Source organism: Streptomyces barringtoniae (assembly GCF_020819595.1).
In the GTDB taxonomy this organism is placed as follows: Bacteria; Actinomycetota; Actinomycetes; order Streptomycetales; family Streptomycetaceae; genus Streptomyces; species Streptomyces barringtoniae.
Genome location: NZ_JAJHNP010000011.1, coordinates 1 through 54,847, shown reverse-complemented (window position 1 = coordinate 54,847; position 54,847 = coordinate 1). Strand labels below are relative to the sequence as shown.

The 54,847-nt window shown below is 72.3% G+C and carries 55 protein-coding genes and 3 pseudogenes (1 of these 58 cut by a window edge); 32 read left to right on the top strand and 26 right to left on the bottom strand.

Going from position 1 to position 54,847, the window contains the following annotated elements; genetic code table 11:
- Window positions 1–274, bottom strand: partial view of an aminoglycoside phosphotransferase family protein gene (locus LMU33_RS21120; protein WP_228622061.1) — the beginning only. 626 nt of this gene lie to the left of the window's left edge; the window shows 274 of its 900 coding nt (coding positions 1–274); the start codon lies at window positions 272–274; its stop codon lies beyond the left edge, outside the window.
- A 148-nt stretch (window positions 275–422) separates the two neighbouring features.
- On the opposite strand from LMU33_RS21120, the gene LMU33_RS21115 reads away from it, so the two are divergent.
- A complete protein-coding gene (locus LMU33_RS21115; RefSeq protein ID WP_228622060.1) occupies window positions 423–1,301 on the top strand; it encodes an SCO6745 family protein in 879 nt (292 codons plus the stop codon).
- Between the two features lie 389 nt (window positions 1,302–1,690).
- Here LMU33_RS21115 and LMU33_RS21110 read toward each other — a convergent pair whose 3' ends face one another.
- Together LMU33_RS21110 and LMU33_RS21105 are read right to left on the bottom strand one after the other, a co-directional pair.
- Window positions 1,691–2,902 carry a cytochrome P450 gene (locus LMU33_RS21110; RefSeq protein WP_228622059.1) on the bottom strand — a complete coding sequence of 404 codons (1,212 nt, stop codon included), beginning with the start codon at window positions 2,900–2,902 and terminating at the stop codon, window positions 1,691–1,693.
- Window positions 2,899–3,612 (bottom strand): cyclodityrosine synthase, encoded by a 714-nt coding sequence (locus LMU33_RS21105; protein ID WP_228622058.1) that lies wholly within the window; start codon window positions 3,610–3,612, stop codon window positions 2,899–2,901. The genes LMU33_RS21110 and LMU33_RS21105 overlap by 4 nt, the downstream gene beginning before the upstream one ends.
- A 188-nt stretch (window positions 3,613–3,800) precedes the next feature.
- On the opposite strand from LMU33_RS21105, the gene LMU33_RS21100 reads away from it, so the two are divergent.
- The 4 genes from LMU33_RS21100 to LMU33_RS21085 all read left to right on the top strand — a co-directional run bounded on the left by LMU33_RS21100 (window position 3,801) and on the right by LMU33_RS21085 (window position 6,996).
- Window positions 3,801–4,682, top strand: a complete 882-nt coding sequence (locus tag LMU33_RS21100) for a fructosamine kinase family protein (RefSeq protein ID WP_228622057.1) — start codon at window positions 3,801–3,803, stop codon at window positions 4,680–4,682.
- A 184-nt stretch (window positions 4,683–4,866) separates the two neighbouring features.
- Complete coding sequence (gene tgmA / locus LMU33_RS21095; RefSeq protein WP_020938095.1) at window positions 4,867–5,058, top strand: putative ATP-grasp-modified RiPP; 192 nt, start codon at window positions 4,867–4,869, stop codon at window positions 5,056–5,058.
- Window positions 5,059–5,074: 16 nt separating this feature from the next.
- A complete protein-coding gene (gene tgmB, locus LMU33_RS21090) occupies window positions 5,075–6,058 on the top strand; it encodes an ATP-grasp ribosomal peptide maturase (protein WP_228622056.1) in 984 nt (327 codons plus the stop codon).
- Window positions 6,059–6,093: 35 nt separating this feature from the next.
- Window positions 6,094–6,996 (top strand): Gfo/Idh/MocA family protein, encoded by a 903-nt coding sequence (locus LMU33_RS21085; protein WP_228622055.1) that lies wholly within the window; start codon window positions 6,094–6,096, stop codon window positions 6,994–6,996.
- A gap of 139 nt (window positions 6,997–7,135) precedes the next feature.
- Here LMU33_RS21085 and LMU33_RS21080 read toward each other — a convergent pair whose 3' ends face one another.
- From LMU33_RS21080 to LMU33_RS21070, 3 genes are read right to left on the bottom strand one after another with little or no spacing between them, the layout of a single operon-like run.
- Entirely contained in the window at window positions 7,136–7,981 is an 846-nt protein-coding gene (locus LMU33_RS21080; RefSeq protein WP_228622054.1) for a lipocalin-like domain-containing protein, read from the bottom strand.
- A gap of 11 nt (window positions 7,982–7,992) precedes the next feature.
- A complete protein-coding gene (locus tag LMU33_RS21075; RefSeq protein WP_228622053.1) occupies window positions 7,993–8,370 on the bottom strand; it encodes a hypothetical protein in 378 nt (125 codons plus the stop codon).
- A 46-nt stretch (window positions 8,371–8,416) separates the two neighbouring features.
- Window positions 8,417–9,325, bottom strand: coding sequence for a GNAT family N-acetyltransferase (locus tag LMU33_RS21070; protein ID WP_228622052.1), 909 nt, complete (start codon window positions 9,323–9,325; stop codon window positions 8,417–8,419).
- A 260-nt stretch (window positions 9,326–9,585) separates the two neighbouring features.
- On the opposite strand from LMU33_RS21070, the gene LMU33_RS21065 reads away from it, so the two are divergent.
- Window positions 9,586–10,692, top strand: a complete 1,107-nt coding sequence (locus LMU33_RS21065; RefSeq protein ID WP_228622051.1) for a PP2C family protein-serine/threonine phosphatase — start codon at window positions 9,586–9,588, stop codon at window positions 10,690–10,692.
- A gap of 12 nt (window positions 10,693–10,704) precedes the next feature.
- On the opposite strand, the gene LMU33_RS21060 is transcribed toward LMU33_RS21065, so the two are convergent.
- Both LMU33_RS21060 and LMU33_RS21055 read right to left on the bottom strand, forming a co-directional pair.
- On the bottom strand, window positions 10,705–11,145 hold the full coding sequence (locus LMU33_RS21060; RefSeq protein ID WP_228622050.1) for an Lrp/AsnC family transcriptional regulator: 441 nt from the start codon (window positions 11,143–11,145) through the stop codon (window positions 10,705–10,707).
- Window positions 11,146–11,178: 33 nt separating this feature from the next.
- Window positions 11,179–12,528, bottom strand: coding sequence for a transaminase (locus LMU33_RS21055; RefSeq protein WP_228622049.1), 1,350 nt, complete (start codon window positions 12,526–12,528; stop codon window positions 11,179–11,181).
- 318 nt (window positions 12,529–12,846) lie between these two features.
- Here LMU33_RS21055 and LMU33_RS21050 point away from each other — a divergent pair, with 318 nt between their 5' ends.
- Window positions 12,847–13,314, top strand: coding sequence for a hypothetical protein (locus LMU33_RS21050; protein ID WP_228622048.1), 468 nt, complete (start codon window positions 12,847–12,849; stop codon window positions 13,312–13,314).
- Window positions 13,315–13,324: 10 nt separating this feature from the next.
- Here the strand turns inward: LMU33_RS21050 and LMU33_RS21045 are convergent, their stop codons facing one another.
- Window positions 13,325–13,561, bottom strand: coding sequence for a hypothetical protein (locus LMU33_RS21045; protein ID WP_228622047.1), 237 nt, complete (start codon window positions 13,559–13,561; stop codon window positions 13,325–13,327).
- Window positions 13,562–13,806: 245 nt separating this feature from the next.
- On the opposite strand from LMU33_RS21045, the gene LMU33_RS21040 reads away from it, so the two are divergent.
- Entirely contained in the window at window positions 13,807–15,057 is a 1,251-nt protein-coding gene (locus LMU33_RS21040) for a serine hydrolase domain-containing protein (RefSeq protein ID WP_228622046.1), read from the top strand.
- A gap of 177 nt (window positions 15,058–15,234) precedes the next feature.
- On the opposite strand, the gene LMU33_RS21035 is transcribed toward LMU33_RS21040, so the two are convergent.
- On the bottom strand, window positions 15,235–16,791 hold the full coding sequence (locus LMU33_RS21035; RefSeq protein WP_228622045.1) for a helix-turn-helix domain-containing protein: 1,557 nt from the start codon (window positions 16,789–16,791) through the stop codon (window positions 15,235–15,237).
- Window positions 16,792–17,092: 301 nt separating this feature from the next.
- On the opposite strand from LMU33_RS21035, the gene LMU33_RS21030 reads away from it, so the two are divergent.
- Window positions 17,093–17,713, top strand: a complete 621-nt coding sequence (locus LMU33_RS21030) for an L-threonylcarbamoyladenylate synthase (RefSeq protein ID WP_228622044.1) — start codon at window positions 17,093–17,095, stop codon at window positions 17,711–17,713.
- Between the two features lie 201 nt (window positions 17,714–17,914).
- Window positions 17,915–19,114, top strand: a complete 1,200-nt coding sequence (locus LMU33_RS21025) for a glycoside hydrolase family 64 protein (RefSeq protein ID WP_228622043.1) — start codon at window positions 17,915–17,917, stop codon at window positions 19,112–19,114.
- A gap of 69 nt (window positions 19,115–19,183) precedes the next feature.
- Here the strand turns inward: LMU33_RS21025 and LMU33_RS21020 are convergent, their stop codons facing one another.
- Both LMU33_RS21020 and LMU33_RS21015 read right to left on the bottom strand, forming a co-directional pair.
- Window positions 19,184–21,589 carry a M4 family metallopeptidase gene (locus tag LMU33_RS21020; RefSeq protein ID WP_228622042.1) on the bottom strand — a complete coding sequence of 802 codons (2,406 nt, stop codon included), beginning with the start codon at window positions 21,587–21,589 and terminating at the stop codon, window positions 19,184–19,186.
- An 818-nt stretch (window positions 21,590–22,407) separates the two neighbouring features.
- Window positions 22,408–22,695: a DUF1905 domain-containing protein gene (locus LMU33_RS21015; protein ID WP_228622287.1), complete on the bottom strand. Its 288-nt coding sequence runs from the start codon at window positions 22,693–22,695 to the stop codon at window positions 22,408–22,410.
- Window positions 22,696–22,788: 93 nt separating this feature from the next.
- Here LMU33_RS21015 and LMU33_RS21010 point away from each other — a divergent pair, with 93 nt between their 5' ends.
- Window positions 22,789–24,291 (top strand): metallophosphoesterase family protein, encoded by a 1,503-nt coding sequence (locus tag LMU33_RS21010; RefSeq protein ID WP_228622041.1) that lies wholly within the window; start codon window positions 22,789–22,791, stop codon window positions 24,289–24,291.
- Window positions 24,292–24,359: 68 nt separating this feature from the next.
- On the top strand, window positions 24,360–25,388 hold the full coding sequence (locus tag LMU33_RS21005) for an LLM class flavin-dependent oxidoreductase (RefSeq protein WP_228622040.1): 1,029 nt from the start codon (window positions 24,360–24,362) through the stop codon (window positions 25,386–25,388).
- A 39-nt stretch (window positions 25,389–25,427) separates the two neighbouring features.
- Here LMU33_RS21005 and LMU33_RS21000 read toward each other — a convergent pair whose 3' ends face one another.
- Window positions 25,428–26,423 (bottom strand): TauD/TfdA dioxygenase family protein, encoded by a 996-nt coding sequence (locus tag LMU33_RS21000; RefSeq protein ID WP_228622039.1) that lies wholly within the window; start codon window positions 26,421–26,423, stop codon window positions 25,428–25,430.
- A 297-nt stretch (window positions 26,424–26,720) separates the two neighbouring features.
- Here LMU33_RS21000 and LMU33_RS20995 point away from each other — a divergent pair, with 297 nt between their 5' ends.
- Window positions 26,721–27,551: an aldo/keto reductase gene (locus LMU33_RS20995; RefSeq protein ID WP_228622038.1), complete on the top strand. Its 831-nt coding sequence runs from the start codon at window positions 26,721–26,723 to the stop codon at window positions 27,549–27,551.
- A gap of 14 nt (window positions 27,552–27,565) precedes the next feature.
- On the opposite strand, the gene LMU33_RS20990 is transcribed toward LMU33_RS20995, so the two are convergent.
- A complete protein-coding gene (locus tag LMU33_RS20990) occupies window positions 27,566–28,441 on the bottom strand; it encodes a helix-turn-helix domain-containing protein (RefSeq protein ID WP_228622037.1) in 876 nt (291 codons plus the stop codon).
- A gap of 160 nt (window positions 28,442–28,601) precedes the next feature.
- Between LMU33_RS20990 and LMU33_RS20985 the strand changes: the two genes are divergently transcribed.
- The 4 genes from LMU33_RS20985 to LMU33_RS20970 all read left to right on the top strand — a co-directional run bounded on the left by LMU33_RS20985 (window position 28,602) and on the right by LMU33_RS20970 (window position 31,688).
- A complete protein-coding gene (locus LMU33_RS20985) occupies window positions 28,602–29,465 on the top strand; it encodes an oxidoreductase (RefSeq protein WP_228622036.1) in 864 nt (287 codons plus the stop codon).
- 57 nt (window positions 29,466–29,522) lie between these two features.
- Window positions 29,523–30,131 (top strand): DNA polymerase ligase N-terminal domain-containing protein, encoded by a 609-nt coding sequence (locus LMU33_RS20980; RefSeq protein WP_228622035.1) that lies wholly within the window; start codon window positions 29,523–29,525, stop codon window positions 30,129–30,131.
- Between the two features lie 6 nt (window positions 30,132–30,137).
- Window positions 30,138–31,148, top strand: a complete 1,011-nt coding sequence (gene ligD / locus LMU33_RS20975; RefSeq protein WP_228622034.1) for a non-homologous end-joining DNA ligase — start codon at window positions 30,138–30,140, stop codon at window positions 31,146–31,148.
- Between the two features lie 105 nt (window positions 31,149–31,253).
- On the top strand, window positions 31,254–31,688 hold the full coding sequence (locus LMU33_RS20970) for a cupin domain-containing protein (protein WP_228622033.1): 435 nt from the start codon (window positions 31,254–31,256) through the stop codon (window positions 31,686–31,688).
- 49 nt (window positions 31,689–31,737) lie between these two features.
- On the opposite strand, the gene LMU33_RS20965 is transcribed toward LMU33_RS20970, so the two are convergent.
- Together LMU33_RS20965 and LMU33_RS20960 are read right to left on the bottom strand one after the other, a co-directional pair.
- Window positions 31,738–32,205, bottom strand: a complete 468-nt coding sequence (locus LMU33_RS20965; protein WP_249814055.1) for a peroxiredoxin — start codon at window positions 32,203–32,205, stop codon at window positions 31,738–31,740.
- Window positions 32,202–32,582: a DoxX family protein gene (locus LMU33_RS20960; protein WP_228622032.1), complete on the bottom strand. Its 381-nt coding sequence runs from the start codon at window positions 32,580–32,582 to the stop codon at window positions 32,202–32,204. The genes LMU33_RS20965 and LMU33_RS20960 overlap by 4 nt, the downstream gene beginning before the upstream one ends.
- Before the next feature lie 274 nt (window positions 32,583–32,856).
- On the opposite strand from LMU33_RS20960, the gene LMU33_RS20955 reads away from it, so the two are divergent.
- From LMU33_RS20955 to LMU33_RS20945, 3 genes are all read left to right on the top strand, one after another.
- On the top strand, window positions 32,857–33,144 hold the full coding sequence (locus LMU33_RS20955; RefSeq protein ID WP_228622031.1) for a putative quinol monooxygenase: 288 nt from the start codon (window positions 32,857–32,859) through the stop codon (window positions 33,142–33,144).
- Window positions 33,145–33,384: 240 nt separating this feature from the next.
- Window positions 33,385–34,017: an SH3 domain-containing protein gene (locus LMU33_RS20950; protein ID WP_228622030.1), complete on the top strand. Its 633-nt coding sequence runs from the start codon at window positions 33,385–33,387 to the stop codon at window positions 34,015–34,017.
- Between the two features lie 184 nt (window positions 34,018–34,201).
- Window positions 34,202–34,984 (top strand): XRE family transcriptional regulator, encoded by a 783-nt coding sequence (locus LMU33_RS20945; protein ID WP_228622029.1) that lies wholly within the window; start codon window positions 34,202–34,204, stop codon window positions 34,982–34,984.
- A 64-nt stretch (window positions 34,985–35,048) separates the two neighbouring features.
- Here LMU33_RS20945 and LMU33_RS20940 read toward each other — a convergent pair.
- Window positions 35,049–35,159, bottom strand: a pseudogene (locus tag LMU33_RS20940) (FCD domain-containing protein); the annotation flags it as partial.
- On the bottom strand, window positions 35,156–36,013 hold the full coding sequence (locus LMU33_RS20935; RefSeq protein WP_228622028.1) for a LysR family transcriptional regulator: 858 nt from the start codon (window positions 36,011–36,013) through the stop codon (window positions 35,156–35,158). The pseudogene LMU33_RS20940 and the gene LMU33_RS20935, both read right to left, overlap by 4 nt.
- Window positions 36,014–36,159: 146 nt before the next feature.
- Here LMU33_RS20935 and LMU33_RS20930 point away from each other — a divergent pair, with 146 nt between their 5' ends.
- From LMU33_RS20930 to LMU33_RS20920, 3 genes are all read left to right on the top strand, one after another.
- Window positions 36,160–36,972 (top strand): EamA family transporter, encoded by an 813-nt coding sequence (locus LMU33_RS20930; RefSeq protein ID WP_372478042.1) that lies wholly within the window; start codon window positions 36,160–36,162, stop codon window positions 36,970–36,972.
- A gap of 126 nt (window positions 36,973–37,098) precedes the next feature.
- Window positions 37,099–37,857, top strand: a complete 759-nt coding sequence (locus LMU33_RS20925) for an IclR family transcriptional regulator (protein WP_228622026.1) — start codon at window positions 37,099–37,101, stop codon at window positions 37,855–37,857.
- Window positions 37,858–37,953: 96 nt separating this feature from the next.
- Window positions 37,954–39,126 (top strand): PP2C family protein-serine/threonine phosphatase, encoded by a 1,173-nt coding sequence (locus LMU33_RS20920; RefSeq protein ID WP_249814064.1) that lies wholly within the window; start codon window positions 37,954–37,956, stop codon window positions 39,124–39,126.
- On the opposite strand, the gene LMU33_RS20915 is transcribed toward LMU33_RS20920, so the two are convergent.
- Window positions 39,123–39,587: an ATP-binding protein gene (locus tag LMU33_RS20915; RefSeq protein WP_308280798.1), complete on the bottom strand. Its 465-nt coding sequence runs from the start codon at window positions 39,585–39,587 to the stop codon at window positions 39,123–39,125. The genes LMU33_RS20920 and LMU33_RS20915 overlap by 4 nt on opposite strands.
- A gap of 124 nt (window positions 39,588–39,711) precedes the next feature.
- Between LMU33_RS20915 and LMU33_RS20910 the strand changes: the two genes are divergently transcribed.
- The 5 genes and pseudogenes from LMU33_RS20910 to hemC all read left to right on the top strand — a co-directional run bounded on the left by LMU33_RS20910 (window position 39,712) and on the right by hemC (window position 44,941).
- Window positions 39,712–40,476: an IclR family transcriptional regulator gene (locus tag LMU33_RS20910; protein ID WP_228622024.1), complete on the top strand. Its 765-nt coding sequence runs from the start codon at window positions 39,712–39,714 to the stop codon at window positions 40,474–40,476.
- A 44-nt stretch (window positions 40,477–40,520) separates the two neighbouring features.
- Window positions 40,521–42,026, top strand: a complete 1,506-nt coding sequence (gene glpK / locus LMU33_RS20905; RefSeq protein ID WP_228622023.1) for a glycerol kinase GlpK — start codon at window positions 40,521–40,523, stop codon at window positions 42,024–42,026.
- Between the two features lie 84 nt (window positions 42,027–42,110).
- Window positions 42,111–42,401 (top strand): annotated as a pseudogene (locus LMU33_RS20900) (MFS transporter); the annotation flags it as partial.
- A gap of 396 nt (window positions 42,402–42,797) precedes the next feature.
- Window positions 42,798–43,754, top strand: coding sequence for an ATP-dependent DNA ligase (locus LMU33_RS20895; RefSeq protein WP_228622284.1), 957 nt, complete (start codon window positions 42,798–42,800; stop codon window positions 43,752–43,754).
- Between the two features lie 251 nt (window positions 43,755–44,005).
- Window positions 44,006–44,941 carry a hydroxymethylbilane synthase gene (gene hemC / locus LMU33_RS20890; RefSeq protein WP_228622022.1) on the top strand — a complete coding sequence of 312 codons (936 nt, stop codon included), beginning with the start codon at window positions 44,006–44,008 and terminating at the stop codon, window positions 44,939–44,941.
- 104 nt (window positions 44,942–45,045) lie between these two features.
- On the opposite strand, the gene LMU33_RS20885 is transcribed toward hemC, so the two are convergent.
- From LMU33_RS20885 to LMU33_RS20870, 4 genes are all read right to left on the bottom strand, one after another.
- Entirely contained in the window at window positions 45,046–45,570 is a 525-nt protein-coding gene (locus tag LMU33_RS20885; RefSeq protein WP_228622021.1) for a hypothetical protein, read from the bottom strand.
- Window positions 45,571–45,761: 191 nt separating this feature from the next.
- Window positions 45,762–46,622 carry an ABC transporter permease gene (locus tag LMU33_RS20880; RefSeq protein WP_228622020.1) on the bottom strand — a complete coding sequence of 287 codons (861 nt, stop codon included), beginning with the start codon at window positions 46,620–46,622 and terminating at the stop codon, window positions 45,762–45,764.
- Window positions 46,582–47,499, bottom strand: coding sequence for an ATP-binding cassette domain-containing protein (locus tag LMU33_RS20875; protein ID WP_228622019.1), 918 nt, complete (start codon window positions 47,497–47,499; stop codon window positions 46,582–46,584). The genes LMU33_RS20880 and LMU33_RS20875 overlap by 41 nt, the downstream gene beginning before the upstream one ends.
- Window positions 47,500–47,969: 470 nt before the next feature.
- Window positions 47,970–48,455, bottom strand: a complete 486-nt coding sequence (locus LMU33_RS20870) for a MarR family winged helix-turn-helix transcriptional regulator (RefSeq protein ID WP_228622018.1) — start codon at window positions 48,453–48,455, stop codon at window positions 47,970–47,972.
- A gap of 252 nt (window positions 48,456–48,707) precedes the next feature.
- Here LMU33_RS20870 and LMU33_RS20865 point away from each other — a divergent pair, with 252 nt between their 5' ends.
- Window positions 48,708–49,499 (top strand): RNA polymerase sigma factor SigF, encoded by a 792-nt coding sequence (locus LMU33_RS20865; protein WP_228622017.1) that lies wholly within the window; start codon window positions 48,708–48,710, stop codon window positions 49,497–49,499.
- Between the two features lie 39 nt (window positions 49,500–49,538).
- On the opposite strand, the gene LMU33_RS20860 is transcribed toward LMU33_RS20865, so the two are convergent.
- On the bottom strand, window positions 49,539–49,853 hold the full coding sequence (locus LMU33_RS20860) for an ANTAR domain-containing protein (RefSeq protein ID WP_228622016.1): 315 nt from the start codon (window positions 49,851–49,853) through the stop codon (window positions 49,539–49,541).
- A gap of 128 nt (window positions 49,854–49,981) precedes the next feature.
- On the opposite strand from LMU33_RS20860, the gene LMU33_RS20855 reads away from it, so the two are divergent.
- Window positions 49,982–50,791: a VOC family protein gene (locus LMU33_RS20855; RefSeq protein WP_228622015.1), complete on the top strand. Its 810-nt coding sequence runs from the start codon at window positions 49,982–49,984 to the stop codon at window positions 50,789–50,791.
- Between the two features lie 26 nt (window positions 50,792–50,817).
- Here LMU33_RS20855 and glgX read toward each other — a convergent pair whose 3' ends face one another.
- Window positions 50,818–52,971 (bottom strand): glycogen debranching protein GlgX, encoded by a 2,154-nt coding sequence (gene glgX / locus LMU33_RS20850; protein WP_228622014.1) that lies wholly within the window; start codon window positions 52,969–52,971, stop codon window positions 50,818–50,820.
- Window positions 52,972–53,099: 128 nt separating this feature from the next.
- Window positions 53,100–53,591 (bottom strand): annotated as a pseudogene (locus LMU33_RS20845) (pep a2); the annotation flags it as partial.
- A 327-nt stretch (window positions 53,592–53,918) separates the two neighbouring features.
- Here LMU33_RS20845 and LMU33_RS20840 point away from each other — a divergent pair.
- Window positions 53,919–54,218 (top strand): DUF5133 domain-containing protein, encoded by a 300-nt coding sequence (locus tag LMU33_RS20840; RefSeq protein WP_228622012.1) that lies wholly within the window; start codon window positions 53,919–53,921, stop codon window positions 54,216–54,218.
- A 106-nt stretch (window positions 54,219–54,324) separates the two neighbouring features.
- The coding region (locus tag LMU33_RS20835) for a maltotransferase domain-containing protein (protein ID WP_228622011.1) at window positions 54,325–54,847 on the top strand (523 nt) is incomplete at its 3' end.

The following is a 54,847-nucleotide window of genomic DNA, read 5'->3' as shown; positions in this document are numbered from 1 at the left end:
CCCACGGGCACGGGAAGGCGGCCGAGGGCGCCCCGGTGCGTACCGGTACCGGTACCGGCAGGGGCAGCCGTGGGGCGAGCGCGGGCAGCCACCGCTGCTCCTTGCGCAGGAGATCCGGGGCGCCCGGGGTACGCGGAAGCCGTACCGCCAACTCGCCGCCCACCCGCCACAGCTGGTTGTCCCAGCCGCCCGGCACCCGACGCACCTCCAGTCCGGCGAGGTCCGGGTGCTGGGCACGCAGCAGCGAGCTGACCAGGGAGGCGTCGATGTCCATGGCACACCCTTCCGACGAGAGTCGTTCGTGGTCGTAGTGTCGCCGGTGACGGGCGCGAAACCCGGCCGCCCGTCCCTTGTTATGACCGATGTCATAACGCAGTCTTGTGCCGACAGCACGTAGCAGGTCGCAGCGATGGGAGGAAGCGGTGGCGGACGCGATGGCGCGGGCCCTGTGGGAGCGGTACGAACCGGTGCACGACCTCGTGTACTTCGCGCCCGAGGTACACCGGACGGCGGACGCACTCGGGATGCGCGGATTCTGGATGGGGTACTTCGCGCTGCGCGCCGCGCCGCTCGGCGCGGTCCCTCCCTCCGTCGTGACGAGTTGTTTCTACGTCTTCCACCCCGCCCGGGTGGCCCGGGCCCTGCCGGACGCCTGGACGTACGCGACTCCCGCCGATGTGCTGGCCGCCCGCCTGGACGCCCTGGACACGGCGATGACCGGCCTGTTCGGACCGGACACCGTCGGCTCGGCCGAGTTCGCCGAGGCTGCCGACCTCGCCTGGGAGGCGGCTGCGGCGGCGGACACCTCGGGCCGCGTACTCGCCGCTGCCAATCAGGATCTGGAGCGCCCGGGCCGCCCCACCGCACGGCTGTGGCAGGGCCTGACGACCCTGCGCGAGCACCGGGGCGACGGGCATGTCGCGGTGCTGGTGAGTCAGGGGCTCGGGCCGGTCGAGGCCATGGTGCTCAAGGCGGCCGCCGGCGAATCCGACGGGGTGTTCCTGCGGGAGACGCGCAAGTGGGAGCAGGCGGACTGGGATGCGGCCGGGGTACGCCTGCGGGAGCGGGGCCTGCTCGAAGCCGACGGGTCGCTCTCTCCTGCCGGAGCGGCCGTGCGGGCGGAGGTGGAGGCGCTGACGGACGCGGCGGCCGAACGACCGTGGGCCGCCCTCGGCACCGACCGCACCACCCGCCTGGCCGGCCTGCTGGATCCCCTGGCCCACATGGTCGAGACCTCGGGCCTGCTGCCGCCGGGCAATCCGGTGGGCCTGACCAAGAAGACGTACTCGCCCGTCCGCTGACCGGTCCCCGGCCGGCCCGCCGGTGACCGCCCCGAGGCCCGCACCCGCGCGCGCCCGGCGACCACCCTCCTACCGAACCTGTCCGCGCCACCCGACCGGCAACCGGCAAAAATGCCGCCCGCGCCCTCGGGAACAGGCCCGAAGCCCCACCCCGACGACCGCGACACGCCCCGGCCGAACCCATCCGCCCTGGGCCGGCCCAGAACCCCAACCGGCCGACGACGGCACCCCCGGCAGCCCGTCGGCAACTGCGCCCGACGCCCCACCCCGATCCGCCGGCACCCACCCTCGGTCGAGACCATCGGAATCCAGCCCCGCGGCAGACCCGTCGGCGCCCCCGCCCGGGATTGCCGGGTCGGGGGCGCCGTACGGACGGCCGGGTGGTGCGGTCACCAGGTCACGGGGAGCCGCTCGGGGATTCGCTTCATGAAGCCCGTGCGCCACACCAGTTGGCCGGGGGGTACGGCGAGCGCCAGGTCGGGCATGCGGTCCAGGAGGACCTCCAGGGCGATGCGGGCGTGTGCGCGGCCGAGTGCGGTCGCGGGGCAGTAGTGGGCGCCGCCGCCGAAGGAGAGGTGGTCGGCGGTGTTGTCGCGGTGGACGTCGAAGCGGTGCGGGTCGGGGAACTTCTCCGGGTCGAGGTTCGCGCCCTCCACCAGCACCAGGACGAGTTCGCCCTGCTTCACCTCGACGTCGCCCAGCCGGACGTCCTCCAGGGCGAGGCGCGGCAGGGCGTCGCCGATGGAGAGGTTGACCCGCAGCAACTCCTCCACGCCGGGGCCGATCAGGTCCGGGCGGTCGCGCAGGAGGTCACGGGCGATGGGGTGGGTGAGCAGGTAGACCAGGGCCATCGCGAGGAAGCCGGAGGTGGAGATCACGCCGGCGCCGAACATGGTGACCCCGACGGTGGCCAGCATCTCGTCGGTGAGGTGGGCGTAGTCGGGGTCGTCGCGCAGCGCGGCGAGTTCGCCCATCAGGCCGTGCGTCGCCGGGTCGTCGAGCAGGGCCGTCATCCGGGCGATGTCCCGGTCCCAGTTGACCTTCGCGCCGGTGATCGGGCACGGCGAGTTCATGAAGGCGATGTCGAGGCTGCGCAGAAAGCCCGGGGCCTCGGTCTGCGGAATGCCGAGGATGCGGCAGTGCATGCCCGCCGAGTACGGCTCGCAGAACGCACCGCGCAGGTCGGCCGTCGGGCCGTCGGCCAGCAGCCGGTCCGCCAGCCGGTGCGCCTCCCCGCGCAGCCACTCCATCAGGCCCGGCGACTTCGGGTTCAGCGCCTTCAGCACCGCCCGGCGCAGCCCGGCCCCGGTGATGTTGCCCATGTTGTTCACGACCTCGGGAGGGATCGTGAGCGCGTACTGCCGGGGGACTCCGGGGGCGGAGGTGTCCTTGAGGGAGAACCGGTCGTCCTTGAGGACCTGGGCGCACAGGTCGTACGACGACACCAGCCAGGCCTCGTCGCCCGCGATGGTCCGCACGCGCCGTACGGGGGTGGTGGTGCGCAGGTCCTCGACCTCGGCGGGAACCCTGGTGCCGTCCCAGGAGAACGGGAAGTCGAGCAGGGGCGGGTGGTCGGCGCGGGCGCCGGGGGCGGTGGTCATGCGGCGGTTCCTTCGAGGGCGGCGGCGGGGGTGACGATGGCGTGGCCCTGGTTGCGGGACGCGCGCAGGCCGGCGCCGCGCGAGTACAACAGCTCGGCCATCGGCAGCAGTTGGTGGTAGCAGTTGAGCGAGGAGGGCACCTTGAGGATGGCGGGGGTGTCCAGGAACAGCGGCGCCTCGGCGCACACGTACTCCAGGCACACGGCCCGCTGCCGCTCGGTCGGTGTCTCGCCACGCGCACTGAGGAAACGATTCACCAGGGCGTCACAGACGGCCCGGAAGGCCCCGTCGGAGGCCAGGCGCGTCTTGAGCTGACGGTGGATGTCCTGGTAGGCGGGGTTGGTGCGGAACTCGGACATCGGGTGCCAGTCCATCCGCAGGCCCTCCGGGTCGGCCGCCGACACCGCGTCACGGACCTTGGCGCGCACCCCGCGCAGGTTCTTCACCGCCTTGCGCCGGGCCTCGTCCGGTGGATAGCCGGACGCCTCGTACATCTCGGCGACGTACAGGTCGGTGTAGACGAAGTCGACCCTGTCGAAGTGGTCCAGTCCCCAGCGGGCGAGGTCGTGCAGGCGGCGGGCGGAGAAATAGCTGTTGCCCGGGGACACACCGATCACGGCGTGCGCACCCTCACCCAGGATGACCTTGCAGTGGGAGGTGTACGGCTGGACTTCGAAGACGTCGGCCATCAGCACGGATGCTGTGGTCAAGGGGGATATCCTCCGCCGCGCGCTAGTCCCGGCGGGGCCCTGTGCCCCTGGTGTGGCGACGCGGCGCCCTCACGCTAGCGGTACGGAATCAGCACGGGTAGTGACCGACTGGGTTTGGCTGAAAACAGTCGTATCAATGGTCGAAGTCGCCTACCACCGGCCTCTGTTGCGGGACGTACGCTGGGGCCGTGGTCAACCGAGACGAGGATCGCGAGGATCCGGGGCAGGCGGCGTCCCGGCTCACCGGCCGCCCGGTCACCGGTGCACGGGCGGCCTCCGGATCGCCGGCGGAGGTGACCCTGGACGGCGGCACACCGGTGATGGTCAAGCGGGGTGACGCCCCCGGGGCGGTACGCGCGGAGGTGGCGGGGCTGCGCTGGCTGGCCGCGGCGGACGCGGTACGGGTGCCGGCGGTGCTCGGTCACGACGAACGCTGGATGGTGACGGAGCGGGTCGCGACCGGGCGGCCGGATCCCGAGGCAGCGCATCATTTCGGCCAGGCCCTCGCCGCCCTGCACGCCGCGGGTGCTTCGGATTTCGGAGCTGCGCCGCCCGGCGGTCCCGAGGACGCGTTCATCGGCCTCGCGCCCATGCGCAACACGCCGGGAGACGACTGGCCCGGCTGGTACGCCGAGCACCGGGTGCTGCCGTACGTGCGCGGCGCGGTCGACAGCGGCACGCTCCGCCCGGGCGAGGCGGCCGTGTTCGAGCGGGTCTGCGCGCGACTGCCCGACCTGGCAGGACCCGCCGAGCCGCCCGCGCGCCTGCACGGGGACCTGTGGAACGGCAACGTGCTGTGGGGCGCCGACGGCGAGGTCCGGCTCATCGACCCGGCCGCGCACGGCGGACACCGGGAGACGGACCTGGCGATGCTCCAGCTCTTCGGCTGCCCCCACCTGGACCGGGTGCTCGCCGGGTACGAGGAGACGGCACCGCTCGCGCCGGGCCGACACGACCGGGTGGGCGTGCACCAGTTGTTCCCGCTGCTGGTCCACGCCGTGCTGTTCGGACGCGGATATGCGGAACAGGCTTTGACGGTGGCGCGGAGCGCGCTGTCGCTCGCGGGGTGACCACCCCGTTCCGCCGGAGCAGCGCAACGTCTCGGGCTTCACCGGCGTCATCGGCCATGCAGGCACGCCGTCCCGTCCTGCGGCGCCCGTCGGCACCCCCTCCGACCTGTGATTACTCAGCGTGAGGAAACCAATCACCCGTTCGATTCGTATAAGGACGTGAAAGCCTAATCAGGGAGAGACCATGCAACCGTTCACGCTCAACTACGCGCGCCCCGCGGTGCAGTTGGACGTCACCACTCCGTACGCGTACGACTCCGGACTGCAGTTGAACGTCCTCCCGGACGGGCGGATCGCCGCCACCGACCACGCGACCCTGAGGGCGCTGGGGACCACGACCTCGACGGCGGGTTCCAAGACGCACTTCGACGACTGAACGCGGGCCCTGGAAGATGACCGTGCTCATCCTGACCAGTGAAGAGGACGTGACGGCGGACATGGTGGTCCTCCGGCTGGGCGAGGCCGGGGTGCCCGTCGTCCGGCTCGATCCCGCCGATCTGACCAACGGGGTGGCCCTGTCGGGCGAGTACGTGCGGGGCGCCTGCCGCGGACATCTGTCCGTCGGCGGGCGCCTGGTCAGCATGGGCGGCCTGCGCTCCGTCTGGGTGCGCAGGCCCGGCGACGCCGCCGCCCGCGCCGCCCAGCCGTCCGCCTGGCTGACGGAGGAGGCGTCGCAGGCGCTGTACGGCATGCTGCGCACGACCGACGCGCGCTGGATGAACCATCCGGACGCGGCCCGTCGCGCCCGCCACAAGCCCTGGCAGCTGCATCTCGCCCAGGGCAGCGGCCTCGCGGTGCCGGCCACGCTGATCACCACCTTCCCGCAGGCGGCCCGGGAGTTCGCGGAGCGCTTCCCGGATCTGGTGGTCAAGCCGGTGTCCGGCGCGCATCCGCAGGAGCCGCCGCGTGCGGTGCCGACCAGCCGGGTCGCACCGGACACCGACTTCTCGGCGGTGGCCTTCGGCCCGACGCTGCTGCAGCGGCGGATCACCAAACGGGCCGACATCCGGCTCACCGTCGTCGGCGACACGCTGCTGGCCGCGCGCAAGCCCGCCGACCCGGACGCCCACCCGGACGACGTGGACGTCCGCTTCGCCCCGTCGGTCTCCCCCTGGCTCCCCGCGGAGGTGCCCCCGCGCGTCGCCGAGGGCGTACGGCGGTACATGAGGGGCGCGGAACTGGCTTACGGCGCACTCGACTTCGCCGAGGACGCCGACGGGATCTGGTGGTTCCTGGAGTGCAACCAGTCGGGTCAGTTCGGGTTCGTCGAGATGGACACAGGTCAGCCCATCGCCGCCACGATCGCCAAGTGGCTTGCCGCCGACGGGGATCCGGACGGCAGGTGTGCACAGGGCGACCGGAGCGCAGGCTCTTGAGGGCGCGGGGATCGGCTCGGAGAAAGGAACGCCACATGCGTATCGGACTGCTGGGGACGGGCCCGTGGGCCCAGGCGGCGTACGCCCCCGCTCTCGCCGGGCACCCCGGCGTGGAGTTCGCCGGGGTGTGGGGCCGCCGGCCGGAGGCCGTCACCGCGCTGGCCGAGCAGTACGACGTCCCCGCATACGACGACGTGGACGCGCTGCTGGCCGGCGTGGACGCCGTCGCCGTGGCCCTGCCGCCCTCCGTGCAGGCCGAGTTGGCGGTGCGGGCGGCCCGGGCGGGCCGTCATCTGCTGCTGGACAAGCCGCTGGCGGTGTCGGTGGCCGAGGGGCGGGCCGTCGTGGCCGCGGTCGAGCGGGCCGGGGTGGCCTCGGTGGTCTTCTTCACCGCGCGCTTCCAGAAGGAGCCGGACGCCTGGATCGAGGAACAGGCGGCCGTGGCGGGCTGGTTCACTGCCCGCGCGCAGTGGCTGGGGGCCGTGTTCACCTCCGACAGCCCGTTCGCGGCCTCGCCGTGGCGGCGGGAGAAGGGCGCGCTGTGGGACGTCGGTCCGCACGCCCTGTCGGTGCTGCTGCCGGTCCTCGGCGACGTACGGCAGGTCGTGGCGGCGGCGCACGGTCCGGCGGACACCGTGCATCTGGTCCTCGACCATGCCACCGGCGCGTCGAGCACGCTCACGCTGAGCCTGACGGCACCGCCGGCGGCGGCCGGGGCCGATGTGGAACTGCGCGGCGAGGCGGGCGTGGCGCTGATGCCGGGCAGTTCCGAGGGGGCGGTCCCCGCGCTCTCCCGCGCCACCGACGCCCTGCTCACGGCCGCCCGCACGGGCCGCCCCCATGCCTGCGACGCCGCGTTCGGCCTCCGTGTCACCGAGATCCTGGCGACAGCGCAGGCCCGCCTGGCGGACGGCAGGGATCCGGGCCCGACCGACTGACCGGTGACGGGGACACATGCCCGGTGTCCCGTTGCCGGTCGCTCGGCCACGGCCGGCGTCACGCGCCGTCGGCCGTGGATACCGGCGCTCGGGGTGAAACGCATCGCTCCGGTTCACCCCGAGGCCGGAACCCGGGACCTCAAGCGCCGATGACGTCCGTGAAGCCGTGCCCGGCGATCTCCTCTCCCGCGAGCGTGCCGGTCACCTGGCATGCGCCGGTGTAGGCGCCCTGCGTGGCGAACAGCTCCCGACGGGTGATCTCCAGGGACGCGTCGAGGCTCGGAACGGTCAGCAGCCAGTGCCCGTCCCGGTCGGTTCGCCGAGCCCGGGTGATCAGGTGTGAGCCGTCCGGCCTGAGCTCGGTGAGCCAGGAGGTGCCGTCTCCCACCGCGTCCCAGACGCTCAGGTACCGGCCCGCGCCGAGGTCGAGTCCGAGCCAGGTGAACCGCGGTGTCTCGGTGGCTCCGGAAACCCACTGGCGGTCGAACCAGGTGCGTCCGGCGACCTGGTGCGTGACCCCCTCCACGGTGACGGTCCCCGACGTGGTCAGGCCGGGCAGCGCGTACTGCCCCGTCGTCCCGCCGAAGAAGGGGAACACTCCGGCGCCGCCGTTGTAGAGCACGGGGCCCTCGCGCCGAAGGGTGAGCCGGATCGAGGCGGTGTCCGTGGCACCGGATATCTCCAGCTCGTCCAGGTCCCCGCCCACGGTCAGGATCGATGTCTTCACGTCGAGCGAGTCCGCGGACGCCGTCACGCTGTCCTTGGCCTCGATCGTGTGCTTGTCGCCGGTGCGGCCGTCCGGTTCCTGCAGCAGCGCGACCGTGCTGAGACAGGCGCCGTTCATCTCCATCGCGTGGATCTTCACCCAGAAGACCCTCTCGTGGTCGTGCAGCCTGGCGCTGAACCACCAGGAGTCGGCGTCGACCGCGGAGTTCGCGGCGAGTCCGCCGGCGGCGTCGATGAGTGTGGGGCGGGTCGTGGGCATCCAATCTCCTGTCACCGGGCGGCCGTTGACGGCCGGGTTCCTTGATCAAGAGTAGAACTTCCCGGCTCCGCGAACGGCTCCTCGCTCCAGCGGAACCACGCCCGGTCGCCCTCGATGTGCAGCAGGAACTCGGCGACCGGGCCGTCCGGTGACGACAGCGAGACCCGGCGCCGCACCTCGTCGTACGCTCTCTCCCATTCTTCCCAGCCCAGTTCGTCGGCCTGTTCCAGCAGGGCCAGGTCACGGGCGAAGAGGTCCCGCACGGCGGCGAAACCGGGGCCCGCGGTGAACGTGCCCGACAGCCATGGGAAGTCGGCCTGGTCGATCACGATGTCGCCGACCGCCTCCTCCCCCGCGCGCACCCGCCACAACTCGCCGTCGAATCCCATGGTCCCTCCCCCGTCGCGCGGCCGATCACCACTGACGCCCAGCATGTCACCCGCCACTGACAACGCGGTCGGCCCAGTAGTTGATGCGCTCCCGTACGACGGGGTAGCCGGCCCGGGTGAAGTGTGCGGCCATGGGGAAGTTGGTCCGGTCGGTGGCGGCGGCGATGAAGTCGGCGCCCTGCGCCGCCAGGAAGTGGGTGCATTCGGTGAGCAGGTCGTAGGCGTAGCCGCGGCCCCGTTGTTCCGGCACGACGCCGATGAAGGCGACGCAGGGTCCGGACGGATTGCGGGCGGGGATGTGGATGCCGACCGGCTCGCCCTCGGGGGTGCGGGCGGTCTGCCACCAGGCGCGCGGGGACGGAAGCCAGTGGAAGAGGTCCAGTTCCTGCTGTGCGGCCAGGTCCGGGCCGCCCTGTTCGAGGGCCCGGCGGGCGTGGGCGTCGAGGGTGACCGAGTGGATGCGGCGCAGCAGGTCGTGGAAGACGGCGTCGTCCGGCTCGGCGGCGAAGACGAGACGGCCGGGTCGTTCGGGCAGGCCCCGGTCCGGGGTCCAGCGGTACAGGAAACGCTCCACCAGCGGTGTGTAGCCGGCCGCGAGCGCGGCGGCGGCCCGCGTGTCCACGGCGGCCCGCTGCCGGGGGTCGGTGCGCCAGCCGGAGGGCAGGTCGAGTTCGAGTTCGTCGGTGTGCCAGGGCGCGGTCCGCAGGAGTTCGGCTCCGGCCTCCTCCTCGCCCTCGGCCACGTCGAACCAGTTGATCACGAGCGGCTCGGGGTCCTCGGGCCGGCCCCACCAGGCGGCGCGGGCCACGGTGCGGCCGTCCCGTACGGCGATGCGCTGCCACTCGGGGCGGAAGCGGGTCTTCCGGTGCTTGTCGCGGAACTCCAGCGGGTCGGGCATGGTGTCGAAAAGGTGCGCGGTGCTCTCGTCGAGCGCGCGGACGACCAGGGTGGTCATGGATTCCTCCGGGATGCGTGCCGCGGTACGGCGGCGGGGACGCGCTCCCGGTCAGGCGTGGCACACCCGGGTGACGGGGAGGGGGGAGCGCAGAATGACAGTGGCCATGACGCTCGCCTCCTTCCGTCCGTCGGGCGTGCCGGGTCAGGCTACGCGGGCCGCGCACGGCGCGTCCATCGCTTTGCGCGGACCGCGGCCGGGACGAGGGCCGGTGTCCCGCACGGGGAGCCCCGGTGCGGAGGGCGGCGTAGCTTGGGGATGTGAGATCGGTGCGCGGCGGGTCGTCGCATCGGGACCTTGAAGATCGCGGCTGGTTGCGGGGCGCGCCGCCGCCGTGGTGGGTACGGGTGCTGCCCGTGCTGCTGCTCGCGGGCGTCACCGTGGCCACGGTGATCACTCCCCGGGCGCGGGACGCCGGTTTCGTGCTGGGGGCGATTCCACCGCTGGCCGTCCTGTCGTACGGCCCGCTGGCCACCGCGCTTCTCGGCGCCGGGGTGGTCGTGGTGCTGAACATCCCCGCCACCCATCTCAACCGCCCCGGCAACACCGATCTGCTCACCATCGTGTTCGTGGCCGTGCTGAGTGTGTTCGTGTCCTATGTGCGCAGCCGCCGGGACGCCCAGCTCGACACGGAGCGGGCGATCGGGGAGGCCGTCCAGCAGGCCGTGATGCCGCCGCTGCCGGAGCGGGTGGGCGGCGTGGGGTGCGCGGGTTTCTACCGGGCCGCGCAGGACGGGACGCTGGTGGGCGGGGACTTCTTCGACGTACGGGACGGTCCGTACGGCGTCCGCGTGGTCATGGGGGACGTGCAGGGCCACGGGCTGTCGGCCGTCGCGACGGTGGTGACGCTGCTGGGCGCGTTCCGGGAGGCGGTACTGGACCAGCCGGACCTGGAGTCGGTCGCCGCCCGGATGGACCGCAGGCTGGTGGTGGACTCCGCGGGCGTACGGAACGCGGAACTGTTCGCCACCGGGATGCTGCTGGAGTTCTCCCCCGACGGGCGTGCGGCGAGGGTGGTCGCCTGCGGTCATCCGGCGCCCGTGCTGCTGCACGAGGAGGACGCCCTGGAGGTGACCGTCGTGCCGGGGCCGCCGCTGGGGCTCGGGCTGGTCGACGTCGACGCGCCGAAGGGGGTCACGGTGACGCTCGGGCCGCGCGACCGGCTGTTTCTGGCCTCCGACGGGGTGTGGGAGGCACGGGACGCCGACGACGCCTTCTATCCGCTGCCCGCGCGGCTGGCCGCCCTGTCCGGCACGGCGTCCGCCGAGCTGCCCGGGGTGGTGTGGGCGGACCTCGTGCGGGGGCGCTATGAGACGCGGGACGACGTCACCATGCTGGTCCTGGCGCCTCGGCCACCGGATCCCTGACGGTCGCGCCGGTCAGCCCACGTCCCACAGGAAGCGGTGGGTGTGGATGCCGAAGTAGGGGAACGACTGGATCTCGCGGACGCCCTCGAGAGGCCGTACCACGTCGTTGACGAAGTCCAGCAGGGCCTTCGGACCGGGGGCGACCACCTCGGCGAACAGATCGAATCCGCCCGAGGTCAGCACCGAGTACACGACTTCCGGGCGTTCGGCGAGTGCGTCGGCGACGGCGCGGGGGTCGCCGTCGACGCCGATGCCGAGCAGGGCCATGGCCTGTCCGCCCATGGCCATCGGGTCGGTCACCCCGACCACCTGGACGGCCTTGGAGTCCAGCAGGCGCTGCAGCCGCTGCCGCGCCGCCGAGGCGGACAGGCCGACCTTCGGGCCGAGGTCGGCGTACGCGATACGGCCGTCGGTCTGCAGCTCGCGCAGGATGGCCCGGTCGATCTCGTCCACGCGTGTCCTTTCGTGCGGGTACTACCGTGGTTCTCAGTCCGCCAGTTCGGCGAGGGCGGCGGCGAAGACCTCGGTGTGGGTGTCGACGTCCTGCTCGGTGGTGTCCGGGCACATGAGCGCCATGTTGTGGAACGGGGTCAGCAGGATGCCCCGGTTGGCGAGGTAGAGGTGGAGGAAGTCCTCCAGCTCCGGGTCGGAGACGGCCGCGGACTCGCTGCCGGTGCGCGGCGCCGGGCTGGTGAAACGGTACTCGGTGCGGGCGCCGAGCCGGCTCACGGACCACGGCAGCCGGTGGGTCTCGATGCCCGCCCGGACGCCCGCCTCGAAGCGCTCGGAGAGCTTGTCCATCCGGTCGAACGCCTCGTCGGTGAGGACGTGTTCGAGGGTGGCCCGCATCGCGGCGACCGACAGCGCGTTGCCGGCGAGTGTGCCGCCGACGCCGCCCATGTCGACGAGGTCCAGGTCGGTGCGGGCCAGGAGCCGCTCGGCGAGTTCGGCGGACAGCCCGTACGCTCCGGCCGGGATGCCGCCGCCGATCGCCTTGCCGATGGTCAGCAGGTCGGGTTCGAGGTCCCAGGCGGCGGTGCAGCCACCGGGTCCGGCGGAGAAGGTGTGGGTCTCGTCGTTGATGAGCAGGCTGCCGTATCGCCTGGTCAGCTCGCGTACGCCGGCGAGGTAGCCGGGCTCGGGCAGGACGATGCCGATGTTGGTGAGGGCCGGCTCCATCAGCACGGCGGCGACGTCGCCGTGGGCCAGTTCGCGCTCCAGCCCGGCGAGGTCGTTGAACTCCGCGACCCGGCTCGTCTGCGTGACGTCGCACGGCGCGCCGACGTTGCCGGGTCGGGCGGTGCCCGTGCCGTCCGGGCCGACGACGATCAGGGACTCGTCGACGCTGCCGTGGTAGCAGTAGCTGTTCACGAGGATCTTGGGGCGCCCGGTGACGGCCCGGACGAGCCGGATCGCCCACCGGTTGGCGTCGGTCGCGGTGAGCGAGAAGCTCCAGCGCGCCAGCCCGAACCGCCGGGTCAGCTCGGCGCCGACCCACTCCGCGTCCTGCGTCGGCAGCATCGCCGTGGCCCCGCCCAGCTCGGCGAAGCGCCGCTGTACGGCCCCGGTGACCGGGGCGGGCGAGTGGCCGGCCATCGCGCCGGTGTCGCCGAGGCAGAAGTCGATGTACTCGTGCCCGTCCACATCGGTGACCCGGGCGCCGCGCGCCCCGGCCAGATAGCGGGGAAAGGCACCGGCCGTCTTGTTCATCCAGGTCATCGGTACGCGGCCGAAGAGGTGGCCGGCGCCCGCGTAGGCCGCACGGGAGCGCGGGTTGCGACGCTCGGCCTCGGCGCTCTCGCGGGCCAGGAGGGCGTGCAGACGCGTGCGGTCCATGAAGTACCTCGCTGGAGACGGTGCCGGATGACGGATGACGGATGACGGATGACGGATGACGTGACCATACGACCGAAGCAGCATCGGACTCAAGACTCGACGCGTGATTCGATTGTCAGTACGACGGAATCAAGCGTCCCGCCCGGTATGCGACCTTCGCGCGGGTGACGTGTCGCCCTCCCTCAACTGACGAACCCGTAACCGGAGTTCGAACATCCCCGCACAAACGCCAGGCCGCGCCACCCCTTCCGCCACGTAGAAATATCTACGAGCATGCATATGCCGAGGGCAGGCGGACGAGGACACCCGGAGCGGTGCATGACGAACACGATGTGGACGCGGGGCGTGGAATGGCTGGCCGCAGCGTCGGCGGACCCGCGCTCCTGCAAATGGGAGTGGGATCACGGCGAGGGCATCGCACTGCTGGAGGCGGGCCGTTTCTGGGACGTGCTGAGCGTTCCCGAGCGACTGGGGCTGCTCACCCTCGACCTGCTGTGGCGGCCCGGGATCCCCGCGCCGGGGCCGACGCTGGTCGACACGGCGGCGGGCCGGGTCGGGTTCTTCCTGCCGCCGGACCCCTCCGGGGGCTGGGTGGGAGCCGGTCTGAGGTACGCGACCAAGGGTGCCTGGGTCGCCGTACCGCCGCCGTACCGGCCCGCGCGTTTCCTGGAATGGCTCGTACCGCCGGACGGCTCCGGCACGCTCCACTCGCCCGGCGACCTGGAGGAGGCGCTGCGGCAGGCCAACGGCACCCTCGCCGTGCTCTCGCCGCTGCGCGGGCAGTGACGGTTCGGGCTCAGGCGTGCTCGGGCGCGGGCCGCGCACCCGAGCCGGCCCCGGGCAGGACGGCCGACAGCCCGTCGGGGTCAGCGGGCACAGTGCGTCCCTGCGCACGCCATTCCGCGACGAGGCCGGCGTAGATCGGCTCCCGGGCCCGGTCCGCCCGCGCCGGCCGGGCCGCGCGGCGCATCCGGTCCAGCCGTTCGATCCGGTCCAGCGAATCCAAGCGGTACCCCGGGTCCAAGCGGTTCATGCCGGGGCAACGCCCGTGGCCCGCCGCCGGTACGGCCCGCCCCGCAGGCTCACCGGGTCGGGTGAGGCCATCGCTCGAACGAGGTCTTCCGCCTGTCGGACAAGCATCCCGCCGGCAGGCGGCGAGCGGGGCGATCCCCCTTCGTCCGGCGGGCGCGGCGGGGAGCGCGCTCCTATGCTGGGAGGGCCAGGGCTTCGACGTCCCGCTCATCGCACGCTCACCTCTCACGTGCTTGGAGTCAGCCCATGTCGCGCACGTCCGCACGCCTGCTGAGGGGGGCCGCGGTCGCCGTCACGGTGGGGACGCTGTTGGCACCGGTCGCCGCCGGCCCCGTGTGCGCGTCCCCGGCCTCGGTACCGGCCGCCCTCGCCGCCGACTCGCCCGGTCCGAGCCCCTCGACAGCGCCGGTCCGTGACCTCACCCCCGAAGCGGCACGCCAACTGGACGCCGCCGTACGCAAGGTGATGCGCGAGGCGAGCATTCCCGGCGCGACGGTCGGCATCTGGACGCCGGGACAGCCGAGTTACGTCCGCTCGTTCGGCGTCGCCGACAAGAGCTCCGGGCAGAGGATGGCACCGGACCTGTACATGCGCATCGGCAGCGAGACCAAGACGTTCACCGTGACCGCGCTGCTGCAGCTGGTGGACCAGAAGAAGGTCGGTCTGGACGACCCGATCGGCACGTACATCGGCGGCGTGCCCGACGAGAACAGGATCACGCTGCGTCAGCTCGCCGACATGCGCAGCGGACTGTACAACTACTCCGAGGACCCCGGCTTCGACAAGGCGCTCACCTCCAACCCGCAACGGCCCTTCACCCCCCAGGAGTTGCTCGCCTACTCCTTCAGGCATCCGCTGATGTTCCAGCCGGGGCAGAGGTTCTCCTACTGCAACACCAACCTGATCCTGCTCGGTCTGGTGGTGGAGAAGGAGAGCGGACAGCACCTCGGGGACTACATCAAGCAGCACGTTCTCGATCCGGCCGGCATGCGGCACACGGTCTTCCCGACCGGCAACGAGTTCCCCTCCCCGCACGCGCAGGGTTACACCCGGCAGACGGCGAACGGCAAGGAAGCCGACGCGGCCGACTGGAACCCGTCCTGGGGCTGGGCCGCCGGCGCGATCATCTCGAACCTCCGGGACCTGCGCACCTGGGCGCCCACGGTCGCCACGGGCCGGTTCCCGGACGGGACGACCATGGTCAGTACCGCGACGCAGAAGCAGCGGCTGACCACACCGCAGGCGGGCGCCGTGAAGGGCGCCGGATACGGCCTGGGCATCTTCGACGTGCAGGGATGGATCGGCCACAACGGCTCCCTGCCGGGCTACGAGACGGTGACCGTCTACCTGCCGTCGACCCGGACGACACTGGTGGCGCTCCTGAACACCGACACCGACTACCGGTCCCGGGAGCCGAGCACCCTTCTGGTGGAAGCGATCACGAAGATCATCTCTCCGGCGCACGTCTACAACCTGCCGATCACGCGCACCGGATGAGGCGGCGCGTTCCGCGATCAACGCCCGCAGGAGGCGCCGGTCCGGCCGGGCGCCACAGTCGAACGCGGGGCCGCGACCGGTCCCCCGTTCCGGTCGTGCCCCGCGGACTGCGGATACGGTACGTGTGCCGGCGCAGGCGGGGTAGTGCACGCGTGCCCGGCAGGGCCCGCACGGGACTCACCGGTGCACAGGGGAGTCCGGTTGGTCCGGGTTCGGCGTGCCGGGACCGGGCGTGCCGACGTCGGGTACCGGAAGCTCACCGGTGACGAGCTGGGCGAGGACGACCTCGTACAGGTCGGTGCCGCCGGCCGTCAGCCGGCGTTCCAGGACGGGTTCGGCGGCCCGGACGTGTTCACGCACGGTCTGGGCGTGTACCCCGAGCACCTGGGCGGCGCGTTCGGCGTGCGCGTCGGCGCCGGTCCAGGCGCGCAGGGTGCCGCGCAGGTCCCGGCCGTCCTCGTCGAGGCGGCCGAGCAGCCCCTCCGCCCAGGAGCGCAGCGCGCTCGTCCCGAGCAGCTCGGTGAGCCGGGCCCGGGTCGGCGGACCGGGTGCGCCGCCGGAGAGGTCGTACGGGCCCTGCGCGGCCTCGGTGTCGAGGGCGGCGTGGGCGACGGCGCGGACGGGCAGCCGGGAGAGGTCGGCGCCGAGCAGCGCGGCGACCCGGTCCATCCGGGCGCGGACGGTGTTGCGGCTGACGCCGAGCACCTTGGCCGCGTTCACGGCGGTGAACTCCAGGCCCAGCCGGGTGGTGGCGAGCAGCTCGGCGCGCACGTGGTGCGGCAGCTGGTCGAGCGGGCGCAGCACGGCGGCTGCCCAGGCCCGCAGCGCCGCGGGGTCGATGAGCCGTGCTGGGCGGGTGCGGGCGGCGTAGACGGCGTACCGGTCGGACCGGAAGCGGGCCACGGCCAGGGCGGTGACGGCCTGCCCGTAGGCGGTGGCGGTCAGGGCGAGGCGCTGCCGGGGGCTGCCGCCGAGGAAGGTGCCGCGCCGGTCGGCGACGAGGGACCGCAGCCGCTCCCCCACGTCGGCGGACGGGCCGACGACGATGACGTGTTCGTCCACCGCGGGGCAGCGCACGACCAGCGCCCGGCCCTCGGTGGCGTCCACGCACGCGTCGGCGAGCCGGTCCCGTTCCGCGGCGGTGCCCTCGAGGACGTACACCCGGGCGCTGTCCTGTTCCAGCAGCCCCGGCCACAGCCCGGCGGCGACCCGGCGGGCGGAGACGGTGTCCTCCACCATGAGCAGTTGCAGGATCGCCAGCCGCAGATCGGCCGTGGCCCGCCGCAGCCGCCGCCCGGACTCGGCCGACTCCCGTTCCCTGAGCAGCAGTTCCAGTATGCCCACGGTGCGGCCGAGGATTTCGGTGGCGCGCCGGTCGAACGGCTCCGGGCGGGCCACGGCGAGGACGGCTCCCGCCCCCGGTCCGGGCCCGGGACGCCGGATCCCGACCAGCCGCACATGCCGTGCCCCGTCGTCGAGGGACGCGGCGGAGACCCGGCCGGCGGCGACGTCGGCGAAGACGGCGGAGTCGAGCGGCAGCCACTCACCGGCGAGCAGGCCACCGCGGTCGTCCTGGAGGCAGACCGAGGCACTCACGGTCCGGGCGAGCCAGTCGACGAGCCGGCGTGGATCGCGCCCGGCGGGCCGCAGCTGGTCCAGCAGCTCCTGCGCCCAGGCGCTGTCCCCGCCGTTCGGCTGCTGGAACGCCGGGTCCCCGTCCGGTCGGCCGGCCACGTTCTGCTCTCCTCGCCTCCGTGTTGACCTGGGCTTACGCATCCGCACGTTACCCGACTCGCCTGCGCTCCCGCGCCGGACACGGCTCCGCCGGCGGCCCGGGGGGTGGGACGCCGGCGGAGATGTCGCGGTCCGGGCCGGGGGGAGGCCTCGGACTGCTCAGGGGTCGCATGCCCCGGAATCCGGGAGGTACACAAAGACGTCCTGCGGCGGCCGGCCGGAAGCGGCGCACTCCGCCTCGGCCGCCGCCATGGAGCGGGCGGTGCGCGCCCGCCGGCCGCCGGCGGATTAAGCTCGGTGAATGGCGAAGTACTTCGACGTGCACCCCGAGAACCCGCAGCCGCGCAGCATCGCCCAGATCGCCGACGCGGTGCGCTCGGAAGCGCTCATCGCATACCCGACCGACTCCTGTTACGCGCTGGGCTGCCGGCTCGGCAGCCGGGACGGCATGGACCGGATCCGCTCCATCCGCCAACTGGACGAACGGCACCACTTCACCCTGATGTGCCGGGACTTCGCGCAGCTCGGCCAGTTCGTACGGGTGGACAACGACGTCTTCCGGGCCGTGAAGGCGTCCACGCCCGGCAGCTACACCTTCATCCTCCCGGCCACGCGCGAGGTGCCGCGCAAGCTGCTGCACCCGAAGAAGAAGACCGTGGGCGTCCGCATTCCCGACCATGTGGTCACCCAGGCGCTGCTGGCGGAACTGGGCGAGCCGCTGCTGTCCAGCACGCTGCTGCTGCCGGACGAGGAGGAGCCGCTGACGCAGGGCTGGGAGATCAAGGACCGGCTGGACCACGCGGTGGACGCGGTGGTCGACTCGGGCGAGTGCGGCACCGAGCCGACGACGGTCGTGGACTTCTCCGGCGGCGAGGCGGAGATCGTACGGCGGGGCGCCGGGGACACCAGCCGCTTCGAGTGAGCCCATGGCCCTCCCGGTGGCCGGGGTCCGGCACACCGGGGAGGCCCAACCGGGCGCCGGGGACGGGCGCCGGGCACAGGCGCCGTAATCAGGTCCGCCTCTTGTATTGACATGCACGCGCCCTGGTACCAGCCTGAGAGCGCTCTCAAACAGGTACGGACCAATATCCGTACGACCCCGACCCCACACGGAGGCAAGAGAGTGCCGCATCAACTCACCCGCCCCGCGCTGCCGCTGGCCGCCGCCGCGGCCCTGGTCGGCGGGGTGCTCGCCCTCGGCGCCCCGGACCAGGCCGGTGCCGCGGTGCCGGACACCATCCCGCTGAAGATCACCAACAACTCGGGCCGCTCCGAACCGGTCTACGTCTACGACCTCGGCACCCGGCTGTCCTCCGGGCAGCAGGGCTGGGCCGACGCGAACGGAGGCTTCCACGCCTGGCCGGCGGGCGGCAACCCGCCGACGCCCGCCCCCGACGCGGCGATCGCCGGTCCGGCCCCCGGACAGTCCACGACCATCCGGATACCGAAGTTCTCCGGCCGGATCTACTTCTCCTACGGCCAGAAGCTCGACTTCCGGCTGACCACCGGCGGCCTGGTGCAGCCGGCCGTGCAGAACCCGTCCGACCCCAACCGGAACATCCTGTTCAACTGGTCCGAGTACACCCTCAACGACTCCGGACTGTGGCTGAACAGCACCCAGGTGGACATGTTCTCCGCGCCGTACGCGGTCGGCGTGCAGCGCTCCGACGGCAGCGTGAGCACCACCGGGCACCTGAAGTCAGGTGGATACACCGGCTTCTTCAACGCGCTGCGCGGCCGGTCGGGCGGCTGGCCCGGCCTCATCCAGACCCGCTCCGACGGCACCGTGCTGCGTGCCCTGTCACCGCTGTACGGCGTGGAGACCGGCGCCCTGCCGGCGAGCGTGATGGACGACTACGTCAACCGGGTCTGGCAGAAGTACACGACGTCGACGCTGACCGTCACGCCGTTCGCCGACCAGCCGAACACCAAGTACTACGGCCGGGTCTCGGGGAACGTCATGAACTTCACCAACGCCTCGGGTGCGGTGGTCACCAGCTTCCAGAAGCCGGACGCGGACAGCGTCTTCGGCTGCCACAAGCTGCTCGACGCGCCCAACGACAATGTGCGGGGCCCCATCTCCCGTACGCTGTGCGCCGGTTTCAACCGCTCGACCCTGCTGGTGAACCCGAACCAGCCGGACACCTCGACGGCCGCCTTCTACCAGGACGCGGTGACGAACCAGTACGCGCGTGCGGTGCATGCGCAGACGGCCGACGGCAAGGCCTACGCCTTCGCCTTCGACGACGTCGGCAACCAGGAGTCGCTGGTCCACGACGGCAGCCCGCAGCAGGCGTATCTGACGCTGGATCCGCTGAGCTGACGCACGAGGTGACATGCGAGGGTCCCGCACCCCGGCCGGCTGCCGGGGTGCGGGACCGTCATGTGTGGGTCAGCCGGTCGTCAGGGCGGTGTCGTCCACGACGAAGCTGGTCTGCAGCGAGGAGTCCTCCACGCCGTTGAACTTCAGCGTGACCGTCTGGCCCGCCAGCGAGGACAGGTCGAAGGTCTTCTGGCTGTAGCCGGAGGCGGCGTTGAGGTTCGAGTAGGTCGCGAGGGTCTTCGAACCCGCGGTCACCGTCAGCTTGTCGTACTGGGTGCTGCTGGTGGTCTCCGAGGTGTCGATGTGCAGGTAGTAGGTCAGGGTCGCCTTGCAGCCCGCGGGGATCGTCACCGACTGGGACAGCGTGTCGGTGTGGGTGGTGCCGTAGCCGTCGAGCCAGGCCTTGTACGAGCCGCCGTGGGCCGCCTCGCCGGTGTCGTTGGTGATGACGCCGCTGGTGGCGCTCCAGCCGGTGCCTCCGGACTCGAAGCCGGGGTTGCTCAGCAGCTGGGTCGAGGTGCAACCGCCGCCGCCACTGGAGTTGACCGTCCAGGTGAAGGTAGCGGTGCCGGTGGCGCCGGTGGAGTCGGTCACCGTCACCGTGGTGTTGTAGGTGCCCGCCGTGGTGGGCGTGCCGGTGATCAGACCGGTGGAGCTGTTGATCGACAGGCCCGCGGGCAGTCCGGAGGCGCTGTAGGACAGGGCTCCGCTGTTGGTGCTGCTGGCCTGGACCTGGAGGCTGACGGCGGTACCGACGGTGGAGGTCTGGTTGCCCGGGTTGGTGACCGTCACCCCGTTGCCCGGCGGGGTGACATGGCTGCCGACGTTGATGCCGGCGAAGGCGTTGGCGACTCCGGCGTACTGCGCGGAGTTGGCGCCGTACAGCGCGGTCGCCGCGTTCAGGGCGGCGGTGCGGGCGGCGGCGTAGTTGGTGCTGGACGTCATGTACGTCGTCAGCGCCTTGTACCAGATCTGCAGCGCGGCGGCGCGGCCGATGCCGGTGACGGCGACGCCGTCGGAGGTCGGGCTGTTGTAGGTCACGCCGTTGATGACCTTGGTGCCACTGCCCTCGGAGAGCAGGTAGAACATGTGGTTCGCCGGGCCCGAGGAGTAGTGCACGTCCAGGCCGCCGACACCGGAGTACCAACTGTCGGCCGACGAGCCGTCCTTGCTCGGCTTGTCCATGTACCGCAGCGGCGTGCCGTTGCCGTTGATGTTGATCTTCTCGCCGATGAGGTAGTCACCGGGGTCGGAGCTGTTGTTGGCGTAGAACTCCACGCCGGTACCCATGATGTCGCTGGTGGCCTCGTTCAGGCCGCCGGACTCACCGGTGTAGTCCAGGCCCGCGGTGTTCGAGGTGACGCCGTGGCTCATCTCGTGGCCCGCGACGTCGAGCGAGGTCAGCGGGTCGTTGTTGGCGGAGCCGTCGCCGTAGGTCATGCAGAAGCAGGTGTCGTCCCAGAAGGCGTTCACGTACGAGTTGCCGTAGTGGACACGCGAGTAGGCGCCGACACCGTCGTTCCTGATGCCGCTGCGGCCGAAGGAGTTCTTGTAGAAGTCCCAGGTCTCCTGCGCCCCGTAGTGCGCGTCGGCGCCCGCGGTGGCGGCGGTGGAGTTGGTGCCGTCGCCCCAGGTGTCGTTGGTCTGCGAGAACAGCGTCCCCGTGCCCGAGGTGCCGTGGTTGAGGTTGTACGTCTTGTGCCCGCCGCGCGCCCCGTCGGTCAGGGTGTACGTCGAACCCGACTGGGTCGTCGTCAGCGTGACCTGGCCGCTGTAGTGGGTGTTGCCGACGCCGGTCTCGATCGCCTGGTACCGGTACAGCTCCTTGCCGGTGGTGGCGTCGGTGATGACGTGCAGCCGGCTGGGCGTGCCGTCGTCCTGGAAGCCGCCGATCACCGTCTCCCAGGCGAGCTTCGGGGTGCCGCTGCCGGCCCAGATCACCTTGCGGGCGCTGTCGGCGGTGGGCTTCTTGGCGGCGAGGGACCTGGCGGCCTTCAGGGCCTTGGCCTCGGCTGCCGACTTGGTGAAGGTCGCGGTGGTGGAGGCGACCTGGATCTTGTGCTTGTTGTTGTAGGTGGTGCTCACGGTGCCCACGGCGAGGGAGGCGGGCGGGGTGTGCACGACGAGGTCGCCGCCGAGGACGGGGAGGCCGGCGTAGGTGCGCTCGTACCGGGTGTGCAGGGTGCCGTCGTTGTCCTTGACGACGTCCTTGACGACCAGCTTCTCCTTCGCGCCGAGCCCCAGGGTGCGGGCGGTCGCGGCGGTCTGCTGCTGGGCGCTCTCGATCAGTGCCTGGTGCTGGGCCGGGCTGAGCCTGGCCTCCAGGCCGCCGGTGCGCAGCGGGCTGGGGTGGGGAGCGGCAGGCTTGGCGACGGCCGGGGCGGCCTGCATGCCGAGGGTGAGCAAGGCGGCGGTGGAGACCAGGGCGGCTCCGACCGTGGCACGCTTGTGGGGAAGGCGTCTGTGGGGTCTCACTCGTACTCCTCCTGCTGCGGCCGCCGGGTCGCGGCCGGTGACAGACGGGCAGACGGGTCTGCTGCCCGTGAGCTGAGCTGTGCGGGACCGTGGATCCATGTGCGGGGTGTGAAGGATCGACGTGCGCACGGAGGATGACAGGATTGACTAGTCCATGTCACCACAGTTGCGGTCAATCGAGGGTTTTCCCTATGCGGCGCCCCAGGGCCGGGGCGGCGCCGGGCAGGAGCAGCACCTCGTACGGCCGGCCCGCGGCGAGCGGCGCACCGGACAGCCGGAGGGTGCGGGAGGGCGGGACCTCGAGCCGCCAGAGGCAGTCAGCGGGATCGTCCCCCGTACGACCCCGCAGTTACAACACACTCCCGCCGTCCGTGGTCAGGGTGAACCGCCTGGGGACACCACGGGTGAAACGGGCGGTGCGGACGAGCCGGGCGGGGAGGAGGCCGGGGCGCACGTTCCGGTGACTTCCTCTTCCCCCGGAGTCGAGCTCGACTCCGGCATCCTCCCGGACCGGGTCGACAGCGCCCAGGACCTGCGCGGCTACGCGGCGGCGCTCGCCGTGGACTGCCACCGCGCCGAGCGCGAACGGCGGGCGAGGGCCGAACGCGGCGAATGGGCCGGTGACGGAGGCAGCGGGGCGCACAGCACCCTCTACGACTGGCTGGACGGCTGGCCGGCAGGGGCCGGCGCCCGATCGCCGCTCCACGCCCGGCTCGCACCCGTCTCCTGGCAGTCCATCGCTCTTCAGCTCGACGCCGCACCCAGCCACGAGCAGCGAAGGCCCGGCCGGGTCACGGGGCCGGGGTTCGCCGCGGGCCTCACAGCCGTACGGTCATCGCGACGGTCACTTCGTCACCCGGCGCGAGCCCCTCCGGCCGGCGCACGGCGCTCTTGAGCGGCAGCAGGTACCCGCCGTCCCTGGGGAAGAGGGACGTGGTGAAGTCCGTGCCGCCGACCCTGGCCTCGACCGGGATCACGCCCCAGCCGTAACTGGCCAGCGCGGCCACGTCACGGATGTCGGCGCACTCCGCGTCCGGCACGGCGACGAAGTAGTACGGCGCCGGTCCCCGCCACTCCACGACCCGTCCGGCGAAGGCGAGTTCCATGGTCTGTCCGCCCCTCTCGCTCAGCGGCTGCACAGCGTACCGGCCGAGGCCCCGCCAACCTCCCGTGACCGGTGCGTTGTTACTGTGCACGGCGTGTCTGACTCCTCGCGCGATACCGCCCAGGGCGCCGGCTGGGGCTCGGCCGAGCCCGGCACCTACAAGCAGCTGATGCCGGACCACGTCGAGAAGCTGTCGTGGCTGAATCCACGGACCCTGTGGGCCGCCCGCAACGGCGTGCTGGCGTCCTGGTTCGGCGACCCGACCGGCCGTACCCGCAGCCGCTGGGTGGCGCGCCGGGAGGCGGCCGGGGCGCCCGTCGACAAGGTGATCGAGCGGGAGACCGACGACTGGTTCTCCTTCATGGTCATCGGTGACACCGGGGAGGGGGACGACCCCCAATACGCCGTCGTCCCGGGGTTTCTGAAGGCGAGCGAGGACACCGACTTCGCGGTGATCGCGAGCGATGTGATCTATCCGGTGGGCAGCGCCGACGACTACGGCAGCAAGTTCTTCCGGCCCTACCGGGACTATCCGGCCCCGATATACGCGATACCGGGCAACCACGACTGGTACGAGGATCTCGGCGCCTTCATGCGCGTCTTCTGCGCCGACACCCCGCCGCTCGACCCCGAGCCCCGGCCCCGCCCGCTCGGCCGTGCCTGGTGGCGGGCCCTGCTGTGGCACCGGCCGCAGCCGGCTGACGAGCAACGGCTCGCAGCCGCAAGGGAGTTGCGGTCGGCACCCGGCCAGCAGGCCGCACAGCCGGGGCCGTACTGGGCGATCGACGCGGGTCCGCTGCGGATCGTCGGCATCGACACCGGTCTGCTCGGCACGATCGACGCCGAACAGGGCGCCTGGCTGCGCGAGGTCTCCCGGGGACCGCGGCCGAAGATCCTGATCACCGGGTCACCGCTGTACGTCGACGGCGAGCACCACCCGTGCCCGATCGAGGGCGCCGGGACGGTGGACGACATCGTCCGGGACCCGGAGCACCACTATGTGGCCGCGATCGGCGGCGACATCCACAACTACCAGCGCTATCCGGTCGACGTGGACGGCCGGACCATCCAGTACGTGGTCGCGGGCGGCGGCGGGGCGTTCATGCACGCCACACACACCATCCCGCGGGTCTCGGTCGGGGGTGTCACCGAGCGGGACTTCCGCTGCTATCCGCTGCGCGGCGACTCCCTGGCCTTCTACAGCCGCCTGTACGGCCGCCGGCTGCGGCTGCGCCGCTTCTTCACCCTGACCGAGGCGGAGGCCACGGCGGTCGTCGCCGAGCGCCTCGGTATCGAGCCTGGCCGCAAGCCAGGCCCCGAGGCCCGGATCACCCGGCGCACCCGGCTGATCGCGAGCCTCCTCGGCACCGGCGGCCGCCCGGACCGTACGTCCCGGTTCCGGCTGCCCGTGCGCAAGGCGTACACCCAGCTGTTCTCGCCCGGCTCGGCCACCTACAGCCCGCCGTTCTTCAAGTGCTTCCTGCGGCTGGACGTCGCTCCGGAGGCGGTCCGGCTGCGCTGTTTCGCCGCGACCGGCAACCGGGCGCAGGAGGTCGATCCGCCGGTGGAGGACGAGATCGTCATCCCGCTGAAGTGATCACACGGTTGTCACACTCGCCTGCCAGAATCGAAAGGCGAAGCGCCTTACGACCGCTGGAGGAGCCCGTGCCGTCCACCGCCCGCCCGCTGCGCAAGCTGGGCTTCCTCACCATCGGCCTGTTCGACCCGGCGGATCCGGCCCGGGGCCACGAGTCCACGCTGGAGATCATCGAGCTGGGCGAGCGGCTCGGCTTCGACAGCGCCTGGCTGCGCCACCGCCATCTGCAGCACGGCATCTCCTCCCCGGTCGCCGTCCTCGCCGCCGCCTCCCAGCGCACCCGCCGCATCGAGCTGGGCACCGCGGTGACCCCGCTCGGCTGGGAGAACCCGTTGCGTCTCGCCGAGGACCTGGCGACGGTGGACGTCCTGTCCGGGGGCCGGCTCAACCCGGGCGTCAGCGTGGGCCCGCCGATGCACTTCGAGCAGGTCAAGGACGCCCTGTACCCGGACACGGCCGACGCCGAGGACTTTGGCTACGAGCGGGTGCGGCGGCTGCTGGACCTGGTGCGGGGCAAGCCGGCGAGCGACTTCAGCGGGGTCGAGGGGTTCGAGGTGTTCAGCGATGTGGTGCAGCCGCACTCCCCGGGGCTCGGCCGGCGGATGTGGTACGGCGGCGGCAGCCTGCGCTCGGCGCGCTGGGCGGGCGAGCACGCGATGAACTTCCTCACCAGCAGCGTGGTCAAGGCGGAACAGCCGGACGGGCCGTGGGACTTCGCCGAGATCCAGCTGGCCCTCGTCCGGGAGTTCCGCGCCCATCACCCCGACGGCGAGGCGGCCCGGGTCTCGCACGGCCTGGTCGTGATACCCACGGACTCCGCGAGCCCGGAGCAGCGCGCCAAGTACGAGGCGTACGCGGCCAAGCGGCTGCCGCGCACGGCCTCCCCGCAGGGACCGGGGCGGCTGCTGTTCGCCCCGGACCTGGTGGGCACCGCCGAGGAGATCGCCGAACGGCTGTACGCGCACGCCGCGTTCCGGGAGGTGGACGAGGTGGCGTTCGCGCTGCCGTTCACCTTCGAGTACGAGGACTACGTACAGATCCTGACGGACATGGCGACGAAGCTCGGCCCGGCGCTGGGGTGGCGGCCGGCGGGCTGACGGGGCGGCCTCCGGCACGGGGCGGCATCCGGACCCCGTTCACCAGCGGCCCGGCTCCGTGCCCATCACCGCCTCCGAGGGCTTGCCGTCCACGCCCACCGGTACCTCCCCCGCGAGCATCACCCGGTGCATGATCCGGGGCGAGCCGACGTGGGCGTGGTCGCTCGGGGCCAGGTGGATGGTGGCCCGGTTGTCCCAGAAGGCGACGCTGCCCGGCTCCCAGCGGAAGCGGACGGTGTACTCGGGGCGGACCGCCTGCTCCACCAGCATCTCCAGGATCGCCGTGCTCTCCGGACGGGAGAGGCCGACGATCTCCTCCACGTAGTAGCCGTTGACGAACAGCACCCGCTCCCCCGTCTCCGGGTGCACCCGCACCAGGGGGTGTTCGGAGACGACCTGGTGATCCAGGAGGTGACGGGCATAGGCGTCGTCCCCGGGCCGGGGCTGGTAGCCCACGCCGAGCCGGTGCTCGGCGCGCAGTCCGTCCACGAAGGCCCGGACCGGCGCCGACAGGCCCGCGTAGGCGGCGGCCAGGTTGGCCCAGGTGGTGTCGCCGCCGTAGGGCGGGACGGTCTGGGCGCGCAGGATGGTCGCGGCCGGCGGGTCGATACGGGTCCCGTAGTCGCAGTGCCAGCCGCGCAGCAGGGTGTGCCGGCGACGGTGCAGCCACTCGTCGTGCTCCATGCCGTAGCGTCCGGCCAGTTCCAGCCGGTCGGCCGTAGTCTCGACCTCCGGGAAGTCCGCCGGCGAGTGCGGACCGCGGCGCGGCAGCACGACCGGCTCGCCGAAGCGGCGGGCGAAGGCCACATGCCCGGCGTGGTCCAGGTCCTGCCCGCGGAAGAAGACCACCTTCCAGCGCAGCACGGCCTGCCGGATCAGGGCCACGACGGTGGCGTCCAGCGGCCCGGCGAGGTCGACTCCGGTGATCTCGGCGCCGATGTGCCCGGCGACCGGATTCACCTCCACGCCTGGAACCTTCCCCGCCACGCCCTCGACCCGTTCCGTCTGGTCCGCGGTGGCCCTGTGCGTGGTCATGCGCGCTCCCGTGCTCGTCCGAACCGGCTCCCCCGAAGATCGTGACACCCCGGCCCTCCCGCGGCGAACTCCCGGACGACCGCGTTCCGGAACACCGCCGTGCCGCCGGCCGTGAAGAGGGCGGGCCGGTCGCACTGGGAACACCGGCGGTTCGCCGGCGTCCTGCTGGACGGCCACGACCCGGTGGCCGTCCCCGCCGCCCATGCCGACCGCTGCTCTCTCCCCACCCGTCCGGTTGATCACCGCTCGCCCTTCCGTGAGGCTGGGGGGACGACACTGTCGAGGGAAGGTCCCATCGTGAACGGCATTCCGGCGCACACGCTCAACGACGGTACGGCGATCCCCGCCATCGGCCTCGGCACCTGGCCGCTGGACGACACGGACGCCGAGCGGGCCGTACGCTCCGCTCTCGACCTGGGCTACCGGCTGGTGGACACCGCGACGAACTACGGCAACGAGAGCGGTGTCGGTCGGGCCATAGCGGGCAGCGGCGTGCCCCGCGAGGAGGTGGTCGTGACCACCAAGCTGCCCGGCCGCCACCACGGCTACGAGGAGACCCTCGCCTCCTTCGAGGAGTCCCGGCTGCGGCTCGGCCTGGAGTACGTGGACCTGTATCTGATCCACTGGCCGAACCCCCGGGTCGGCAAGTACGCCGACTCCTGGAAAGCCATGATCGAGCTGCGCGAGGACGGGCTGGTCCGCTCGATCGGTGTCTCGAACTTCACCCCCGAGCACATCACGCGGCTGGAGAAGGAGACCGGCGTGCTGCCGTCGGTGAACCAGATCGAGCTGCACCCGCTGTTGCCGCAGGAGGAGCTGCGCGCCTTCCACGCTGACAAGGGCATCGTCACCGAGAGCTGGAGCCCGCTGGGCCGGGGCAGCGATCTGCTGGACGATCCCGCGGTCGCGGAGGTCGCCGAGGCGCACGGGGTGACCCCGGCGCAGGTGCTGCTGCGCTGGCACCTCCAGGTCGGCGCGCTGCCCATCCCGAAGTCGGCCGACCCGGGCCGGCAGCGCGCCAACCTGGACGTCTTCGGCTTCGAGCTGGACTCCGGCCAGCTGGCGGCGATCGGCCGCCGCTCCCCGCGCAGGCTCGGCGGGGACCCCGACAGGCACGAGGAGTTCTGAACCGGGCCGCGCTGCTACTGCCCCTCGATCCGTTCCTGGGCGCTGCCCGGCCGGGCACGGTCACCGGCCGGTGCGGCGAGGCTGCCGAGGATGTCCAGCAGTTCTGCGCTGCGGCTGCCGGGCTCGGCGTGGAAGACGACCAGGGTGAGTCCGTCGGTGCCGTCCACGGACAGCTTGGTCGACTGCAGGTCGAGGTCGCCGACCTGCGGGTGGGTCAGATGGCTCATCCGGCCGCGGCGGGGCCGTACCTCGTGCCTGGCCCACAGGGTGCGGAAGCGTTCGCTGCGCAGGGACAGCTCGCCGACCAGGTCCCGCAGCCGCGGGTCGTCGGCGTCCGCTCCCGCCTCGGAGCGCAGCACGGCCACGCCCTCCTCGGTGAGGTCCCCCCAGTCCCGGCGCAGCTCGCGCTCGGCCGGGTCGAGGAAGACGGCCCGCAGGAGGTTGACGCCGGGCCGGTAGTTCGGGGTGAGTGCGTTGGCGAGGGCGTTGGCGGCCAGGCAGTCGGTGTAGCGGTTCTGGACGTAGGCGGGGTTGCGCGGCCAGCCGTCGATGAGCTGCAGCAGGCTCGCCGGGACCTGCTGGGTGCGGCGCCCGGACCGTACGCCGGAGCTCGGCCGGTCCTGGGCGAGGCCGACGAGGTGGGCCGTGGCGTCGGCGTCGAGCCGCAGCACGCCGGCGATGGCCTGGAGGACCTGCACGGACGGGTTGCGGTCGCGGCCCTGCTCCAGCCGCAGGTAGTAGTCGGAGCTGATGCCGGCCAGCATCGCGACCTCCTCGCGGCGCAGCCCCGGCACCCGGCGCAGGCCGCCACCGGGCAGCCCCACGTCCTCGGGCCGTACCAGCGCCCGGCGGGCGCGCAGGAAGTCGCCGAGGGCGTTCGTTCGGTCCATGGCCCCACCGTACGGCGGCCCGGCCGGCGGTGACTGGCCCTGTCACTCCCAGGATCGACGGGGTACTGCAACGGCGGGCCCGACGGGCTCAGGGTGGAGAGCGGGCCGCCGGCGGAAACGGTGGCCCGGACATCTCGAGCACCATCCTGAGAGGCACGACATGACTGCACAGCTCGGCGGCACCCTCACCCCGGCCGAGGGCCTGACCCTGACGCGGATCGGATACGGCGCCATGCAGCTGGCCGGGCCGCACGTCTTCGGCCCGCCGAAGGACCGTGACCGGGCGGTGGCGGTGCTCCGTGCGGTGGTGGAGGCGGGCATCACGCACATCGACACCGCCGACTTCTACGGCCCCGTGGTCGTCAACGAGCTCATCCGGGAGGCCCTGCATCCCTACCCCGAGCAGCTGCACATCGTCACCAAGGTCGGCGCCCGCCGGGGAGCCGACGGCAGCTGGATCCTGTCCCGGCACCCGGAGGACCTGAAGGCGCAGGTGTACGACAACCTGCGGAACCTCGGTGTGGACTCGCTGGACGTCGTCAATCTGCGGGTGGGTGACGTGGAGTCCCCGAACGACGAGTCCGTGGCCGATAAGTTCGGCGCGCTGGCCGAGCTGCGGGAGCGGGGGCTGGTCCGGCACCTGGGGCTGAGCACGGTGACCGCGGCGCAGCTGGACGAGGCGCTGGCGATCGCGCCCGTGGTGACCGTGCAGAACCTGTACAACCTGGCCAACCGTCAGGACGACGCCCTCGTGGAGCGCACGGCGGCCGAGAACATCGCCTTCGTGCCCTACTTCCCGCTCGGCGGCTTCACCCCGCTGCAGTCCGGCGCGCTGGCGAAGGTCGCCGCCCGGCTGGGGGCCTCGCCGCAGCAGGTGGCGCTGGCCTGGCTGCTGCGCCGGTCGCCTAACATCGCGCTGATCCCCGGCACCTCCTCCCCCGAGCACCTGCGGGAGAACATCGCCGCCGCGTCCCTGGTGCTGCCCGACGACGCGGTCGCCGAGCTGGACGGCATCGCGGGCTGAACGGCCCCGTCCGGGGTACCCGGCGCCCGTGAGGCGGTCGTACGGAAGGAGCCCCAGGTGGCAGCGGAGGACCGGCTGCGGACGTACCGCGGCAGGCGCGACTTCGAGCGGACCCGCGAGCCGTCGGGGCAGGAGCCCCGGGCCGGGGGTGACGAGCCGCATTTCGTGGTGCAGATCCACGACGCCAGCCGGATGCACTTCGACTTCCGGCTCCAGGTCGACGACGTCCTGAAGTCGTGGTCGGTCCCGAAGGGCCCGTCCACGGATCCCGGGGACAAGCGGATGGCCGTGCCCACCGAGGACCATCCGCTGGAGTACGAGGAGTTCGAGGGTGTGATCCCGGAGGGCGAGTACGGCGGCGGGACCGTGATCGTCTGGGACAACGGCACGTACGAGCCGCTCAGCCACGACCGCAAGGGGCGCCCGGTGGACTTCGCGGAGTCGCTGGAGCACGGGCACGCCACCTTCCGGCTGCACGGCAGCAAACTGCGCGGGGAGTACGCGCTGACCCGCTTCCGCGGAGACGAGGGTGAACAGGAGGCCTGGCTGCTGGTGCGCAAGGGGCCGGCGCGGTCGGCCGGGCACGGCACCCCGGATCCCCGGCGGGCCCGCTCGGTGCGCACCGGACGCACCCTCGCGCAGGTCGCGGCTGCCGGCGAGGAGTGAGGGGCGGTGCCGGGGCTGCTGGACGCGCTGCCGGCCGACCGACGGGAACTGCTGGGCCCGGCCGGGCCGGGCGCCGAACTCGCGGCGGCACCGATGCTGGCCACGCTCAGCGACCGGCGGGACTTCGGCGAGGGCTGGCTGTTCGAGCGGAAGCTGGACGGTGTCCGGCTGCTGTCGGTGCGCGAGGGCGACCGGGTACGGCTGCTCTCGCGCACGGGCCGGCGGCTGAACGAAACCTATCCGGAGATCGTCGAGGCGCTCGCGGCGCAGGAGTGCACCGACTTCACGGTGGACGGCGAGGTCGTCGCGTTCAGCGGCGGCCGTACCGACTTCGCGCGGCTGCAGCGGCGGCTGGGGCTGACCCGGCGCCGGGACATCGAGGCGTCCGGGGTCGCGGTGACGTACTACCTCTTCGACCTGCTGCGTCTGGAGGGCGCCGACACCCGTCGACTCCCCTTGCGCGTCCGTAAGTCGCTGCTGCGGCGGGCGCTGTCCTTCCGCGCCCCGCTGCGGCTGACCCCGCATCGCAACGCGGGCGGCGCCGAGTTGCTGGCCGAGGCCTGCGGCCGGGGCTGGGAGGGGCTGATCGCCAAGCGGGCCGACGGGCCGTACCGGACGCGCAGGTCCCCGGACTGGCTGAAGCTCAAGTGCTCCCAGGGGCAGGAGTTCGTGATCGGCGGCTGCACCGAACCGGCGGGCAGCCGCGTCGGGTTGGGGGCGCTGCTCCTCGGCTTCTACGACGGTGACCGGCTGCGGTACGCCGGCAAGGTCGGCACCGGCTTCGACCGGCGCACCCTGCTGGAGCTGCGCGAGCGGCTGGACGGGCTGCGCCGCGACACCTCGCCCTTCACCGGTGCCGTGCGCGAGGCCCGGGCCCGCTGGGTGAAGCCGGAGCTGGTCGCGCAGATCGCGTTCACCGAGTGGACCCGGGACGGGATGCTGCGGCACCCCCGCTACCTGGGACTGCGCGAGGACAAGCGGCCACGGGACGTGGTCCGCGAGGGCGCGGCGGCCTGAGACCCGCGGTCACGAACGCATACGGATCTTCGGGTTCCGGCCCCAACTCCCTTGCGGTGCCTTTATGTTCGCGGCGACACCCCGCTCGCCTCCGAAAGGCCCCGCATGCGTACCGCTCTCCGTGCCGCCGTCACCGGCGCGCTGACCGCCGCCACCGTTCTGGCCTGCGGCACCGCGCAGGCGACCCCGCCGGGCCCGGGTGTGACGGCCCGGATCATCAGCCGGACCACCATCGACGGCACCGACTACACCCTGCGGGAGATCACCGTTCCGCCCGGCCAGAGCACCGGCTGGCACTATCACGACGGCCCGCTGTACGGCGTGGTCAAGCAGGGCACGCTCAGCCACTTCGACTCCGCCTGCGCCTCGGACGGCGTGTACCGCAGGGGCGCGACGATCCAGGAGCCGGCCGGTGCGGACCATGTGCACATCGGGCGGAACCTCGGCGACACCCCCCTCGTGCTCGATGTGCTGTACGTGCTGCCGCACGGCGCCCCGTTCTCGGAGGACGCGCCGAACCCGGGCTGCCCGTTCCAGTGATCGGCCCCGCCCTCGTCGTAGGCGTGCGCCCGGCGCGGATGTGGTGCGTTCAGTCCTGGTGGGCACGCAGGGCGGCAAGGGCCCGGTCGGCGTGGGTGTTCATGCGCAGTTCGCTGCGGACGATCTCCAGCACCGTGCGGTCCTGGGCGATCACGAAGGTGACGCGCTTGGTGGGGGCGAGGGAGAAGCCGCGCTTGACGCCGAACCGCTCGCGGACCGTGCCGTCGGCGTCGGAGAGCAGCGGCATGCCGAGGCCGTGCCGACCGGTGAACTCCTGCTGCTTTTCGACGCTGTCGCCGCTGATGCCGACCGGCCGGGCGCCGACGGCGGCGAATTCGGCGGCGAGGTCGCGGAAGTGGCAGGCCTCCGCGGTGCAGCCGGGAGTGAGGGCGGCCGGGTAGAAGAAGAGGACCACGGGCCCGTCGGCCAGCAGTTCGGTGAGCCGGCGGGTGGTGCCGGTCTCGTCGGGCAGGGCGAAGTCCTCGGCCCTGTCCCCGACCTCGATGTGTTCCGTCATGAGCGTCCCTCCTCGTTCCGGGCGATTCCCCGGGCCCAGAGCACCAGCGGCACCTGCAGCGGCAGCCGCGCCAGGGCGGCCGTCCGCAGCGGTGCGGGCCGGTGCCGCCAGTCCACGGCCATCTGTACGTTCGCCGGGAACACCCCGACGAAGAAGGCCGCGGCCGCCTTTGCGGCGACCGCGCGTGTGCGGGGTGCGGCGATCCCGGCCGCCAGGGCCAGCTCCATGACCCCGCTGCCGTACGTCCATGCCCTGGGCGTGCCCGGCAGCGCGCGCGGAATGGTGGCGTCGAACTGTCGTGGGGCGGCGAAGTGGGCGATGCCGGCCGCGGCCAGCAGGCCGGCGAGCAGCAGGGGTGAGCGTTCGGACCGGGGCACGGTTCCTCCTCTGATGGCCTGCCGCCGGATATTACTGGACGGTAGGCGCGCATGACGCGGCAGGCAGGTCGGACAGCGCTTCCATGGGCATATCCGTCAGTCAGCAGCTCGTTGCCTAGGTCAAGCAAGTTCCGGCCAGGGCTCTCGGGCCGTCCTCGACGCTCGGCCCTCCCCGGATCCGGTCGCGTGTCGTACGGCCCGCCCCTCGGCGCAAGCGTGCTGGAATCGGCGGGTCCACCCCCTCGGGAACACCTTGGAACACCGGAGGAATGCCATGGCCTTCGCCGTCGTCGCCCAGTACCAGTGCGCCCCCGCCGACGCGGACGCCGTGCGCGGCGCGCTGCGCACGATGCGCGAACTGGTTCGGTCGGAGCCCGCTAACCTCGCCTACGAGGCGCACGAGGTCGTCGACCAGCCCGGAGCCTTCGTGCTGTACGAGCGCTACACGGACCGCGCCGGCTTCGAGGCGCACAAGGAGACGGAACACTTCGCGGAGCTGATCCGGGCAACGGTGTTCCCGCTGCTGAAGGAGCGGACGATCACCTTCGCCGAAACGCTCTGACCGCCACGGATGGCTCCGGGCGCGGGACGCCTCACCCGTTCGTGCACAGGGACCGCCGGAGACGGCGGAACGCCTCCGCGCCGCGGACCGGGTGTGCGCGGCCGTGCCGCGGGCGCCCGTCCCGTGGGACGTCCCGGCCGTTCCTGGGGACGCGGGAACGACATTCTGACGGCTCGTCACGGACACCCTGACTGTCGTGATCACTGCTCGTGGTCACGAGAACGACAGCCGGAGGCTTCCATGATCCGACGGACTCTCAAGAGTGGACTACTGGCGACGGTCGCGGTGCTCGCGTTCCTGCCCACGGCGGCCGGCGTCAGCACGGCGAGCGCCGCCACGCCGCGCCCGGTCCCCAGCGCCACCGCCCAGCACCACGCCCACCGCGCCCAGCACCGCACCGGCCGGCGCGTCCACCACCGCAGGTACGTCACCACCCACCGGCACCACCGCACCCACCTCCGCACGCACCACAGCCGCCGAGTGCACCGGATCCACCGACTCACGGCCCGTCGAGCGGCCCACCGCTTCCTGCCGCAGACGGCGGCCTACCGCCTCGTCGTACAAGCGGCGCCCTACCGGCTCGCCGCACACCGGATGCAGTACCGGCTCGCGGGGCGATGGATGACATACCGTCACATCCAGCGCCTCACCGGCCGGGTCACCACCCGCCACGCCCCGCTCAACGTCCGCTCCGGTCCCGGCACCGGCTACCGGGTGATCGGCCACCGGCAGACGGGCCGGGTCCTGGCCCTCACCTGCAAGACTCACGGCTCCTCGGTGCACGGAAACCGCACCTGGTACCGGCTGTCGCACCACGCGGGCTACGTCTCGGCCCACTACGTCCGCCCCGCCCACGCCCTCCCGTGGTGCTGACGGCACTTCACCGGAGCATCATCCAGCCACCGAAGGCCCGTTCGACGACCCCCGAACGGGCCTTCGGTACGCCACACCTCACCTTCCTCATACCTCACCGCGTGTTGCAGCCGCCGTCCTCGGGAAGTTATTCCGACAACAGGGGCGAACCAGCCCATAGCGGAAAGGGAGTCGAGGACGCACGATGCGGCACCCTCAAGCATCGACCACGCCGGACGAGGCACTGGTGGTGGGACTGCGCGAGCTGAAGGACCGTACGGGGCTGAGCCTGGCGGCGCTGGCCGCGCGCACCCCGTACAGCAAGTCCGCGTGGCACCGCTATCTGTCCGGCGGCACGCCGCCGCCGCGGCAGGCCGTGGAAGCGCTCTGCCGCCTCGCCGGCGCCGACACCGAGGCCGTACTGACGCTGTGGGCCACGGCCGAGCCTCCCCCGCCCGGGGCCGACGCACCCGGGGCCGCGCCCGAGGGGTCCGGCCCCGGCCGGCGGCTCCCGTCATGGCTGCCGCTGTCCCTGTTCGCGCTGTTCGGTACGGTGACGGCGGTGGCCGCCGCCGCTGTCGCCCTGTCCGCGCGGCCGGGTACGGCGCCCGCCGCGCAGACCCTGCCGGCGGTGTCCCGCTGTCACGGCCGGTCCTGCCAGGGCGAGTTGCCCGACGCCACGGTGTGCGCCCGGGACGCACGGACCATGAGCACGGTCACCGACCCCGCCTACACCGTCCGGCTGCGCTGGTCCCCGGCCTGCGGGACCGTCTGGTCCGAGGTGCGGCTGCGGTCACCCCGGGCCCGCGAGGTGTCGGTACGCGCGGGCCGGGACGTGATGTCGGCCGGATATCCGGCGGACGACCCCGCCGGTGACAGCAGCCCGATGCTCTCGGCGTCCTCGCCGCGCGGCGTGGAGGCGTGTGCCGAGGTGGCCGGGGGGCTGGCCTGCACGGGCCTGGACGTGGAGCCGGAAGCACAGGAATGACACCGTGCAACGCATACGGCGCCGTCGCCGGCGTGCGCGGTGACGACGAGGGTGTCCCGGGTGCTCAGCCCCGCAGCGCCTCGATCAGGCCGGCGAGGTGGGCGCGGACGACCGCTTCGGCCGCCTGCGGATCCCTGGCCCTGATCGCCTCGATCACCGCCGGGTGCCGCTTCAGCCCGTCCGGTACAGCTCACTGAGCAGTTCGAGGACCGCCTGGAGGGCCGGGTTCGGGTCGTCACGCCACCAGGCGAGCCGTACGGCGACGGGTTCGGCGTCGCGCACCGGCCGGTAGACGACGCCGGGCCGCGGGTACTGGTTCGCGGTCGACTCGGCGGTGACACCGATGCCGCGTCCGGCGGCGATGACGGTGAGCCAGTCGTCGACGTCGTATGTCTCCTCCACGGCGGGGCGGGAGTCCGGCGGCCACAGCTCGGGCGTGGTGGTGCCGGTGCGCCGGTCCACCCAGAGGATCCGGCCGGTGAGTTCGCCGAGCCGTACGGACCGGCGCCGGGCCAGCGGATCATCGGCGGCGATCGCACACAGGCGCCGCTCCAACCCCACGATGGCGGTGTCGAACCGCCGGTCCTCCAGCGGCCGGCGGACCACCGCGAGGTCGCAGGCGCCTTCGGCGAGACCGGCGGACGCGGTGTTGACGCGGACGAGATGCAGATCGATTCCGGGGTGGGCTGCGGTCCAGCGGCGCTGGAAGGCGACGGTGTGGCGGCCGACGGCCGACCATGCGTAGCCGATGCGCAGCCGGGTGTGCCCCGACGTGGCCTCCTGGACCAGTACGGCTGCGTCCGCCAGCACCCGCCGGGCCTGCGCCACCACCCGCAACCCGGTCGCCGTCGGGGTCACCACACGTGAGGTTCTCCTCAGCAGCCGTACGCCCAGGGCCCGTTCGAGCCCTGCCAGGGTGCGTGACACGGCCGCCTGGGACACCCCGAGCGCGATCGCCGCGTCGGTGAAGCTGCCTTCGTCGACGATGGCGACGAGACAGCGCAGCTGCCGGAGCTCGATGTCATCCATACGTCAAGCGTATAGATCGTATAGTGCATGCATTTTGCGCAAGAGCCGGCCGGGCGGACGCTCCTCGCATGCGACAAGATCTCGGACAGCCCGCGGACACGACGTCCCGCGCGATCCAGAACCCCGCGCCGGGGCGGCTGGCGGGCGTGGCGGCCATGTTCGGCAGCGGCCTGGCCAACCAGACCGGCGCGGCGATCGGCGCGCTGGCCTTCCCGGTCCTCGGTCCGCTCGGCGTGGTGGCGGTACGCCAGTACGTCGCCGCGCTGGTCCTGGTGGCCGTCGGCCGGCCGCGCCTGCGCGACTTCACCCGGCGCCAGTGGTGGCCGGTGCTGCTGCTCGCCGGGGTCTTCGGCGCCATGAACCTGAGCCTGTACAGCGCGATCGACCGGATCGGCCTGGGGCTGGCGGTGACCCTGGAGTTCCTGGGCCCGCTCGGCATCGCGCTGGCCGCCACGCGCCGTCGGCTGGACGCGGGATGCGCGGCGCTGGCCGGAGCCGGAGTCGTGGTGCTGATGCGCCCTCAGCCCTCCGCCGACTACCCGGGCATGGCGCTGGGCCTGGTGGCGGCCTGCTGCTGGGCCTCGTACATCCTGCTCAACCGGGTGGTCGGGCTGCGCATCCCTGGTGCCCAGGGGTCGGCCGCGGCCGCGTGCGCGTCGGCACTGGCCTTCCTGCCGATCGGAGTCGTCCTCGCCGTACGGCATCCGCCGACGGCCGGGGCGCTGCTGTGCGCGGTGGCGGCGGGTGTGCTGTCGTCGGCCGTGCCCTACCTGACCGATCTGATCACCCTGCGCAGGGTGCCGGCCCAGACCTTCGGTCTGTTCATGAGCGTCAACCCGGTACTGGCGGCCGTGGTCGGCTGGATGGTCCTCGGTCAGCACCTGGGCGGCGCGCAGTGCACGGGCATCGGCGCGGTGGTGGTGGCCAACGCGGTGAGCATCGCGAGCACGCGCCGCTGAGGACGGCCGGCACGGTCGCTCCGGCGTTCCGCTCACCCTGCCGGGCGGGGTCGTGGGCGCCGACCTGGCAGCCCCGGGGTTGCGCCCTGCCTTGCCCGGGCCCGGCGCCCGGCGCACTCTTGTTCTATGGGTGCTCAGGACGGCCCCACGCTGATCACGTCTGTGCAGCGGGCCTTCCGTCTGCTGGAGGCGGTGAGCGCGCACGAGAACGGCGCGCCGGCGAAACAGCTGGCGCGCGAGACGGAACTGCCGCTCGCCACCGCCTATCACCTGCTGCGCACTCTCGTGCACGACGGGTACGTGCGAAAGCTGGCCGACGGCGGCTTCGTCCTGGGCGACAGGCTGGACTCCCTGCACACGGCGGGCCGCGCACAGACCCTGCTCAGCCGTGTGCGCCCGACGCTGGCCGCCCTCCGCGACGAGCTGGCCACCGCCGCCTACCTCACGTTCTACGAGGAGGGCGAGATCAGGGTGGCCGAGATCGTGGACAGCCCCCGCACGCCCCGGGTGGATCTCTGGGTGGGTTTCGAGGACGCCGGACATGCCACCGCACTGGGCAAGTCCGTGCTGCGGGAGCTGGACGAGGACGCCCGCCGGGACTATCTGTCCAGGCACCACCTCGCCGATCTCACACCACGGACGATCACCAGTCTTCCCCAGCTGCTCCGCAGGCTCGCGGCGCCCCCCTTGGCACCGGCCGTCACGGACCTGGAGGAGTACGCGCTGGGCACCGTCTGCGTCGCCGTGCCCGTCTACCGCGGGAGCACGCCCGGCTCACTCGGCGTCTCCCTGCCGGTGGAGCGGCAGGCCCAGCTCCAGGAGATCCGGGCGCGCCTGCTTCCGGTCGCGAGCCGGGTGACCAGGAGTCTCTCGCTCACTATCTGAAAACCCGGTCCTTGTGGCCTCCCTCACCCAGCCCGTTCGATTGATGAAACGGACATTCCGGGTGTGAACCCCGTACAGGCGAGGACTACGGACGAGATGCTCCAGGCCCGAGAGCATGGCGGCGACCATGCACCGACGCGGCTGTTCAGGAACTGTGTGGCCGAAGCGCGGGATCCGGGTCACCGGTGTGCTGCCGGGCAGCTGGCCGCCGGGCTTCCGGTGCTGGTCGTGGCCGTCGTCGCGCTCGTCGACGTCGCCGTGGACGGGGGGCTGGTCTGGCTGCCGCTGCTGGCCGTCTGCCCCGCTCTGGCGGCCGCCACCAACGGGCCGCGCGGTGTATTGGGCGTCGGACTGCTCGCCGTGGCGACGGGCGCGGCACTGGGCATGGGCCACGGGGTACCGGCCGGCGAACTGGCGGGCGTGCTCGCCGCCCTGCTGGCCGTCACCGCGGCGAGCGGCCTGGCCGCCGCGCTGCGTGGCCGTCGTGAGCGGGTCCTCGCCGCCGTCCGCTCGGTCGCCGAGGCCGCCCAGCACGCGCTGCTCCAGCCGGTCCCGGACACCATCGGCCCGTTCCAGGTGGCCGTCCGCTACAGTGCCGCGGCGGCGGAGGCGCGGATCGGCGGCGACCTCTACGCCCTGGTGCCCACGCCCTACGGGATCAGGCTGATCGTCGGCGACGTGCGCGGCAAGGGGCTGCCCGCCGTGCGGACCGCCGCCCTGGTGCTGGGGGTGTTCCGTGAGGCCGCCTACGACGAGCCCGACCTGCTCGACGTCGTCGCGAGGATCGAGCGGAGCCTGGCGCGCGACCTGGGTCCCGACGACTTCGTCACCGCCGTGGTCGCGGGACACCCCGAGTCGGGACACCTGGAGATCGTCAACTGCGGACACGCGGCGCCGCTGCTGATATCCGGCTCCGGGGAGGTCGCGGCGGTGGAGCCCACCCATCCCGCTCCGCCCCTCGGGCTGCGGGCCCTCTCGGGCCAGAACCCCCGCCTGCAGCGGCTGCCCTTCGCGGTCGGGGACCAGTTGCTGCTGTACACCGACGGGGTCACGGAGGCCCGCGATCACGCACGCGACTTCTATCCGCTGGCCGACGGGGTGTCCCGCCATGTCTGCGACGAGCCGGCGCGCACGCTCACCGCGCTCCATGACGAGCTGCTGGGGCATGTGGGCGGCCGGCTGCACGACGACGCCGCCCTGCTCCTGCTCCGCAAGCGGACCGCGGACGAGCCGGAGTGCGTGCCGTCATGGTGCGAGGCCGCACTCTAGTGCGCGCCGAGTTCGGCCCAGCGGGTGACTCCGTCGAGGTGGGTGCGTATGCCGTGGCGAGTCGCCAGGGCGTGGACGATCGTCTCGCCCCTGCCGTGCTCGTCGGGGTCGACTCCGAGGCACGGGCCCACCGGCAGGGCGGGTCCGCCGTCCGTGACCTCGACGCGCAGGCTGCTGCCACCGTCGCCCCGCACCCACGACAGCCGGAGCACGGCCGGCGGCCGGGCGTGCACGAGCGCGTTGGTGACGAGCTCCGACACCACGAGCAGCGCGTCCTCGACAAGGTGCGGACACACGCTCCAGTCCGCGAGGACCGCCGCCGCACGACGCCGTACGGCCGAGACGGCGCCGGCGACGGGCGGCACCGGACACACGTGTTCATATGCCGCCTGAACCAGTGTCTTGAGCTGTGCCGCCATGGTCTCTCCCAGTGGTGCGTACGGCCGGTCCAGCGCCGTCATGCCGGCGTGTTCCGGACTCGCATGCACGCTATGGACACAAATCCGGCCGGTCAATGAACAGCGGTCGGCATTACCGAACGCCCTCCCGCGGGCACGGCGTCCGTGCGGGTAATAGGCTCGCTTCATGGCCGGCCCAGTCCAGTCGATCGAACGGGCGGCGGCGATTCTGCGTCTGCTCGCCGGTGGGCCCCGACGACTCGGTCTCGGTGAGGTGGCGGCCTCGCTCGGGCTCGCGAAGGGCACCGCCCACGGCATTCTGCGCACGCTCCAGCACGTGGACTTCGTGGAGCAGGACGCGGCGACCGGGAAGTACCAGCTCGGAGCCGCCCTGCTGCACCTCGGCACCAGCTACCTCGACGTCAACGAGCTGCGCTCGCGCTCGCTCAACTGGGCCGACGCCCTGGCCGCCCGCAGTGGGGAGGCGGTACGCCTGGGCACCCCCCTGGAGGGCAGCGTCCTCGTCGTCCACCACGTGTTCCGGCCGGACGACACCTTCCAGACCCTGGACGTGGGCGCGCTGCTGCCCCTGCACGCCTCCTCGCTCGGCAAGGTACTGCTGGCCTACGGGACCGCGAGCGTCGAGCCGGTCGACCGGGAGCTGGAGGCGTACACCCGGCACACCCTGGCCGACCCCGAGCGGCTCGCCCGGGCGCTCGCGGAGGTCAGGGAACTCGGATGGGCCGCCGAGGTCCAGGAAATGAGCATGGGCGAGGCCGGAATCGCCGCGCCGATCCGCGGGCACGGCGGCCTCGTCGTCGGCGCCATCGGGCTGTCGGGGCCGGTCGAGCGGATCTGCGACGGCCAGGGACGCCCCCGCCCGAATCTGATCACACTGCTCCGTGAAGCCGCACGGGCGATATCCAGAGACCTGGGAGCCGCCCGCTGGTAAGCCAGGACAGCCGCCCCTCGATCCGTCGGAAGGCAGACCCGATCATGGCTGAACGGTATGTAATGTCCATCGATCAGGGCACCAACTCCACCCGATGCATCCTGTTCGACCACCGTGGGCGGCTGGTCTCGGTCGCGCAGAAGGAACACCGGCAGCACTTCCCCAGGCCCGGCTGGGTCGAGCACGACGCCGTGGAGATATGGCAGAACCTGCGGCACATCGTGCCCGAGGCGCTCTCCGACGCCGGTGTGGACAAGGGGCAGGTCACCGCCATCGGCCTGGCCAACCAGCGCGAGACGACGGTGCTGTGGGACCGGCGGACCGGCGCCCCGCTGGGCCGGGCGATCGTCTGGCAGGACACCCGCACGGCGCCGCTCGTCGACGAGCTCGGACAGCGGCCCGGGGAGGCGTTCTTCCTCGAGCGGTGCGCTCTGCCGCCCTCCACCTATTTCTCCGCGCTGCGGATCCGGTGGCTGTTCGACCACGTCAAGGGGGTCGAACAGCGCGCCAGGGACGGCGAGGTGCTGTTCGGCACGATGGAGAGCTGGCTGATCTGGAATATCACCGGGGGCGCCGACAGCGGCCTGCACGTCACCGACGCCACCAACGCCAGCCGCACCATGCTGATGAACATGCGCACGCTCACCTGGGACGACGAGCTGCTGGCCTTCTTCGGGGTGCCCCGCGCGATGCTGCCCGAGATCCGGTCCTCCGCGGAGACGTACGGCGAAGCCCGCTCACTGCTGCCCGGGGTCGCGATCACGGCCGCACTCGGCGACCAGCAGGCCGCCCTCTTCGGCCAGACCTGTTTCTCCCCGGGCGAGGCCAAGTGCACCTACGGAACGGGCAGCTTCCTGCTGCTCAACACCGGCAGCGAGCTGGTGCGGTCCCGGCACGGGCTCCTCACGACCGTCGCCTACCAGATCGGGGACCGGCAGCCGGCCTACGCCCTGGAAGGGTCGATCGCCATCACCGGCGCACTCGTCCAGTGGTTCCGGGACCGCCTGGGCCTGATCAACAGCGCCCCGGAGATCGAGACCCTCGCGCGGACGGTCGAGGACAACGGCGGCTGCTACATCGTCCCCGCGTTCTCGGGTCTGTTCGCACCCCGCTGGCGCAGCGACGCGCGCGGGGTCATCGTCGGCCTCACCTCCTACATCACCAAGGGCCACCTGGCGCGTGCCGTCCTCGAGGCCACCGGATGGCAGACACGGGAGGTCGTCGACGCCATGAACGCCGACTCCTCGGTCTCGCTTCAGCAGCTCAAGGTGGACGGGGGCATGACCGCGGACAACCTGCTCATGCAGTTCGTGGCCGACGTGCTCGACGTACCCGTGGTGCGGCCCATGGTCGCCGAGACGGTCTCACTGGGCGCCGCCTACGCGGCCGGCCTCGCCGCCGGCTACTGGCCCGACCTGGAGGTGCTGCGCCGCAACTGGCACCGGGCCGCCCAGTGGCTGCCCGCCATGGACCCCGAACTGCGGGAGTCGGAGTACGACAACTGGCAGCGGGCCGTCGAACGGTCCCTGGGCTGGGTTCGACGGCCGTAGGCGCGCTGAGCCACATCAACTCGCTCGACTCACGTAAGTCCTGAATGGGGATCCGCCCGCTCGCTGCAGAAGCGCTCAGGGAGGGGCGCGGTGCCGCCGTCGGAGACGGCCGCCGCGAACAGCCTCAACACGCTGATGCGCTCCATCGGCACGTCGGTGGCCAGCGCGGTCGCCGGGGTGGTCCTGTCGCAGCTGACGATCAGCCTCGGCGGCCACGCGCTGCCGTCCGAGAACGGCTTCAAGGCCGTCATGGCGATCGGCGCGGGCGCGGCACTCCTGGCCTTCGCCCTCGCCTCGTTCCTCCCCCGGCCCCGCCCGGCCACTGCGGCTCCCGCACCGGCGTCTGCGGAGCCGTCGGCGGAGACGGTCGGCTGAGACAGGCCGGTCGGCTGAGACGGGCTCAGGCGGCCGAGGCTGGCCCGTAGATGGCCTTGTGGGGCCGGCTTGTGGCCGTACGAGGTCGGCATGTGGACGGCGGAAGAAGACCGTACGGCCCTGCTCCCCCCGGCCACGGCTCCCTTTGCCCGGCGACCGGTCCGGGCGCACGGCCGGCCCCGGGCCGGGCATCCCTCGCAGCGTCGGCGCTCGCCGCCCCGCAATGTTCTGCCGCAACCGTCCGGTCCGGCGATGTCCGCTGTCGCGCAGCGGGCTTCGAGCTGCCAGGCGGTGCGGGCCCGTTCAGGGGAACCGGGGCCCGAAGGCGCGTGAGGGGGCCGGGGGCGGTCGAGATCTTCAGCCGTGACCGCCGTACCCCTGCCGCTCATCGCGCCGATGCTCGCCACTCCCGGCACGCTGCCGCCCGCCGCCCAGGACCAGCGGTGGGCGTACGAGACCAAGCAGGACGGCCAGCGGGTCATGGTCTACCTGCCCGGCGACGGCAGCCTGCTGCTGCGTGCCCGCTCGGGCGAGGACATCACCGCGGCCTATCCGGAACTGCGGCCGCTCGGCGGCGCGCTGGGGCCCGTGCCTGCCGTGCTGGACGGCGAGGTGCTGGCCCTCGACGAACAGGGCCGGGGCGACTTCCAGTTGCTGCAGAGCCGGATGGGCCTGGCGCACGCCCCCGCGCGGGCCGCACGCCGGGCCGCGCAGGTGCCGGTGCACCTGGTGCTGTTCGACGTGCCGTACTGCGAGGAGTCCCTGCTGCGGCAACCGTACGCACGGCGGCGGGCCCGACTGACCGAGCTGGGCCTGGCCGGACCGTACTGGTCGACTCCGGGTGCGGTGACCGGGCACGGCGCCGAGGCCCTCGCGGCGACCCGGGAGCACGGCCTGGAGGGTCTGGTGTGCAAGCGGCTTGACTCGGTGTACGAGCCCGGGGTGCGCTCGCGCGCATGGATCAAGATCCGGAACATGCGCGCCGAGGACGTGATCGTCGGCGGCTGGCTGCCGGGCAAGGGGCGGCTGAGCGGGCTGCCCGGCGCGGTGCTGGTCGGTCAGCGCGACGCGGACGGCCGGCTGAGGTACGTCGGCGGGGTGGGCACCGGCTGGAGCGAGGCCGAGCGGACGGAGTTGGCCGCGCTGCTGCGGGACACGGCGAGCGAACGGTGCCCCTTCGATCCGGTGCCGCGCGTCCCGGGCGCCCGCTGGGTGCTGCCCCGGCTGGTCGGCGAGGTCAGCTACAGCACCCGTACCCGGGCCGGCCTCCTGCGCCAGCCGTCCTGGCTGCGACTGCGACCGGACCTCACCCCGGAGGACTCCGCGGCGGACCTGCCGGAGGGCTTCGGCTGAGGAGACACGCCGCCGCGCTGCCGCTCTCCTCGGCCGGCAGCTGGCTGGAAGCCGTTCGGGGAGACCGTGGTGTTCGACCCGTTCCTGCGCGGGATCGTGGAGGCCGAGCGTGCGGCCGACCCCGCCGGGCCGGTCCGGATCACCGGCCCACGGTCGATCCGTCCATGGGCCGGGACTCCAACTCCCGGCGGCGCACCGACTTCCGAGTGGGCCCCGACCGGGGGTCGGGCCGGAGGGTCTATCGTGTCCCCATGTCCGTCCCGGAATTGATCCGAATCGTCTCCCGCGACTCCCCCATGGCCCTGGCCCAAGTCGAGCGGGTGCGCGCCGAGTTGGCCGTACTTCACCCCGGTGTGCGCACCGAGGTGGTGCCGGTGAAGACCACCGGCGACAAGTGGCTCGGCGATCTGTCGAAGGTCGAGGGCAAGGGGGCGTTCACCAAGGAGGTCGACGCGGCCCTGCTGGCCGGGGAGGCCGATCTCGCGGTGCACTGCGTCAAGGACGTGCCCGCAGACCGGCCGCTGCCCGCCGGGACGGTGTTCGCCGCCTTCCTGAAGCGGGACGACATCCGGGACGCGCTGGTTCACCCGGGCGGGCTCACCCTGGACGAACTGCCGGCCGGTACCCGGATCGGCACCTCCGCGGTGCGCCGGGTGGCCCAACTCTCCGCCACGCACCCGCACCTGGAATGCGTGCCGTTCCGCGGCAACGCCAATCGCCGGCTGGAGAAGCTGGCCGCCGGGGAGGCGGACGCGCTGCTGCTGGCCATGTCCGGTCTGGAGCGGATCGGCCGGACGGACGCGATCAGCGAGGTGCTGTCGCCGGACGAGATGATGCCGCCGATCGGTGCGGGCATCCTCGCGCTGCAGTGCCGGGAGGACGACAGCGATCTGATCGACGCCGTGAGCGGACTCGGTGACCCGGACACGCATCGCGAGGCGACCGCCGAGCGGATGTTCCTGCACGTGCTCCAGGGCCACTGCAACAGCCCCATCGCCGGGTACGCGCGCGTGGACCGCGGCGGGGAACTGTCCCTGCGGGCCTGTGTCTTCACTCCGGACGGCAAGACACGTCTGAACGCCCACGAGTGGGCGGGCCGGCTCGACCCCGCCACGCTCGGCACCTCGGTCGCGGTGGCGCTGCTGCGGCAGGGCGCGCGGGAGATCATCGACGGCATCCCGCACTGACCACACTTTCCGTACCGACCACACCGGCCGTACTGACCCCACGGGCCGGCACGGGGGTCGTACGACGGCTCCGTCCCGGACCCGCGGCGGCCCGGTCGCCCGCGTCAGGCGGTACCGGGCTCCGTCTGGTCCTTCAGGAAGGCGCTGACCTGGTGGGCGAGGCTGTGCTGCCCGGCGGACGCGGGGGCGGACGCCGTGGTCGCCTCCAGGACGCCGATGCCGCCGGTCCACAGCCGGCGGTCGGCCCACTCGTCCTCCACCCGCAGCTGCACCTGCACGTCCACGTGACTCAGGGCGGCCTCGGGGGCCGCGGCGTAGAGCACGGCGGTGGCCCGGCGCAGCGGGTAGACGTCGAAGCCCTCGATGAACTGGGAGTTGCGCCAGTCGATGAACGCGCCCTCCCCGTCGGGGCCGACGCGGACGTCGATCTGGCCGTCCTCCAGATGGATGCTGTAGGGCTGTGCGCCGCGGTTCTCGACCGTCACCCGGACGGTGAAGTACGTCAGCCCGCCGGCTGCGTCGTCGCGTCCGCGCGGAGGCTCCGCGGCCTCCAGACGGTGGACGCGGACCCGCAGACCGGCATGCTCGTCGTACTCCTGCCAGTCCCCGACCACGTTCGGCTCGTACACAGTGCCCCTCTCGACCTCCGAGAGCTGCTGTCTATCTGTGCGCTGAGCGCACTGTCAAATGAGCGGAATGCGCTGTGGCCAGCGGGTTCGCCCGCTTTGATCGCTGATCAAGCGCTGCCCAGGAAGAATCCCCGCACGGCGGCTCCGGAGGGGGTACGGGTGCGTGCCGCACATCACGTCCACGGGCAAGATCATCGGGCCAGGCGGCCGAGCAACGAGGAGGCCGCGGCGATGCCGAGGGCGGCGGCCACCGCCAGGACGGCGAAGTCGGCGCCGAGGTGGGCGGGCGTGCCGAGGAGCAGGCCGCGCAGGGCGTCGACCTGGTAGCTCAGCGGGTTCACCCTGCTCACGGCCTGGAGCCAGCCCGGCATCACCGAGACGGGGTACAGGGCGTTGGAGCCGAAGAACAGCGGCATGGTGATGGCCTGCCCGAAGCCCATCAGCCGGTCGCGGCTGAGCACGATGCCGGCGATGGTCATCGACAGACAGGAGAAGAACGCGGAGGCGAGTACGACGGCGACGGCGACGCCGAGCAGCTTCAGCGGGTTCCAGGTGAGGGCCACGCCGAGCACGGCGGCGATGACGATCACTACGATCGCCTGGATCAGCGACTTCACCCCGGCGGCGAACGCCTTGCCGGTGATCAGTGCCGAGCGCGGGGTCGGGGTGACGAGGAGCTTGTTCAGGATGCCCGCGTCGCGCTCCCAGATGATCTGGATTCCGTAGAAGATCGCGATGAACATCGCCGACTGGGCGATGATGCCGGGCGCCATGAAATCGATGTACGGCACGCCGCCGGTGGGAATCGCCCGGATCCGGGTGAAGGTCTGACCGAAGATCAGCAGCCACAGGGCGGGCTGGACCGCGCGGGTGTACAGCTCGGTGCGGTCGTGCCGCAGCTTCTGCAGCTCGACGGCGCACATGGCGACGACCCGGGCGGGCAGCAGCCGCCAGCCGGCGCGTGGCACGGGCGGGCTGAGCAGCAGGGCGGTGTCGCTGCCGGGGGTGCGGTCAGCCGACTCGGCGCGCGGTGCGGCGGGTGCTGCGGACATCGCGGAAACCTCCTCCGGAGTGGTCGTCGAGGCCGCTGCCGGCGACGTCGCGGAAGACGTCCTCCAGTGTGGGCAGGGCGTCGCTGCCCCGGCGTTCGGCGAGGCCGCGGCGCAGCTCGGCAGGGGTGCCGAGGGCGCGGATGCGGCCGCGGTGCATCAGGCCGACCCGGTCGCAGTACTGGTCGGCCTCGTCCATGTAGTGGGTGGTGACCAGGACCGTCATGCCGGTGGCCGCGCGGACGGCGTTGATGTGCTCCCAGACGCCGGTGCGGGCGATCGGGTCGAGCCCGATGGTCGGCTCGTCGAGGATCAGCAGGCGGGGCGCGCTGACCAGAGCCTGCGCCAGCTCCAGGCGGCGGACCATGCCGCCGGAGTAGGTGCCGGCGAGCCGGTCGGCGGCGTCCGTGAGGCCGACGGCGGCCAGCGCCTGGGCGACCCGTTCGGCGCGCTCGCGGCGGGGCACGTCGAAGACACGGGCGAACAGGGCGACGTTCTCCCGGCCGGTGAGCCCGCTGTCGGCGGACAGCTGCTGCGGGACGTAGCCGAGCAGCCGGCGCACCGCCATCCGTTCCCTGGCCGCGTCGTGCCCGAAGACACCGACCAGGCCGGCGGGGACGGGCAGCAAGGTGGTGATGCACCGGATCGCGGTGGTCTTCCCGGCACCGTTGGGCCCGAGCAGCCCGAAGACCTCCCCCTCCCGGACGACCAGGTCGAGCCCGTCGACGGCGCGGGTGTCGCCGAAGGCGTAGACGAGCCGGGTACAGCTGACGGCGTCGACGACCGGGGCGGGGGCGGCCGCGGGGCACGCGGTTTCGACGGCTGCATCGCCGGAGTCGGCGGATCCGGGGTCCGCACCGACGGTTCCGGCGGAGCGCACGGCTGCGGCGGAGGCACCGGAAGCCTCAGCGGACGTGCCAGGGGGTGTGTCGGTACCGATGCCCTGAGCGGGCGCGTCGGCACCCTCGGCAGAATCGGCAAACCGACCCACGGCTCCCGCGGAACCGGCGCCTGCGGCGGACGCACCGAGAGCCCCAGTGGACGCGCCAGGGATCGCGCCGCCACCAACGGCCTCGGCGGGTGCACCGGCGGCTGCCGCCGAGGCATCAGGGCTGTCGGCAGCGTCCGTGAAGGCGTCAGGGGCACCGGCGGCACCCACGGAGGCCCCGGCAGCGTCGGCGGCTCCCACGGAGGCGCCAGGGTTGCCTGCAGTCTCGCCGGATGCGCCGGTGCCGGCTGTGGTGCTCGTTGCATCGCCGAGGCTGTCCGTGGTGCCGGCGGCGTCTTCCGGGGTTGCTGCGGTGTCCCTCGTCATGGCCTGCGGACCTCCGTCGTGATCGTCGGCCTCCGTCATGGTTCCTCGGTCTCCTCGTGCAGGCCGGCCGCCAGCCTGCGCAGCGCCGGCAGGGCGGCGCGCAGGGCCTCCCGGTCGGTGTCGTCGAGGCGGGACACGTGCCGGCCGACCAGTTCGGCCCGTCGCCGCTTCCAGTCGCCGAGCCGCTTCCCGGCGGCCGCGGTCAGCTGCAGCCGGGCCGCGCGCCGGTCGGCGGGGTCGGTCTCGCGGAGCAGATATCCGGCCCGGACCAGCTGGTTGACCAGGGTCGACACGGAGTTGCCGGCCAGGTGCAGTGCCCTCGCCGCGTCCGAGATGCCGATGCCGGGCCGGGACCCGACCAGCCGGAGCAGCTCCACCTCGGCACCGCGCAGCCGGGGTTCGCTCAGCCCGTCGCGCAGCCGCCGCCGGATCAGCCGCTGGATGCGCACCAGCGTGTCCGCCAGCTCCTCCGGGAAGGTCTGCGACTCCGTTGCCGCTCGCTGCGCCGTCTCGGGTTCCACACCAGAAGCTTACCTCTGTTACAGAGGTAATTCCCGTCAAGAGGAGCTCAAGACCAGTCCGACTTACACCCCATTTGTACTTAATTGTTTTGTGATGTCCGGGACGGGGAAAGCGAAGGGCAGTGCTTCGGACCGGAGGCACCATCCGTGGGAGTCGGCATCTAGCCGGACGCCCCGCTTCCCATTTCCCCGGTCCGAGCGCGCCTCCCACGGTGTCTGTACATCCAGCACCTGCTGAGAGAGGTGCGCGTTATGCGTGTCACCGGCAGCACCACCTCCCATCCCCACGACGACGCCCCCGACACGGCGGACTCCTTCGAGCGGCTCGCGAAGCTGCCCGACGGCCCCGAGCGGCGGGCGCTGCGTGATGAACTGGTCCAGTTGTGGCTGCCCATGGCCGAGCGGATCGCCGTACGGTTCCGCGGCCGTGGGGAGACCCTGGAGGACCTGTACCAGGTGGCCGCCCTCGGCCTGGTAAAGGCCGTCGACCACTACGACCCCGGGCGTGGCCGTGCCTTCGAGGCGTACGCCGTGCCCACCATCACCGGTGAGATCAAGCGCCACTTCCGCGACCACATGTGGACCCTGCACGTGCCGCGCCGGGTGCAGGACCTGCGCAACCGGGTCCGCTCCGCCGGCAAGGAACTGGCCCAGAGCACCTCGGGGCGCCCGCCCACCGTGGCGGAGATCGCCGCCCACACGCGGCTCACCGAGGACGAGGTCCGCACCGGCATGGAGGCCCTCGAGTGCTTCTCCGCGCTGTCCCTGGACGCCGAGGTGGCCGGCACCGACGGCTACGCCCTCGGGGACTCCCTGGGCGGACCCGACCCCGGATACGACCTGGTGATCGACCGGACCGCCGTCAGGCCCTGTCTCGAGGCGCTGCCGGAACGCGAGCGCATCATCCTCTACCTGCGCTTCTTCCGCGGGATGACACAGAGCCGGATCGCCCAGCAGCTGGGCATCTCGCAGATGCACGTCTCCCGGCTGCTCAGCAGCTGCTTCGACCGACTGCGCGAGGAACTGCTCGCCGAGGCCCGCTGATTCACGCCGGCCCGCCGTACGGCCGGCACGCCCCGAAACTCACTCCTCCGAGGTCCCGGGCACCTGAGTGGGACCGTACCGGTCCAGGGCGTCCTCCAGCTCCGCGCGGACGTCGGGGGGAATGTCGCCGCGGCGGCCCCAGATGAGGATGAGCTCCGCGATGTTGCGCAGCTTGATGTTGGTGTGCTGGGAGACCTCCCGCAGCACCTCCCAGCCCTCGTCCGGGGTCACCCTGCCCAGGGCCACCACCATCCCTATCGCCTGGTCGACGACCGCGTGGGAGACCACGGCCTCCTTCATCTGGTCGACCTCGGCCTGCAGCTCGGAGATCCGGTCGGGCTCGTTCGCTCCCATGCCCCCCATCGTGCTCGTCGGCCTGCGCCGATGCCACCGGGGGTACTCGGCAGGCATCCACCCCCTTCCGGTTGGACACTGGTGCGAGAGCGGTGGCCGCCCGGCCCCGAGAGCAGGACGCGACTGACATGAACCACAACGCCCCCGTCAGTGGTGGACCGCGGAGACGAGACGTCGTCTCCACGCACTCCGTCTTCGGCGCCCCGTGCTGGGTGAGTCTGACCAGCCGTGACCTCGGGGCCACCCAGGACTTCTACTCGGCCGTCCTCGGCTGGCGCTGGCGCGGCGCGAAACTCGGCGAGCACTTCCGTATCGCCCTGGCGGACGGGGTGCCGGTGGCCGGGATCGCCGCCGTCGCGGCCATGTGGCAGATGGCCGTGGCCTGGACGCCGTACTTCGCCGTGCCGGACGCCGACGTGGCGGTGTCCCGGGTCCGCGAGCGCGGCGGTACGGCGGCCGTCGGACCGCTGTCCTTCCCGCCGGGCCGCGCCGCGCTGCTCGCCGACCGGGACGGGGCCACCTTCGGCATCTGGCAGGGGGAGCTGGTCGCCAACTGGGAGGCGTGGCGGCGGGCGGCACCCACGTTCATCCGGCTGCACACCCGCGACGCCTTCGACGCCGCGATGTTCTACGGCGAGATCCTCGACTGGGCGTCCGGGCTGCCGGGCTGCTGCGAGGTGGAGTACGAGGCCGGTGAGGTCGTGCTGCGCAGCCAGGGCGACATCGTGGCACGCATCGACTCGGGCGCGGTGGAGTCGGCGCCCGATCCCTCCGTCCGGCCGCACTGGCAGATCCACTTCGCGGTCGCGGACGTCCCGGGCTGCGCCCGGGCGGCGGAGAAGCACGGCGGCAGCGTGCTGAGCGAGGACGAGCACGAGGCGATCCTCCGCGACGCCGACGGGGCCCAGTTCACCGTGACTTCACGCCGGGTGCGCTGAGCGGGCCGTCTTCCGCGGACAGCCGCTCAGTGCGCCGTGCGCGCCACCCGTGACGGGCGCGACAGCAGAACGAGACTGCGGGCCTCCACGCGAAGCCTCGTGCCGGCCTTGCGTTCGCGTTCGTCGGGGATGCCGTCCGGGTCGGCCGTGTCGATCAGGGTCGTCCAGCGCTCGCCGAAGGTGTCGTCGGGCAGGCGGAAGTCGACCGGTTCCCAGTAGCCGTTGACGAGCAGCAAAAAGGAGTCGTCGACCATCCGGCGCCCCTGGGCGTCGCGTTCGGCGATGGCGTCACCGTTGAGGAACACCCCCACCGAGTGCGCGTCCCCGCGCTGCCAGTCCCGGGCGGTCATCTCACGGGCGTCGGGCCTGAGCCACATCAGGTCGGGCAGCGGCTGCCTGGCGTTGGTCGCGGTCTCGCCGCGGAAGAAGCGGCGCCGCCGCAGCACGGGGTGCCCGGCGCGCAGGGCGATCAGGTGCCGGGTGAACTCCGCGAGGGCCTGCTGCTCGTCCGTCAGCTCCCAGTCGATCCAGGAGATCTCGTTGTCCTGGCAGTAGGCGTTGTTGTTGCCCTGCTGGGTGCGGCCGAGCTCGTCGCCGTGGCAGAGCATCGGGATGCCCTGCGAGAGCAGCAGCGTGGCCAGCAGGTTGCGCTGCTGCCGGGCGCGCAGTTCGAGGACCGCCGGGTCCTTGGTGGCGCCCTCCGTGCCGCAGTTCCAGGACCGGTTGTGGCTCTCGCCGTCCCGGTTCTCCTCCCCGTTGGCCTCGTTGTGCTTGTCGTTGTACGACACCAGGTCGCGCAAGGTGAAACCGTCGTGCGCGGTGACGAAGTTGACGCTCGCGCGCGGCCGGCGCCTGCTGTGCTGGTACAGGTCGGAGGAGCCGGTCAGCCGGGAGGCGAACTCGCCGAGCGAGCCGGGCTCGGCCCGCCAGAAGTCCCGTACGGCGTCCCGGTACCTGCCGTTCCACTCCGACCACAGCGGCGGGAAGTTGCCGACCTGGTAGCCGCCCTCCCCCACGTCCCAGGGCTCGGCGATGAGCTTGACGCGGCTGATCACCGGGTCCTGCTGGATCAGGTCGAAGAACGCCGAGAGCCGGTCCACCTCGTGGAACTGCCGGGCCAGCGTGGCCGCGAGGTCGAAGCGGAAGCCGTCGACGTGCATCTCGGTGACCCAGTACCGCAGCGAGTCCATGATCAGCTGGAGCACGTAGGGGTGCCGCATCAGCAGGCTGTTTCCGGTGCCGGTGGTGTCGTAGTAGTGCGCCCAGTCGCCGTCGACCAGGCGGTAGTAGGACGCGTTGTCGATGCCCCGGAAGGACAGTGTGGGGCCCATCTCGTTGCCCTCGGCGGTGTGGTTGTAGACCACGTCGAGGATCACTTCGAGGCCGGCCGCGTGCAGCGCCTTCACCATGGCCTTGAACTCGTTGACCTGCTGGCCGAGGGTGCCGAAGGCGGCGTAGGCGTTGTGCGGGGCGAAGAAGCCGATGGTGTTGTAGCCCCAGTAGTTGGACAGGCCGCGGTCCTGGAGCACGCCGTCCTGCACGAACTGGTGCACCGGCATCAGTTCCACCGCGGTCACGCCGAGCGAGGTCAGGTGCTCGACGACGGCGGGATGGGCGAGCCCCGCGTAGGTGCCGCGCAAGCGCTCGGGGACGTCGGGGTGGCTTCGGGTCAGGCCGCGCACATGGGCCTCGTAGATCACCGAGTCCGCGTACGGCGTCCGGGGCGGACGGTCGTCGCCCCAGTCGAAGTAGGGGTCGGTGACCACGCCCAGCATGGTGTGCCCGGCGCTGTCGGCGGGGGCGGGGCCGTCCGGGGCGCGCTCGTACAGCGAGGCGTGGTTGTCGATCCGGCCGTCCAGGGCGCGGGCGTACGGGTCGAGCAGCAGCTTCGCCGGATTGCACCGGTGACCCAGCGAGGGCTGCCAGGGGCCGTACACCCGGTAGCCGTAGCGCTGACCCGGCGCGATGCCGGGCAGGTAGGCGTGCCAGACGAATCCGTCGACCTCGTGCAGCCGGACGGGAGTCTGCTTGCCGGCATCGTCGACGAGGATCAGCTCGACCCGCTCGGCCACCTCGCTGAACAGGGCGAAGTTGGTGCCCTGTCCGTCGAAGGCGGCACCCAACGGGTAGGGCTGCCCGCTCCAGACGGGCAGCCCTTTCCTTGTCCTGCGGGCGGTCACCGGCTGCCCTCCAGGGCGTCGGCCGGCACGGCGATCGCCTCGTCCGGACCGGCGGCCGGCGCGGCCACCGCATCATCCGGACCGGCAGCCGGCGCGGCGGTCGGCACGGCTGCCGGCGCGCCCAGCGCGTCGTCCATGGCGCCCGCCGGCGCGGTCAGCACCACCACCCGCTCCTCGCGCGGCACCTGCAGCCCCTGCCGCAGCGTCGGCTCGGGGGCGGTCGGCACCAGCGGGACGCGCTGACCGGCGCGGGCCCGCTGCGAGAACCAGATGATCTTGCTGCCGGTCTCCGAGGCGCAACAGCCCCAGCCGTCGCTCATGGCGGCGATGTCCGCCAGGCAGGACCGCAGGTCCTGGTCGGGGCGCAGGTCCGGGTCGTCGTCGCCGAAGGCGGTGATGAGGTGCTGTCCGTTCCACCACATCTCGATCGACGTGTGCTTGTCGGAGGCGTGCTGGTCGATCGCCCGCAGCAGCAGTTCGGCGCCGCGGCAGACGGGGTCCGCGAGGTTCTCGAGGTCCCAGTAGCGGAGGTGGGCGGCCAGGATGCGGCTGACCTGACCCACCCGTTCCGGGCTGACTTCCACATCGAGGTGGTAGTAGCAGGGCACTGCGGTCTTCATCGTCGCTTGCTCCTCACCGGCGAAGCTCTCGCTCCCCTCGCCCGTCCGGGAGAGATCCCGGATGCCCGTCCGGGAGGGATCCCGGACACATAGCGTGAGCGCTGATCGCTTCTGAGTCACCTCCACGGTGACGGCGCTACGCCATTCGTGCAACACGAGGGTCCGACACACATCCGTCGTTGAAGATCCAACAAGACGCTGCGTCGTCGTCCGTGCACCATAAGTGAAAGCCTCGATCGCCGTAACGGTGCCGTGCCCTTCCGCGCGCGGACACCACCCGACCGTCGGGAACGCGCCCAGTCGAGAGCGTGGAAGGTGAAGAGGGCAATGCTGCTACCCGCCAAGGCCGAAGTGGCCCGGGCGTTGCGGCGTTACCGGGCGTGGGAGCGCGTGATGCTCGCCTCGCCCCACGACCGCACGGTCCGGGCCACCTTCGAGGACTCGGGCTACACGCTGTGCGTACTGATGGGCAAACGCTGCGCCCGCGAGGCCGCGGACGCCGCCGAACGCTATCTGCGCACCAATCTGGTCACCTACCTGCGCGAGCAGGACGGACGGCCGCGGCCGCGCCGATCGGCCAGAAGAGCGCCGCCACCGGAGCGGCGTTCCACGGCGCCAAGCCCCTGACCTGGCACCGTACAAGGCGTTCCCCCGGGGCCGGCGTGAGTCGGCCCCTCTCGGATCGCGAAGCCGGGCCGGGTGCCCGGCTTCGCGCACGGCGGAGGTGAGATACATGCGCAGGACCCCGGCCATCGGCCGCGTCCCGGTACGTGACGTCCGGCCGGCCGTGGAGTGCGGCAGGCGCCCGGCGAAAGCGGTGGCCGGTGAGACCTTCCAGGTCACGGCCACCGTGTTCCGTGAAGGGCACGATGCCGTGGGCGCCAATGTGGTCCTGCGCGATCCGAAGGGCCGCCGTGGCCCGTGGACGCCGATGCGGGAGCTGTCCCCCGGCAGTGACCTGTGGGGTGCCGACGTCACCCCGGACATGACGGGCCGCTGGACCTTCCGGGTGGAGGCGTGGAGCCATCCGCTGGCGACCTGGCGGCACACCGCCTCGGTCAAGGTGCCGGCCGGGATCGACGTCGGGCTGGTGCTGGAGGAGGGCGCCGAGCTGTACGAGCGCGCGGCCGCCGGAGTGCCGAAGGGCCCGGAGCGAAACGTTGTCCTCGCCGCCGCACACGCCCTCGGCGACGACTCCCTGCCGGTGCACGAGCGCCTGGAGTCGGCCCTGTCGCCCGAGGTGGACGCGCTGCTGA

Excerpts from the sequence above, each read along its gene's own strand:
- LMU33_RS21110 (WP_228622059.1), bottom strand. The coding sequence starts at position 2,902 with ATGACCACCGCCCCCGGCGCCCGCGCCGACCACCCGCCCCTGCTCGAC.
- tgmA (WP_020938095.1), top strand. The coding sequence starts at position 4,867 with ATGCAACCGTTCACGCTCAACTACGCGCGCCCCGCGGTGCAGTTGGAC.
- tgmB (WP_228622056.1), top strand. The coding sequence starts at position 5,075 with ATGACCGTGCTCATCCTGACCAGTGAAGAGGACGTGACGGCGGACATG.
- LMU33_RS21085 (WP_228622055.1), top strand. The coding sequence starts at position 6,094 with ATGCGTATCGGACTGCTGGGGACGGGCCCGTGGGCCCAGGCGGCGTAC.
- LMU33_RS21080 (WP_228622054.1), bottom strand. The coding sequence starts at position 7,981 with ATGCCCACGACCCGCCCCACACTCATCGACGCCGCCGGCGGACTCGCC.
- LMU33_RS21075 (WP_228622053.1), bottom strand. The coding sequence starts at position 8,370 with ATGGGATTCGACGGCGAGTTGTGGCGGGTGCGCGCGGGGGAGGAGGCG.
- LMU33_RS21070 (WP_228622052.1), bottom strand. The coding sequence starts at position 9,325 with ATGACCACCCTGGTCGTCCGCGCGCTCGACGAGAGCACCGCGCACCTT.
- LMU33_RS21055 (WP_228622049.1), bottom strand. The coding sequence starts at position 12,528 with ATGGACCGCACGCGTCTGCACGCCCTCCTGGCCCGCGAGAGCGCCGAG.
- LMU33_RS21050 (WP_228622048.1), top strand. The coding sequence starts at position 12,847 with ATGACGAACACGATGTGGACGCGGGGCGTGGAATGGCTGGCCGCAGCG.
- LMU33_RS21045 (WP_228622047.1), bottom strand. The coding sequence starts at position 13,561 with ATGAACCGCTTGGACCCGGGGTACCGCTTGGATTCGCTGGACCGGATC.
- LMU33_RS21040 (WP_228622046.1), top strand. The coding sequence starts at position 13,807 with ATGTCGCGCACGTCCGCACGCCTGCTGAGGGGGGCCGCGGTCGCCGTC.
- LMU33_RS21030 (WP_228622044.1), top strand. The coding sequence starts at position 17,093 with ATGGCGAAGTACTTCGACGTGCACCCCGAGAACCCGCAGCCGCGCAGC.
- LMU33_RS21015 (WP_228622287.1), bottom strand. The coding sequence starts at position 22,695 with ATGGAACTCGCCTTCGCCGGACGGGTCGTGGAGTGGCGGGGACCGGCG.
- LMU33_RS21000 (WP_228622039.1), bottom strand. The coding sequence starts at position 26,423 with ATGACCACGCACAGGGCCACCGCGGACCAGACGGAACGGGTCGAGGGC.
- LMU33_RS20990 (WP_228622037.1), bottom strand. The coding sequence starts at position 28,441 with ATGGACCGAACGAACGCCCTCGGCGACTTCCTGCGCGCCCGCCGGGCG.
- LMU33_RS20985 (WP_228622036.1), top strand. The coding sequence starts at position 28,602 with ATGACTGCACAGCTCGGCGGCACCCTCACCCCGGCCGAGGGCCTGACC.
- LMU33_RS20970 (WP_228622033.1), top strand. The coding sequence starts at position 31,254 with ATGCGTACCGCTCTCCGTGCCGCCGTCACCGGCGCGCTGACCGCCGCC.
- LMU33_RS20965 (WP_249814055.1), bottom strand. The coding sequence starts at position 32,205 with ATGACGGAACACATCGAGGTCGGGGACAGGGCCGAGGACTTCGCCCTG.
- LMU33_RS20955 (WP_228622031.1), top strand. The coding sequence starts at position 32,857 with ATGGCCTTCGCCGTCGTCGCCCAGTACCAGTGCGCCCCCGCCGACGCG.
- LMU33_RS20950 (WP_228622030.1), top strand. The coding sequence starts at position 33,385 with ATGATCCGACGGACTCTCAAGAGTGGACTACTGGCGACGGTCGCGGTG.
- LMU33_RS20945 (WP_228622029.1), top strand. The coding sequence starts at position 34,202 with ATGCGGCACCCTCAAGCATCGACCACGCCGGACGAGGCACTGGTGGTG.
- LMU33_RS20935 (WP_228622028.1), bottom strand. The coding sequence starts at position 36,013 with ATGGATGACATCGAGCTCCGGCAGCTGCGCTGTCTCGTCGCCATCGTC.
- LMU33_RS20925 (WP_228622026.1), top strand. The coding sequence starts at position 37,099 with ATGGGTGCTCAGGACGGCCCCACGCTGATCACGTCTGTGCAGCGGGCC.
- LMU33_RS20920 (WP_249814064.1), top strand. The coding sequence starts at position 37,954 with ATGCTCCAGGCCCGAGAGCATGGCGGCGACCATGCACCGACGCGGCTG.
- LMU33_RS20915 (WP_308280798.1), bottom strand. The coding sequence starts at position 39,587 with ATGACGGCGCTGGACCGGCCGTACGCACCACTGGGAGAGACCATGGCG.
- LMU33_RS20910 (WP_228622024.1), top strand. The coding sequence starts at position 39,712 with ATGGCCGGCCCAGTCCAGTCGATCGAACGGGCGGCGGCGATTCTGCGT.
- glpK (WP_228622023.1), top strand. The coding sequence starts at position 40,521 with ATGGCTGAACGGTATGTAATGTCCATCGATCAGGGCACCAACTCCACC.
- LMU33_RS20895 (WP_228622284.1), top strand. The coding sequence starts at position 42,798 with ATGCTCGCCACTCCCGGCACGCTGCCGCCCGCCGCCCAGGACCAGCGG.
- hemC (WP_228622022.1), top strand. The coding sequence starts at position 44,006 with ATGTCCGTCCCGGAATTGATCCGAATCGTCTCCCGCGACTCCCCCATG.
- LMU33_RS20880 (WP_228622020.1), bottom strand. The coding sequence starts at position 46,622 with ATGTCCGCAGCACCCGCCGCACCGCGCGCCGAGTCGGCTGACCGCACC.
- LMU33_RS20865 (WP_228622017.1), top strand. The coding sequence starts at position 48,708 with ATGCGTGTCACCGGCAGCACCACCTCCCATCCCCACGACGACGCCCCC.
- LMU33_RS20860 (WP_228622016.1), bottom strand. The coding sequence starts at position 49,853 with ATGGGAGCGAACGAGCCCGACCGGATCTCCGAGCTGCAGGCCGAGGTC.
- LMU33_RS20855 (WP_228622015.1), top strand. The coding sequence starts at position 49,982 with ATGAACCACAACGCCCCCGTCAGTGGTGGACCGCGGAGACGAGACGTC.
- LMU33_RS20840 (WP_228622012.1), top strand. The coding sequence starts at position 53,919 with ATGCTGCTACCCGCCAAGGCCGAAGTGGCCCGGGCGTTGCGGCGTTAC.